Origin of the sequence: Flavobacterium procerum (assembly GCF_042431625.1) — a bacterium.
Classification (GTDB): domain Bacteria; phylum Bacteroidota; class Bacteroidia; order Flavobacteriales; family Flavobacteriaceae; genus Flavobacterium; species Flavobacterium procerum.
Genome location: NZ_JBHLYW010000029.1, coordinates 57,672 through 115,342, shown reverse-complemented (window position 1 = coordinate 115,342; position 57,671 = coordinate 57,672). Strand labels below are relative to the sequence as shown.

General features: G+C 33.2%; 57 protein-coding genes and 1 pseudogene (2 of these 58 cut by a window edge). 19 read left to right on the top strand and 39 right to left on the bottom strand.

Annotated features, from left to right (window positions below):
• Both ACFFLS_RS23215 and ACFFLS_RS23210 read right to left on the bottom strand, forming a co-directional pair.
• On the bottom strand, positions 1-170 hold the 5' portion of the coding sequence (locus tag ACFFLS_RS23215; RefSeq protein WP_135220851.1) for a DciA family protein. Its footprint begins 127 nt before the window's first position; 170 of the gene's 297 nt are visible here — the first part of the coding sequence; the start codon lies at positions 168-170; its stop codon lies beyond the left edge, outside the window.
• Positions 151-591: a lipocalin-like domain-containing protein gene (locus ACFFLS_RS23210; protein ID WP_379683029.1), complete on the bottom strand. Its 441-nt coding sequence runs from the start codon at positions 589-591 to the stop codon at positions 151-153. Before ACFFLS_RS23210 ends, ACFFLS_RS23215 begins: the two co-directional genes overlap by 20 nt.
• Before the next feature lie 228 nt (positions 592-819).
• Here ACFFLS_RS23210 and ACFFLS_RS23205 point away from each other — a divergent pair, with 228 nt between their 5' ends.
• The gene (locus ACFFLS_RS23205; protein ID WP_379683030.1) at positions 820-1,884 is read left to right on the top strand and encodes a serine hydrolase domain-containing protein; all 1,065 of its coding nucleotides are present in this window, start codon (positions 820-822) and stop codon (positions 1,882-1,884) included.
• 13 nt (positions 1,885-1,897) lie between these two features.
• Here ACFFLS_RS23205 and ACFFLS_RS23200 read toward each other — a convergent pair whose 3' ends face one another.
• From ACFFLS_RS23200 to ACFFLS_RS23135, 14 genes are all read right to left on the bottom strand, one after another.
• Positions 1,898-2,497 (bottom strand): Zn-dependent protease, encoded by a 600-nt coding sequence (locus ACFFLS_RS23200; RefSeq protein ID WP_379683031.1) that lies wholly within the window; start codon positions 2,495-2,497, stop codon positions 1,898-1,900.
• 25 nt (positions 2,498-2,522) lie between these two features.
• A complete protein-coding gene (locus ACFFLS_RS23195) occupies positions 2,523-2,705 on the bottom strand; it encodes a hypothetical protein (protein ID WP_379683032.1) in 183 nt (60 codons plus the stop codon).
• 6 nt (positions 2,706-2,711) lie between these two features.
• Positions 2,712-3,665 (bottom strand): signal recognition particle-docking protein FtsY, encoded by a 954-nt coding sequence (gene ftsY, locus ACFFLS_RS23190; protein ID WP_379683033.1) that lies wholly within the window; start codon positions 3,663-3,665, stop codon positions 2,712-2,714.
• Positions 3,666-3,939: 274 nt separating this feature from the next.
• Positions 3,940-4,092 carry a DUF4295 domain-containing protein gene (locus ACFFLS_RS23185; protein ID WP_008468081.1) on the bottom strand — a complete coding sequence of 51 codons (153 nt, stop codon included), beginning with the start codon at positions 4,090-4,092 and terminating at the stop codon, positions 3,940-3,942.
• Positions 4,093-4,165: 73 nt separating this feature from the next.
• The gene (gene rpmG, locus ACFFLS_RS23180; protein ID WP_008253902.1) at positions 4,166-4,348 is read right to left on the bottom strand and encodes a 50S ribosomal protein L33; all 183 of its coding nucleotides are present in this window, start codon (positions 4,346-4,348) and stop codon (positions 4,166-4,168) included.
• 27 nt (positions 4,349-4,375) lie between these two features.
• The gene (gene rpmB / locus ACFFLS_RS23175) at positions 4,376-4,612 is read right to left on the bottom strand and encodes a 50S ribosomal protein L28 (RefSeq protein ID WP_008468080.1); all 237 of its coding nucleotides are present in this window, start codon (positions 4,610-4,612) and stop codon (positions 4,376-4,378) included.
• Positions 4,613-4,683: 71 nt separating this feature from the next.
• The gene (locus ACFFLS_RS23170) at positions 4,684-5,937 is read right to left on the bottom strand and encodes a CinA family nicotinamide mononucleotide deamidase-related protein (RefSeq protein ID WP_379683034.1); all 1,254 of its coding nucleotides are present in this window, start codon (positions 5,935-5,937) and stop codon (positions 4,684-4,686) included.
• 194 nt (positions 5,938-6,131) lie between these two features.
• Positions 6,132-6,476, bottom strand: a complete 345-nt coding sequence (locus tag ACFFLS_RS23165; protein WP_133524699.1) for an Hpt domain-containing protein — start codon at positions 6,474-6,476, stop codon at positions 6,132-6,134.
• Positions 6,476-7,087, bottom strand: coding sequence for a fumarylacetoacetate hydrolase family protein (locus ACFFLS_RS23160; RefSeq protein WP_379683035.1), 612 nt, complete (start codon positions 7,085-7,087; stop codon positions 6,476-6,478). Before ACFFLS_RS23160 ends, ACFFLS_RS23165 begins: the two co-directional genes overlap by 1 nt.
• 88 nt (positions 7,088-7,175) lie before the next feature.
• The gene (locus ACFFLS_RS23155; RefSeq protein WP_379683036.1) at positions 7,176-7,946 is read right to left on the bottom strand and encodes an exonuclease domain-containing protein; all 771 of its coding nucleotides are present in this window, start codon (positions 7,944-7,946) and stop codon (positions 7,176-7,178) included.
• Positions 7,947-8,160: 214 nt separating this feature from the next.
• A complete protein-coding gene (locus tag ACFFLS_RS23150) occupies positions 8,161-9,543 on the bottom strand; it encodes a dihydrolipoamide acetyltransferase family protein (RefSeq protein WP_379683037.1) in 1,383 nt (460 codons plus the stop codon).
• 84 nt (positions 9,544-9,627) lie between these two features.
• The gene (locus ACFFLS_RS23145) at positions 9,628-10,791 is read right to left on the bottom strand and encodes a glycosyltransferase family 2 protein (protein ID WP_379683038.1); all 1,164 of its coding nucleotides are present in this window, start codon (positions 10,789-10,791) and stop codon (positions 9,628-9,630) included.
• A 31-nt stretch (positions 10,792-10,822) separates the two neighbouring features.
• Complete coding sequence (locus ACFFLS_RS23140) at positions 10,823-12,007, bottom strand: BamA/TamA family outer membrane protein (protein ID WP_379683039.1); 1,185 nt, start codon at positions 12,005-12,007, stop codon at positions 10,823-10,825.
• Positions 12,008-12,123: 116 nt separating this feature from the next.
• Entirely contained in the window at positions 12,124-13,314 is a 1,191-nt protein-coding gene (locus ACFFLS_RS23135) for a DUF5009 domain-containing protein (protein ID WP_379683040.1), read from the bottom strand.
• 111 nt (positions 13,315-13,425) lie between these two features.
• Here ACFFLS_RS23135 and ACFFLS_RS23130 point away from each other — a divergent pair, with 111 nt between their 5' ends.
• Positions 13,426-14,163: a tyrosine-protein phosphatase gene (locus ACFFLS_RS23130; RefSeq protein ID WP_379683041.1), complete on the top strand. Its 738-nt coding sequence runs from the start codon at positions 13,426-13,428 to the stop codon at positions 14,161-14,163.
• A 14-nt stretch (positions 14,164-14,177) separates the two neighbouring features.
• Here the strand turns inward: ACFFLS_RS23130 and ACFFLS_RS23125 are convergent, their stop codons facing one another.
• From ACFFLS_RS23125 to ACFFLS_RS23045, 17 genes and pseudogenes are all read right to left on the bottom strand, one after another.
• A complete protein-coding gene (locus tag ACFFLS_RS23125; RefSeq protein ID WP_379683042.1) occupies positions 14,178-15,593 on the bottom strand; it encodes an undecaprenyl-phosphate glucose phosphotransferase in 1,416 nt (471 codons plus the stop codon).
• A 162-nt stretch (positions 15,594-15,755) separates the two neighbouring features.
• Positions 15,756-18,131, bottom strand: coding sequence for a GumC family protein (locus ACFFLS_RS23120; protein ID WP_379683043.1), 2,376 nt, complete (start codon positions 18,129-18,131; stop codon positions 15,756-15,758).
• A 7-nt stretch (positions 18,132-18,138) separates the two neighbouring features.
• Complete coding sequence (locus ACFFLS_RS23115; RefSeq protein WP_379683044.1) at positions 18,139-18,927, bottom strand: polysaccharide biosynthesis/export family protein; 789 nt, start codon at positions 18,925-18,927, stop codon at positions 18,139-18,141.
• 95 nt (positions 18,928-19,022) lie between these two features.
• Complete coding sequence (locus ACFFLS_RS23110; RefSeq protein WP_379683045.1) at positions 19,023-20,432, bottom strand: undecaprenyl-phosphate glucose phosphotransferase; 1,410 nt, start codon at positions 20,430-20,432, stop codon at positions 19,023-19,025.
• Positions 20,429-21,214, bottom strand: a complete 786-nt coding sequence (locus ACFFLS_RS23105; RefSeq protein ID WP_379683046.1) for a glycosyltransferase family 2 protein — start codon at positions 21,212-21,214, stop codon at positions 20,429-20,431. Before ACFFLS_RS23105 ends, ACFFLS_RS23110 begins: the two co-directional genes overlap by 4 nt.
• Positions 21,215-21,239: 25 nt before the next feature.
• Positions 21,240-22,067, bottom strand: coding sequence for a glycosyltransferase family 2 protein (locus ACFFLS_RS23100; RefSeq protein ID WP_379683047.1), 828 nt, complete (start codon positions 22,065-22,067; stop codon positions 21,240-21,242).
• A 21-nt stretch (positions 22,068-22,088) separates the two neighbouring features.
• Positions 22,089-22,625: an LbetaH domain-containing protein gene (locus ACFFLS_RS23095; protein ID WP_379689674.1), complete on the bottom strand. Its 537-nt coding sequence runs from the start codon at positions 22,623-22,625 to the stop codon at positions 22,089-22,091.
• Positions 22,625-23,797, bottom strand: coding sequence for a glycosyltransferase (locus ACFFLS_RS23090; protein WP_379683049.1), 1,173 nt, complete (start codon positions 23,795-23,797; stop codon positions 22,625-22,627). Before ACFFLS_RS23090 ends, ACFFLS_RS23095 begins: the two co-directional genes overlap by 1 nt.
• A gap of 25 nt (positions 23,798-23,822) precedes the next feature.
• Complete coding sequence (locus ACFFLS_RS23085) at positions 23,823-24,662, bottom strand: glycosyltransferase family 2 protein (RefSeq protein ID WP_379683050.1); 840 nt, start codon at positions 24,660-24,662, stop codon at positions 23,823-23,825.
• Positions 24,663-25,370, bottom strand: a complete 708-nt coding sequence (locus ACFFLS_RS23080) for an LbetaH domain-containing protein (RefSeq protein ID WP_379683051.1) — start codon at positions 25,368-25,370, stop codon at positions 24,663-24,665. It abuts the gene before it with no gap.
• Between the two features lie 12 nt (positions 25,371-25,382).
• Positions 25,383-26,375 carry a hypothetical protein gene (locus tag ACFFLS_RS23075; RefSeq protein WP_379689671.1) on the bottom strand — a complete coding sequence of 331 codons (993 nt, stop codon included), beginning with the start codon at positions 26,373-26,375 and terminating at the stop codon, positions 25,383-25,385.
• A gap of 14 nt (positions 26,376-26,389) precedes the next feature.
• Positions 26,390-27,793, bottom strand: a complete 1,404-nt coding sequence (locus ACFFLS_RS23070) for a hypothetical protein (protein WP_379689668.1) — start codon at positions 27,791-27,793, stop codon at positions 26,390-26,392.
• A gap of 145 nt (positions 27,794-27,938) precedes the next feature.
• On the bottom strand, positions 27,939-29,057 hold the full coding sequence (locus ACFFLS_RS23065) for a glycosyltransferase family 4 protein (RefSeq protein ID WP_379683056.1): 1,119 nt from the start codon (positions 29,055-29,057) through the stop codon (positions 27,939-27,941).
• Positions 29,057-29,665 carry an acyltransferase gene (locus ACFFLS_RS23060; protein WP_379683057.1) on the bottom strand — a complete coding sequence of 203 codons (609 nt, stop codon included), beginning with the start codon at positions 29,663-29,665 and terminating at the stop codon, positions 29,057-29,059. Before ACFFLS_RS23060 ends, ACFFLS_RS23065 begins: the two co-directional genes overlap by 1 nt.
• Positions 29,655-30,965, bottom strand: a complete 1,311-nt coding sequence (locus tag ACFFLS_RS23055; protein WP_379683058.1) for a lipopolysaccharide biosynthesis protein — start codon at positions 30,963-30,965, stop codon at positions 29,655-29,657. Before ACFFLS_RS23055 ends, ACFFLS_RS23060 begins: the two co-directional genes overlap by 11 nt.
• A gap of 122 nt (positions 30,966-31,087) precedes the next feature.
• Positions 31,088-31,228, bottom strand: a pseudogene (locus ACFFLS_RS23050) (GDP-mannose 4,6-dehydratase); the annotation flags it as partial.
• A gap of 8 nt (positions 31,229-31,236) precedes the next feature.
• Entirely contained in the window at positions 31,237-31,677 is a 441-nt protein-coding gene (locus ACFFLS_RS23045; protein ID WP_379683059.1) for an adenylyltransferase/cytidyltransferase family protein, read from the bottom strand.
• A gap of 948 nt (positions 31,678-32,625) precedes the next feature.
• On the opposite strand from ACFFLS_RS23045, the gene ACFFLS_RS23040 reads away from it, so the two are divergent.
• From ACFFLS_RS23040 to ACFFLS_RS23025, 4 genes are all read left to right on the top strand, one after another.
• Positions 32,626-33,591, top strand: a complete 966-nt coding sequence (locus tag ACFFLS_RS23040) for a T9SS C-terminal target domain-containing protein (RefSeq protein WP_379683060.1) — start codon at positions 32,626-32,628, stop codon at positions 33,589-33,591.
• Between the two features lie 49 nt (positions 33,592-33,640).
• Positions 33,641-35,503, top strand: coding sequence for an ABC-F family ATP-binding cassette domain-containing protein (locus tag ACFFLS_RS23035; RefSeq protein WP_379683061.1), 1,863 nt, complete (start codon positions 33,641-33,643; stop codon positions 35,501-35,503).
• A 135-nt stretch (positions 35,504-35,638) separates the two neighbouring features.
• On the top strand, positions 35,639-36,124 hold the full coding sequence (locus tag ACFFLS_RS23030) for an FKBP-type peptidyl-prolyl cis-trans isomerase (RefSeq protein ID WP_379683062.1): 486 nt from the start codon (positions 35,639-35,641) through the stop codon (positions 36,122-36,124).
• A 21-nt stretch (positions 36,125-36,145) separates the two neighbouring features.
• Positions 36,146-36,931, top strand: coding sequence for an O-methyltransferase (locus tag ACFFLS_RS23025; RefSeq protein ID WP_379683063.1), 786 nt, complete (start codon positions 36,146-36,148; stop codon positions 36,929-36,931).
• Positions 36,932-36,992: 61 nt separating this feature from the next.
• On the opposite strand, the gene ACFFLS_RS23020 is transcribed toward ACFFLS_RS23025, so the two are convergent.
• Complete coding sequence (locus ACFFLS_RS23020) at positions 36,993-37,652, bottom strand: DUF6565 domain-containing protein (protein WP_379683064.1); 660 nt, start codon at positions 37,650-37,652, stop codon at positions 36,993-36,995.
• A gap of 299 nt (positions 37,653-37,951) precedes the next feature.
• Between ACFFLS_RS23020 and ACFFLS_RS23015 the strand changes: the two genes are divergently transcribed.
• The 7 genes from ACFFLS_RS23015 (at position 37,952) to ACFFLS_RS22985 (ending at position 45,450) form a co-directional block, all read left to right on the top strand.
• Positions 37,952-38,638: an ABC transporter ATP-binding protein gene (locus tag ACFFLS_RS23015; protein WP_379683065.1), complete on the top strand. Its 687-nt coding sequence runs from the start codon at positions 37,952-37,954 to the stop codon at positions 38,636-38,638.
• Positions 38,639-38,695: 57 nt separating this feature from the next.
• Positions 38,696-39,253: a hypothetical protein gene (locus tag ACFFLS_RS23010; protein ID WP_379683066.1), complete on the top strand. Its 558-nt coding sequence runs from the start codon at positions 38,696-38,698 to the stop codon at positions 39,251-39,253.
• 34 nt (positions 39,254-39,287) lie between these two features.
• A complete protein-coding gene (locus tag ACFFLS_RS23005) occupies positions 39,288-39,857 on the top strand; it encodes a cob(I)yrinic acid a,c-diamide adenosyltransferase (protein WP_379683067.1) in 570 nt (189 codons plus the stop codon).
• Between the two features lie 264 nt (positions 39,858-40,121).
• Positions 40,122-40,343 (top strand): DUF2795 domain-containing protein, encoded by a 222-nt coding sequence (locus ACFFLS_RS23000; RefSeq protein WP_007138072.1) that lies wholly within the window; start codon positions 40,122-40,124, stop codon positions 40,341-40,343.
• Positions 40,344-40,430: 87 nt separating this feature from the next.
• Positions 40,431-43,772: a preprotein translocase subunit SecA gene (secA, locus tag ACFFLS_RS22995; protein ID WP_379683068.1), complete on the top strand. Its 3,342-nt coding sequence runs from the start codon at positions 40,431-40,433 to the stop codon at positions 43,770-43,772.
• 227 nt (positions 43,773-43,999) lie between these two features.
• The gene (locus tag ACFFLS_RS22990; RefSeq protein WP_379683069.1) at positions 44,000-44,566 is read left to right on the top strand and encodes a DUF2306 domain-containing protein; all 567 of its coding nucleotides are present in this window, start codon (positions 44,000-44,002) and stop codon (positions 44,564-44,566) included.
• Positions 44,563-45,450: a YARHG domain-containing protein gene (locus ACFFLS_RS22985; RefSeq protein ID WP_379683070.1), complete on the top strand. Its 888-nt coding sequence runs from the start codon at positions 44,563-44,565 to the stop codon at positions 45,448-45,450. The genes ACFFLS_RS22990 and ACFFLS_RS22985 overlap by 4 nt, the downstream gene beginning before the upstream one ends.
• Before the next feature lie 84 nt (positions 45,451-45,534).
• Here the strand turns inward: ACFFLS_RS22985 and ACFFLS_RS22980 are convergent, their stop codons facing one another.
• The 3 genes from ACFFLS_RS22980 to cysC form a co-directional block, all read right to left on the bottom strand.
• The gene (locus tag ACFFLS_RS22980) at positions 45,535-46,197 is read right to left on the bottom strand and encodes a TrmH family RNA methyltransferase (protein ID WP_379683071.1); all 663 of its coding nucleotides are present in this window, start codon (positions 46,195-46,197) and stop codon (positions 45,535-45,537) included.
• A 66-nt stretch (positions 46,198-46,263) separates the two neighbouring features.
• The gene (locus ACFFLS_RS22975; RefSeq protein WP_379683072.1) at positions 46,264-47,229 is read right to left on the bottom strand and encodes a sulfotransferase family protein; all 966 of its coding nucleotides are present in this window, start codon (positions 47,227-47,229) and stop codon (positions 46,264-46,266) included.
• Between the two features lie 7 nt (positions 47,230-47,236).
• Complete coding sequence (gene cysC, locus ACFFLS_RS22970) at positions 47,237-48,466, bottom strand: adenylyl-sulfate kinase (protein ID WP_379683073.1); 1,230 nt, start codon at positions 48,464-48,466, stop codon at positions 47,237-47,239.
• Between the two features lie 346 nt (positions 48,467-48,812).
• Here cysC and ACFFLS_RS22965 point away from each other — a divergent pair, with 346 nt between their 5' ends.
• The 3 genes from ACFFLS_RS22965 (at position 48,813) to ACFFLS_RS22955 (ending at position 53,297) form a co-directional block, all read left to right on the top strand.
• Complete coding sequence (locus ACFFLS_RS22965; protein ID WP_379683074.1) at positions 48,813-49,502, top strand: SIR2 family NAD-dependent protein deacylase; 690 nt, start codon at positions 48,813-48,815, stop codon at positions 49,500-49,502.
• A 78-nt stretch (positions 49,503-49,580) separates the two neighbouring features.
• Positions 49,581-50,927, top strand: coding sequence for an adenylosuccinate lyase (gene purB, locus ACFFLS_RS22960; RefSeq protein WP_379683075.1), 1,347 nt, complete (start codon positions 49,581-49,583; stop codon positions 50,925-50,927).
• Between the two features lie 132 nt (positions 50,928-51,059).
• On the top strand, positions 51,060-53,297 hold the full coding sequence (locus ACFFLS_RS22955) for a cation:proton antiporter domain-containing protein (protein ID WP_379683076.1): 2,238 nt from the start codon (positions 51,060-51,062) through the stop codon (positions 53,295-53,297).
• Between the two features lie 166 nt (positions 53,298-53,463).
• Here ACFFLS_RS22955 and ACFFLS_RS22950 read toward each other — a convergent pair whose 3' ends face one another.
• The gene (locus ACFFLS_RS22950; protein ID WP_135220879.1) at positions 53,464-54,102 is read right to left on the bottom strand and encodes a peroxiredoxin; all 639 of its coding nucleotides are present in this window, start codon (positions 54,100-54,102) and stop codon (positions 53,464-53,466) included.
• 112 nt (positions 54,103-54,214) lie between these two features.
• Positions 54,215-55,126, bottom strand: a complete 912-nt coding sequence (locus ACFFLS_RS22945; protein ID WP_379683077.1) for an AEC family transporter — start codon at positions 55,124-55,126, stop codon at positions 54,215-54,217.
• A gap of 281 nt (positions 55,127-55,407) precedes the next feature.
• On the opposite strand from ACFFLS_RS22945, the gene ACFFLS_RS22940 reads away from it, so the two are divergent.
• The 3 genes from ACFFLS_RS22940 to meaB all read left to right on the top strand — a co-directional run.
• The gene (locus ACFFLS_RS22940) at positions 55,408-55,815 is read left to right on the top strand and encodes an Rrf2 family transcriptional regulator (protein ID WP_379683078.1); all 408 of its coding nucleotides are present in this window, start codon (positions 55,408-55,410) and stop codon (positions 55,813-55,815) included.
• 58 nt (positions 55,816-55,873) lie between these two features.
• Complete coding sequence (locus ACFFLS_RS22935; RefSeq protein WP_379683079.1) at positions 55,874-56,515, top strand: NAD(P)-dependent oxidoreductase; 642 nt, start codon at positions 55,874-55,876, stop codon at positions 56,513-56,515.
• Positions 56,516-56,814: 299 nt separating this feature from the next.
• Positions 56,815-57,671, top strand: partial view of a methylmalonyl Co-A mutase-associated GTPase MeaB gene (meaB, locus tag ACFFLS_RS22930; RefSeq protein WP_379683080.1) — the 5' portion only. 238 nt of this gene lie beyond the right edge of the window; 857 of the gene's 1,095 nt are visible here — the first part of the coding sequence; it begins with the start codon at positions 56,815-56,817; the stop codon falls past the right edge of the window.

The following is a 57,671-nucleotide window of genomic DNA, read 5'->3' as shown; positions in this document are numbered from 1 at the left end:
CTTCCTTTTAAGACAACATTACGGGTATAAGTGTTCACGCCACTTCCCATAAGATTTTTCCATGCATCACGTACATCAATCTGATCCATTCCGGGTTGCAATTTATTTACCTGAATAATCTGTTGCAACACAGCACTTATCGTCGATTCGTTATTTAGTCTCTTTGCCATCTTTTAGAAGATTTATTGGTCCTGCTTTCTTATAATGATATTCTATTTTTTGCGGATTCTTAACGACCATTTTATCATCCGAAAGCGAAATAATTTCTTCACTCCACTTTGCATAATCTGTTTTATAGTCTAAGAAAACCTGTTCTCCTGCAAAACGAACCGAAACATTTTCAAAAGTATCCGTTGTCAAAAACGTACCGTCGAATTGTGGCGCAACTTTCGTTCGAATTCCTTTATTATTTTTAATCTCAAAAAAGTCAAAAGTTTCGTTCATCTTATAATCCTTCTTCTCGCCCTTCTCCATTACAACTTTTTCAATTTCCCAGTAACCGTTTAATTTGGCAATATCTGCCGGCTTAATTTCCTGTTTGCAACTCAAAAACAAGAGCGACAAAACCAAAATCACAAAAGCGTTTTTCATAAAAAAATAATAACATTAAGGAGCTGATACCTGCTGTACGCTATATCTTTTGTGCCGAACCCCGCCACAAAAGGATACCGCTTCCATCAGGGCTAGGGTTCCAGTTTTCAAAAGATTTTTCTCGAACTACAAAGATAGTCTTATAATCATCAAAAGAAATAAAAATAAAGAAACACATTAAACTATTTTCTATATTTTTGGTCAAACCCCAAAACCAAAAAACAAAACATGACCAAAACTATTTTCAAAGCATTGCTAATCTTAAGTTTTATCAGCTGCAGCAACGATTCAAAAGAAGAAAGCCCAACAACAGAAGAAAGCATGTATTTTCCGCCCATAACAGGCACAACATGGGAAACCAAAACAGTAACCGATTTAGGTTGGAAACAATCTGCAGTACAGCCACTTTTAGACTACCTGGAACTCAAAAACTCCAAATCTTTCATAATTCTTATAAACGGAAGAATCGTTCTAGAGAACTACTTTAACAATCACACCGCGACTACAAACTGGTATTGGGCAAGCGCTGGCAAAACATTGACTTCTACTGTTACCGGAATTGCACAACAAGAAAATTTACTGAATATAAATAACAAAGTTTCACAATATTTGGGAACTGGATGGACAAGCGAAACACTCGCCAAAGAAAACCTGATTACCTGCAAGCACCTCTTGACCATGACTTCTGGACTTGATGACAGCACAGATGATGTTGACCCAGAAGATTTAATCTACAAAGCCGATGCAGGAAGTCGATGGGCCTATCATAATGTCTATGTAAAACTTCAGGATGTTGTGGAAAAAGCAAGCGGACAATCCTGGGAAACGTATTTTAATGCCAAATTAAGAGATAAAATAGGCATGAACGGTGCTTGGATACAGCTTGGCGTAAACAGCGTCTATGCAAGCAATACTAGAAGCATGGCACGTTTTGGTTTATTAATGCTGAACAAAGGAAAATGGGAAAACAATACAATCCTAAATGAAGCCTTTTTTAACGAAGCAACCACAACTTCTCAAAACATCAATTTAGGATACGGTTACTTATGGTGGCTAAACGGAAAAGGGAGTTATCATTTACCGCAATCTCAGTTAACATTTCAAGGAAGCGTGATTCCAACCGGACCTAGCGATATGTTTATGGCATTAGGAAAAAACGATCAGAAAATATATGTTATTCCAAGCAAAAAAATGGTTATCATCAGAATGGGAGATGCCGCTGACAATGCTAACTTGGCACTTTCTGATTTTGATAAAGTTTTATGGGAAAAGATCAATGCTTTATATCAATAAACAGGAACGCAGTTTAAATCAACTGCCATCCTTTAGCTTTTAAAAAGATTTTGCAGTTTTTGCAGAAGTCTTTCTCTTCATTCAGCGGGTTTCCGCCTTCCGCATCACGCATTAAACACGTTTTTATTTTGCAATGTGGCAAACCTGCTGTATGACCTAGTTCATGTAAAACCAATTTATAAAACTGGCTATTTCTGTATTTTTTAGACAATCTAAAATCGGAAACAACGCAGGCTTTTCCAGGCATATAACCTAAACCCATAACACCCCAGTCTTTGATATTGTTTTTTGTTGTACTTATATCAAAATGCGACAAACCCACAATAACAGAATCACTACCGATATTATTTTTAAGATTTTTAATAATACTATCAGCTCGATACCTATTACGCGGTTTGTAAAATGAATTTTCAGGAAAATCTATGTTTTGCCTTAAAACAACATTAGGGTTAATTGTTTTTATTTCGGTAAGGACTTTTTGAGATTGTTTAAGTTCAAAATCACCTAAAGGCTGTATCACCACAACCTTTTGACTTTTTACAGTATTTTCATTATCTCGCTTATTTATGCAACTGCACAAACTAAACAACAGAATGAAAATACCGTATTTCATATTTGCTAAAAACGAACTAAATCAATTATTTTTTATTCGCATTTGCTCTTTTAAGAACTCCTAAAAAGAACAAAATAATTCCGGCAACCATCAAAATATAGTAAACTGAAAGATTACTATCTTTCAACACATTTGCCAAAACAAAACATATCACACTGGCAAAATAAAAAGCCACGGCAGATATATTTTTCAAAGATTCAAGACTCATTATAATTTATTTAAAGAAACTGTCAACGAATTCATATTTATTAAAGACTTGCAAATCTTCGATTCCTTCGCCAACACCAATATATTTAACTGGAATTTGAAACTGGTCTGAAATACCAATTACTACACCGCCTTTTGCAGTTCCGTCCAATTTAGTTACCGCAAGCGAAGTCACTTCTGTCGCTGCTGTAAACTGTTTTGCTTGTTCAAAAGCATTCTGACCTGTAGAACCATCTAAAACCAAAAGCACGTCATGAGGAGCATCAGCAACAACTTTCTGCATTACACGTTTTACTTTGGTTAGCTCATTCATCAAGTTGATTTTGTTATGAAGACGCCCAGCAGTATCTATAATTACAACATCCGCATCCTGAGCAACAGCTGATTGCAATGTATCAAAAGCTACAGAAGCAGGGTCGCTTCCCATTTGTTGCCTTACGATTGGCACATTTACGCGGTCTGCCCAAACTTGCAATTGATCAATTGCAGCAGCACGGAAAGTATCTGCGGCTCCTAAAACCACTTTATGTCCTGCTTTTTTAAACTGATAAGCGAGTTTTCCGATAGTAGTTGTCTTTCCTACTCCATTTACTCCCACAACCATTAAAACATAAGGTTTTTTGTCTTTTGGAATTTCAAATTCTGTTGCTTCACCTGTATTAGTTTCAGACAATAAAGCACCAATTTCATCACGAAGAATCTGATTTAGCTCATCGGTTCCTAAATATTTGTCTTCGGCAACTCTTTTCTCAATTCGCTGAATGATTTTTAATGTTGTATTTACACCAACATCAGAAGCTACCAAAACTTCTTCAAGATCATCCAAAACATCGTCATCGACTTTAGATTTTCCTGCAACAGCTTTGCTCAGCTTAGAGAAAAAAGTAGTTTTCGTTTTTTCAAGACCTTTGTCTAATGTCTCTTTTTTATCAGTAGAGAATAATTTTTTAAAAAAACTCATTTTATATAGATTGTTAGTTTTTTCTTTGAACTCCAAGATATTTTTTTCTCTTGATAATCCGAATGCTTAAAAAAAGCGCATTGTTTGTTTTTAGCCCCGATAGGAGCGATATCCTTTTTCTGCCTCCTTTAGGCAGGAAAAGATATAGCGGATAGCGGGAAAAAATGTTCAAAAGAAGCTTTTTTGTTGTGCTTCTTTCAAAATTTAGACAAATATAGGTAATAAAAAAGCTACTTCCGCAAGAAAGTAGCTTTTCTATATACTGTGATTGTAATTATTTCTTTTTCAAGAATTCATCAACTTCTTCAGGAGCCATAATAGATTCTACGAATGTATATGCACCAGTTTTAGGAGATTTTACCATTTTGATGGCTTTTGATAATCTCTTAGAAGATGTTTGTAACGATGCTACGGTTTTCTTTGCCATGATTCAAATGTTTTGAAATTCAATAAATCTTCAAATGAAAAACCATTTGAGATTTTATCAAAATCTCTAATTATTACTTAATTTCTTTGTGAACAGTTACTCTTTTTAAGATTGGATTAAATTTTTTAATCTCTAATCTGTCTGGAGTATTTTTTTTGTTCTTAGTTGTAATATATCTAGAAGTTCCTGGAACACCAGAAGTTTTGTGCTCAGTACATTCTAAAATTACTTGGATTCTATTACCTTTCTTTGCCATCTTGCTATATATTTATTTAGGAAAAGATTATTTGATAAATCCTTCTGACTGCGCTTTTTTCAAAACAGCAGTGATTCCATTTTTATTAATTGTTTTTATCGTAGATGCTGCTACTCTAAGAGTAATCCATCTATCTTCTTCTGGAAGATAAAAACGCTTTTTAACTAAGTTTACAGAAAACTTTCTCTTAGTTTTGTTCATAGCGTGAGAAACGTTATTTCCTACCATCGCTCTTTTACCTGTAAGGTCACAAACTCTTGACATTATACTTATCTTTTATCGTTATTCAAAATCAGGGTGCAAAGAAAAGAAAAATAAACCATTGTAGCAAAAAATTATTGCACAATTTTTAAAATTTCTTTCTGCAGTATTTCCAAACTCTTAACTGTTGCCCTATCTATCACTTTCTCACGCGGTTGTCCGAAGTTAAATTCTTCTGCAAACACCCCGTTTGGTGTTGCTAAAGCGATAAAAACAGTACCTATTTCGGCATCAGAATCACCTTTTGAAGGACCTGCATTGCCCGTGGTTGCTATGGCGTAGTCTGTTTTTAGTAAGTTTTTCACATTCAAAGCCATAGACTCTGCTACTTCGGCACTTACTACAGAAAATTTGTTTACTATATCTTCCGGAACTCCGAGCACATTTATCTTGGCTTCGGTCGCATACGAAACAACACTTCCTTTAAAATAAGCCGAAGAACCCGGTACGGCAGACAGCAATGACGCCACTTTTCCGCCTGTAAAACTTTCTGCTGTCGAAATTGTCGCATTCTCTTTAGCAAGCAATTTTCCAACTACGGTTTCTAAAGTTTCGTTTTCGTCGTATCCGACAATAATATCGTGAATTATAGCATCTAACGACTGTACATTTTCTTCAATTGCTTTCTCCAGAAGTTCTCTATCTGTACCTCGCGCCGTCATTCTCAAACGCACACGCCCCGGATTTGGCAGATAAGCTAGTTTTATAAATTCTGGAAGGTTATTTTCCCAATACTCAATACGTTCTGCAACTAAACTTTCGCCTTGACCGTAAGTCAAAATGGTTTTATGAATAATATATGGACGTTTGTATTCGCGGACAATTTTCGGAATGATTTCTTCTTCTACAAGATATTTCATTTCATACGGAACTCCCGGAAGCGAGATAAAAACCGTATTTTCTTTTTTCATCCACATGCCCGGAGCTGTTCCAACCTTGTTTGGCAGAACGGTACAGGTTGACGGAACCAAAGCCTGGTCTTTGTTGAGCTGCGAAATGGGTCTTTTGTAAAAACCTTCAATCAATTCTGTTACATGAGCCAGAACTTCCTGATTCACCACCAACTCATCATCAAAATATTCGCAGAATGTTTTTTTAGTAACATCATCTTTGGTCGGACCAAGACCTCCTGTGATAATTACGACCTCTACTTTATTTTGAAAATGTGCAAATGTATCTAAAATATGTTTTTTATCATCGCTGATTGACAGCATTTCGGTTACCTCAACCCCTATTCTGTCAAGAGCTTTGGCCATAAAAGCCGAATTTGTATCGACGATTTGCCCAATCAGGATTTCGTCTCCGATTGTAACGATTGCTGCTTTCATAATTGTTGATTTTTTTTACTTACCACTCGGCAAGTTATTACTAAAAAGAAGTTTTGCCTGATTCTACATTTGAAGCATTGCGACATTAGCTTCAAAAATCTTAAACTTGTAAGATGTAGCGTAGGATAGAAACAAAAAACAAACCCAATTTACAACTTAGCATAAAGTTCTTAAATTGGGTTTGTGACTGTAATTTATAAATCAAAGTCTTTTTTTATTTCTTTGATTGCTTCTTTAACTTGTATCTTAATACTTTTAAAAGTTTCTATTATATCTTTTTTCTTTCCTTCGGCTTTTGTCCATGCCTCTACCTGAAGAATTTCCTCAAAAGCCACATTTAAACCCATCAAATCTAATGTCGGTTTTATTTTATGAGCATAAGAATAGGCGTATTTATGATCTTTTTTCTTAATCCCTTCTTTGATTTGTTTTAAATCTTCAGGAACCTCTGTAACAAACAATTTAAGAATTTCGTTTACAAACTCAGGATCATTATCTGAAAGCGCATAGACTTTCGAAAGGTTGTATTTTAAAGCCATTATTTTACTTGTATTCTAAATAATTTTTTATCTTCTAAAAAGCCTTCCAAAACATCATTTGGTTTTACGGCCGCCACTCCTTCTGGAGTTCCTGTAAAAATTATATCACCAATTTTTAAGGTAAAAAACTGCGAAACATACGAAATAAGCTCATCAATCTTCCAAAGCATCATCTCAGAATTGCCTTTCTGAACTGTTTCTCCATTATTTTTGAGTTCAAAATTAATATTTTCCATAGAAACAAAATCACTTTTTGGCAAAAAATCACCAATAACCGCCGAACCGTCAAAAGCTTTTGCTTTTTCCCACGGAAGCCCTTTTTCTTTCAGTTTACTCTGAAGATCTCTTGCTGTAAAATCAATTCCAACACTGATTTCGTCATAATATTTATGAGCAAATTTAGGCTCGATGTATTTTCCAACTTTATTGACTTTTACAATAATTTCTATTTCATGATGAACATCTTCCGAAAATTCAGGAATAACAAACGGATGCTGCTTAAGCAAAACTGCAGAATCAGGTTTCATAAAAACAACCGGTTCAGTCGGGCGTTCATTTTTTAATTCTTCAATATGATTGGCATAATTCCTGCCGACACAGATAATCTTCATTACATTAGTGTTCAGTTTTCAGTTTTTTAGTGTTCAGCAAAACTTAGCATTCAAGGACCGAACACTAAAAACCTGAACACTGAATACTTTATTTTGTGTTTAATTTTCTCAATTTTATAGCAGTCAAGACTTTCTTAGTGTACAAAGGAAAGTCTGCATTTTGAATCCAGCTGAAATAGCCTGGTTCTGTTTCTAAAACCTTTTCAACTTTTGCTCCTTTATGCTTTCCAAAAGTAAAAATCTCTTCTCCGTCTTGATCAAAAGCAATCATTCCAGCAAAATCGGCGATTTTTTTACGTGTTGTAAATTCAGACAGCGCTTTAACATCATTTTCCAATTCTGGATAACGATCTAATTGCGCTTTAAGGATTTCATAAGTTGCCATTGTATCTGCCTCTGCAGAGTGTGCGTTTTCTAGACTTTTGCCACAGTAAAATTTCAAAGCCGCACTTAGAGTACGCTCTTCCATTTTATGGAATATAGTCTGAACATCTACAGAAACCTTGTTTTTCATATCAAAATCTACTCCTGCGCGCAAAAGTTCTTCTGCCAGCAGGGGAATATCAAAACGATCAGAATTGAATCCGCCCAAATCACTGTCTTTAATCATATTGTGAATATGAGAAGCCAGTTCTGCAAAAGTGGGTTCACCAGCCACTTTTTCGTCTGTGATACCATGAACAGCAGTTGTCTGTGGTGGAATTGGAATTGTCGGGTTAACCAACCATGTTTTACTTTCTTTGTTTCCGTTAGGAAAAACTTTGAATATTGAAATTTCTACGATTCTATCTTTACCGATATCAATTCCCGTTGTTTCGAGATCAAAAAAGCAAATTGGCTTGTTTAGTTTTAATTCCATTTCTATTTTTTATAAGTCTACAAATGTAATTTTTAAAGCCGAAATTCCGCCCCTATTCTCATTTTTTTTGTCGAAAAATGCTTTCATTTCATCATTTTTAACTTTTAAAAAGCTTCATTTTGGAGTCAACCGAACTGCATTTCGCCTTTTCCTACAAAATAAAAAATCCGGAAAGTTTAAAACTAACCGGATTTGAATCTATTTTTAAGCACTCTTAAATATCCCTTTCTATATCAAAAGCCTCTAAATACTCTGCTACTCTTTTTACAAAACTTCCTCCTAAAGCTCCGTCTACAACCCTATGGTCGTAAGAGTGAGACAAGAACATTTTCTGACGGATTCCTATAAAATCACCTTCTGGAGTTTCGATAACCGCCGGCACTTTTCGAATAGCTCCTAACGCTAGGATTCCTACTTGAGGTTGGTTGATAATTGGCGTTCCGAAAACACTTCCAAAAGTCCCCACGTTAGTAACTGTATACGTTCCGCCTTGAGTATCGTCTGGTTTTAGTTTTCCAGCTTTTGCACGATTTCCTAAATCATTAACCGCTTTTGCCATTCCAACCAAATTCAGCTGATCTGCATTTTTAATTACAGGCACAATTAAATTTCCGTTTGGCAATGCTGCCGCCATTCCTAAATTAATGTTTTTCTTTTTGATGATATAATCTCCCTCAACAGAAATATTCATTCCAGGAAAATCTTTTAAAGCTTTTGCAACAGCTTCCATCATGATTGGAGTAAAAGTAAGTTTCTCGCCTTCTCTTTTTTCAAAAGCAGCTTTCACCTTATCTCTCCATTTTACGATATTCGTCACGTCTACTTCAATGAAAGACTGCACATGAGCCGAAGTCTGAACTGACGCCACCATATAACCGGAAATCAGTTTGCGCATTCTGTCCATTTCTACAATTTCATCAGCTCCGTTTACAGAAACTGGAATTGCTTGTTGACTTTTCTGAACTATCGGTTCTGGCTTTGCTTCTACCGCTTTTAGAACCACAGTTTCAGTTTTTGGAGCTTCAGCTTTAGGTGTTTCATTTACAAGAACTTCTTCAGCTTTTGGAGCCACCTCAACTTTTACGGCACCCGATTTACGGTCTTCAATATATTTTAAAATATCTTCTTTTGTAATACGTCCGTCCTTTCCAGAACCTGCAATACTATCAAGTTCCGCAACAGAAACGCCTTCTTCTTTTGCTATATTTTTCACTAAAGGAGAAAGAAATTTTTCTGAACCAGAAAAATCCTGAACTGGCGCAACAGCTTCTTTTACAGCTTCAATAGTGTGCTCAATTGCCTGAACTTCTGTTGGCACTTGAGTTTCTACAACTGCATTTAGAGCATCGTCTCCGCCTTCGGTTTCAATGATTGCTATTGTCTGCCCTACCTGCACTAAATCATCTTTTCCAAACAACTGCTCAACTAAAATTCCTGACACCTCGCTAGGCACTTCACTGTCAACCTTGTCAGTTGCAATTTCCAGCACCGCTTCGTCAGCTTCAATTTTGTCTCCAACTTCTTTCAACCAGTTTGTAATGGTTGCTTCAGCGACACTTTCTCCCATTTTAGGAAGCCTTAATTCAAATCTTGCCATATTGTTAATCTAAAAGATGTTTTTGATTTTCAGATTGCGAAATTAACGAATATTTTAAACATAAATTACACTTAATATAATTTTTTACTCAATTTTTCTAATTTGCCCTCTGTCATTTCTTGAATTACTTCCAATAATAAAACCTGCATTTTTAGGAAATATTTTAAAAGTAACATTCTTATCTTTAAGAGTTTCTATGATTTCGATACATTTTTTGAATGAAACATAGTGATTATCTAAAATGATCTCTGTCTTTTTACCCTTTAAAATCAGGCACGAATTTACCATTTTTTCCTCTTTGATATCTAAAAAACCAACTTTATTTTCCAAAATCGAAGCTAGTTTTTTAGTGAAATCCTCATTTTTGGAGCATAAAAAATAAGTTTCTGGCAATGGATTATCTTGTGGTTTTCCCTGAAACATTTTAGCAAATGAAAACAAAAAAGCACCGATTTTAATAAAAACAGAGAAGAACCAAGATTTTTTGAAATGTTTTTGATAAAAGAAATTCATCGATTCCTGAAATCGTTTCATGTATTCCTCATCTTTTATTGTGCTTTCTCCTTTATAGTGCAAAACGGTGGTTTCATGAAAATAAAAATTATCCTTTTTCATCTGCAAGGAACGGTACGACAAATCGATATCGTCAGAATACATAAAACAGTTTTCGTCGAAACCGTTTAAATCTTCGTACAGTTTTTTCTCTAAAAACATAAAAGCCCCAACTAGAATATCAACTTTTCCAGTTTCGTTTTCGTCTAAATGCTGTGCGTAATATTGATTAAAAAGTTTGGTTCGAGGAAAGATTTTATACAGACTGAAAATCTTCGTAAAAGCTACCCAAGGTGTTGGAATCCCTCTTTTACTTTCAGGAAGAAATTCTCCTCTTCCGTCAATCAATTTGCAACCAATGATTCCGAGATTGTTCTGCCTTTCGGCGAAAGCCAAAATCTTTATGAATGTATCTTCTGCTACAACCGTGTCGGGATTTAAAATACAGATGTATTTTCCTTTCGCTTGACGAAAACCAATATTATTTCCCTTCGGAAAACCAAAATTCTCCTTGTTTTCTATCAATTTTACATGAGGAAATTTTTCTTTCATCATCGAGACGCTTTCGTCTGATGAATTATTATCAACCACAATAATTTCGGCATCTATCGCAGTAATTGCTTCCTGAACGCTCAAAACACATTGTTCAAGAAAATAGCGGACATTATAATTAAGGATGACAACGGACAACTCCATGAAAACTGGTTCTGTTAATTTTGGCGGAAAGTTAGAAATTTTCGGATAAACCCAAACGCAATGACCAGTCGTTTTTACTGATTCCGTAATCGAGCGCTAAATTACTTCCGTTACGTTTATTCCATTTTATACGTATTCCGGTTCCTGCTGCTGGATTCCATTTCTTAAAATCATAAGTATCAAGTTTAGAAACCGAAGAAATATTGGTAAAAAATACCGCTCCAATAAAACCGTTTTTGGTAATGTCTGTACGATATTCGGTTTCAAAATAAATTAAAGCATTGCTTCGGTATCTATTTTTTGTAAATCCTCTACCTGTTTTACCGTCACGATCCCAACCAATACTGGGTAGATCGAGATAATGCGGCTTGCCTCCAAAAGTCGACCAATAAAAAACTCTTGATGCCCAGACTCGATGTTTGGTTGTACTAAATGAATGGTATTTTCTGGCATCAAAATATAAAGATTGCCATTTATCTCCTTCAACACCGCTTGTATTTATACGCAAATCGGCTTCTACATAAAATCCTTGCTCGGGATTTATGATGTTCTCTCTAGAATCGTATAAACCCTGAAATGCAAATCCGAAGGAACTTTCATTCGAATAATCTCCTTTCATGTATTTATGATAATCCGTTTCTTCTTCTGTATAAGATTCCTCCAAAATATTTTGATAATTATCTAAAAGAAAACCAATTCCTAAACGATAATTCCCAATTACCTTTCTAGTAACGAACTGATAAAATCGCCATTGCTGATAATCTAAAGTCGACATTTTATCTTTTAAATTATGTTCTCCCAAACCGTAAGTAAACTGCGGGTAAATCATATAACGATAATCTCCTGTAAAATTCCATTTGTTTTCATTTGTATAAATGTACGACTGAATGGGAAAAACATATTGTTTGGTAAAACTGAAATATGGAGAAAAAGTAATCTGGGACATTTTGGTTTTTTCATGGTCTCCTCCCAAATAAAAAGTTGTTAAGAATGAAACCACAAGACCTGCACTGGAATTAACATCTACGGGAACTGGAAGCAATGAAAATGCAACTCTTTTCTGTTTGTTCTTTTTAATCGAATCATTTTTATCAAAAACTTTATGAATGACATCAAGAATATCACGATTTCCCATAGAAATGCTGTCATTCTGCGCATACGAAAACGAGCTGACAAAAACTAAAAACAAAACGAAAATCACTTTCAAATAATTCATTTACAATGTTTTAAAAATAAACTATTGTAAATTTAAGAAAAACATTACAACCGTAAAATGTCTGACAAAAGGTTTCAAGTTTTAGGTTAATTGTATGAGATCTGAAGCAAAAAAAGCTACAACTGCAACTGAATCTTAAATCTGTTACAGACTTTAATCAGCAAAAGCATAAGCACAGAGAAAAGTAAAGACCATAAAATCCCTGGTAAACCTTCTTTGAAGTAATTGGGTATGATATGAAGATTAAAAACCTGATTGAAATAGTAAATTATGCCCGGAAGAATATAAATCAATAATGGATTTGCTGCAGCTGGCATAAAAAATTCCGTCCATTTAGTTTGCTTTTTTATTTCGATAAGCCAGAATAAAAAATAATAAACTGCCGTACAGATTGCTGCAGAAAACATTGTCCAAGATGGTGTTCCTTTTATTTTTGAAATTCCGAAATAAGGACGGAGCAAAACAGCCGTCAAGACAAACAAAACTATAAAACCAATAACTGGCCAATTTATCATTGGCTTGTTTTTCTTGTCAAAAAATAACAGCGATATAATCACACCCGAAGCAACCAATGAAGCATGTGTAAGGTGTCCTGCGATGAAACTAAGCCAAGAAATATTTTGAACAAAAGAACCTTCTATTAAATTAAATGAATTCAGTAGTACACAGAAAACCAAAAAACCAATTATTGCCCACAAATTGCCCGAAACCAACCAATAATAAAGTACTGTAAAAAAATAAGCCCAACCGATAAGTCCTAAAATCCCCCACCATTTTGGAGTCATTCCTCTTTCTCCGGTATCCTGAACGTATAAAAAACAGAGTACAATTAAAATTAATATTCCGCCATATTGAAGAATATTTTTTAACCAAACGGGAAAACTTTCAGAATATCTATTCCAAATCGGAATTGGCAGCGTGTAAGCCAAAAGTCCCCACAAAGCTGGAGTTATGATCATTTTTGAGGCATCGTAGCCGTATTCAGCATTTACCATAAAAACTCCAATTACAACCAAAGCCAATGCTCGTTTTAATGTATGTGCCCAAATTATTTTTGTGCTGTCTCCCTTAATCAATCTTACATTAAAGGCGAATGGTACAGACATTCCGACAATAAACAAAAAAGCTGGAAAAACTAAATCGACAAAAGTCATTGCATCTGCATCGGCCGGCATATGTTTCATCCATTGCGGAATATTACTAACGCTTGCAAGTTCATTTACAAAAATCATTACAAAAATGGTTATGCCACGAAGAGCGTCTATTGAAATGATTCTTTTGTTGAATAATCTTTCCTTTATTTTCATAAAACTTCACATTTTTCTTCCTCTCAAATATACTATAATTCTAAAATTGAGGCTCATAGGCATCTCAAAATTTAGATGTTCGGAACCAATCATTTTACCTACATTTGTCCTATGTTATCCTTCTTTAAATCAAAACCATTTTTAAAAGATCTTCTCGCTGGAGATTATATAGATATGCATTCCCATTTGCTACCGGGAATTGATGACGGTGCTAGAAATATGGACAAATCGATACAGCTTGCCAAGTCGTTTCAGGATTTGGGAATCTCGCAAATCATTACCACACCACACATCAGCCATTATATTTGGAATAATTCTTCTGCAGATATTACTTCAAAACTTAAGGAAACACAGCTTGTGCTAGAGGAAAACAAAATAAAAATCCCCATGAGAGCTGCAGCAGAATATTTTATGGATGACTGGTTTGAAAATCATTTTAAAGAAGAAAAACTGCTTACTCTGAAAGATAATTATGTTTTGGTCGAGATGTCTTATATCAATGCTCCGGTGCAACTCTATAAGATTTTATTCGAAATTCAGGTTGCCGGTTATATTCCTGTTCTTGCACATCCAGAAAGGTATATTTTCTACCACAAAAATTTTGATGAATATGAGAAACTAAAAAAATCGGGCTGTCTTTTTCAATTAAATCTATTATCAACCGTAGGTTATTATGGTGGTCAAGTGACAAAAACTGCCGAACAGCTTTTAAAGAAAGGAATGTACAATTTTGTAGGAACCGATATTCATCATCAAAATCACATTAACTCGTTTAATCAGAAAATTAAAATAGAGAGTTTGGCATCTTTAAAAGAAATTATAGCCAATAATCAGTTTTTTAGATTTTAAGCAGAGAAGTTGGTTTAATAAGCATTATCGTCTCCTCGCACAATATTGATTAGCGTACGAACTATGATCTTGATATCTAGAAGCAAGCTCCAGTTTTCGATATACCAGATATCACATTCGACTCTATTTTCCATATCAATGAGTTTTTTCGTTTCTCCACGATAACCATTTACCTGAGCCCAACCGGTAATTCCAGGTTTTGCATAGTGTCTTACCGAATAATTATCAATCAATTCGCCATATTCTTTAGCTAAATTGATCATATGTGGTCGCGGGCCAACAACCGACATGCTGCCAAAAAACACATTAAAAAACTGTGGCAATTCATCGATGCTGGTTTTTCGCATAAATGAGCCGAATTTCGTTACACGAAGATCTCCCTTTCCCGCCTGTTTATTGTGCGCCTGATCGTTAACATACATACTTCTAAATTTTAGGCAGATAAAAGATTCGTTGTCACGGCCCGAACGGATTTGCTTAAAAAAAATAGGACCTGGAGATTCTAACTTTATAAAAATCATCACTATTGGAAGAAGCCAAGGAAAAATCAGAAGAATAACCAATAGCGAGAAACAAACATCAAAAATTTTTTTTATGATTCTATTCACTGCTATTTCAAGAGGTTCGGCACGAAGCATTAAAACTGGAGTGTTTTCGTAAAAAGCAACCTCCACTTTGTTCGATTTTGTGTACAATTGAAAATCTGGAATAAACTTAATCCTGACCATATTCTGCTCACATACTTTGATAAGGTTATTAATAATTTCAACCTTATCAATATGTAATGCAACATATAACTCGTCTACTTTTTCTTTGACTATAAATTCCTGCACATCATCAAATCCACCTCTAATAGAAATCTTTGTATCATGCTCAGCAATAATCTCATCAAAAAAACCTAAAAATTTATAACCATAAGTTAAATCCTTATCTAATATTTTGCGCATTTTTTCTCCTGTCTCATTAGCGCCTACAATGATAATTTTCTTGAAATTATATCCTTTAGCTCTAATAATTTTCAGAACCTTCATAAAGGCATATCTGGAAATCACTAAAAAAAACAAGAAAAAGACATAGAAATACAATAGTGCCAACCTAGATATATCCTCATATTTTAAAAAAGCCACAAATAGAATTACAAGTGCAAGATGTATAAATATTTTCTTTATTGTTCTTTGCAGAATAGTCTCAATATATTCAATCCTGATAATACGATGTGCATCTTTTTGCAATAATAATCCAATCCAGAATATATTAGCTAACAGCAAAACAGTTCTTTCATCTTTCGATAAAAGTTCGTCAATGCCACCAAATCGAATTAAAACCGACAAATAAATAGCCAGATTCAGAATAAGTAAATCCCAACAAACAAAAAGTAATTTGGAGTATCTGGAAAATCGATAACTTGATAGTTCTTGTAAAAATGTCATCTTTAATTTCTTTACACGAAGAAAATTTAATGTTTTTTATTTCTGACGAAAATAATATATTAATTATTCTTACACCATCTTTATGTCAATTATTAAAAGGTTAAATTAAAAAAGGCGATTCAATAATTTTTTGAACCGCCTTCTTAATTTTGATTTTAGATTTTATTTAAAGATTTTTTCAAACCACTTTTTTTCCTCCATGCCATATCCATATCCGTAACCATAACCTTTAGTAGAATCCGTATCGTTTAATATAATACACATATTAGGCAGTTTCTTTTCTTTGTGTAATGAATTTGCAATTGCGAGCATTCGCTTTTCCAAAACATTTGCACGCATTACGTACGCAAAAACATCTGCATTTTTTGCTATTAGCAATGTATCTGTTACCAAATATGCTGGTGCTGTGTCTACAATAATATAGTCGTATTCTTTTTTAAGTTGCTTAAAAAGTTCTTCTATTTTTACACTCATCAATAATTCTGCAGGATTTGGCGGAATTACTCCAGAAGGAAAAATGTAAAGATTTTTATAGTCATTATGTTTTACAATATAATCGTTAGCATTTTTCTCATTCGAAGCCAGATAGTTTGTAAGTCCAATATTAGGCAGGTTCATATATTCCTCAAGTTTTGGATTTCTGATATCCATGCCAATTAATAAAACTCTCTTTTCTGACAAAGCAAATGTAGCAGCTAGATTTGCCGCAACAAATGTCTTACCTTCAGAAGCAAAAGTCGATGTGACAAATATTGTTTTGGCGATATTTTGCTCAACATTATTCAGCATAAACTCCAGATTTGTTCTTACAATCCTAAAAGCTTCTGCACTACTGCTTCTATTTTGCGATTTAATCAACTCATTCGCCTCATCCGAAGAAGGAATATCTCCAATATAAGGAATTTGCGTTTTGCCATCAAGATCCAATTTACTCTTAATTTTTGTATCTAATAAATCGGCTGTATAGATAAAACCGTATGGAAGTAAAATTCCAAGCAGTATTCCTGCAAGGTAAATCACTTTTTTCTTAGGGCTTACGGGGGCCTTTGTCTCTTCCGCAAAATCGATTACACGAGCATTGGGTTCAGTCGCAGCCAAAGAAATTGCTGTTTCTTCTCTCTTCTGCAGTAAGTACAGATACAACTCTTCTTTTACTTTCTGTTGTCTTGCAATTACCCTAAACTTGCGTTCCTGCAATGGAATCTTACCAACTTTATCATTTAAAATTCCTTCCTGACTTTTTAAATCACGAAGCTGAATTTGAAGATTAGACTGAAGTCGTTTTAAACTTTCTGATACATTATATTTTAAAGATGATATTTGCTCGTCTAATTTTAGTACAGAAGGATTTTCTGCCGTAGCCGATTTCAGAATTCGGTTTCGATCTAAAATCAATTGATTGTAAGAGATTATCATAGCGCTAGCTTCTCCTTTCTCTGAAATTATATTAGAAGGTAATAAATCTGAATTACCGCTTTTTTTTATGAATCCTAATAATGAAGAAACTACATTTAACTGAATTTCAGCCTCTACTGCTTTCTGGTTGTATTCATTGCTACCGTTAATAAACAGCTTAGCTTCAGATTCAATATCTGTGAGCTGATTTGTCTTTTTGAAACTTTCTACGTTTTGTTCTACACCGTCTAATTCTTCTGAAATCAGTGTTAATCGATTTGCTATAAAATTCGAAGTGTTTTCAGATATGATATTTCTGTCTTCTGCCGCAGCCTTGTTGTAAATCTGAATCATGTTATTCAAGAAATCTTTTGCTTTTTCAGAAACTGGATCAGAAATTGAAATACTTACAACACTGCTAGTTTTGCTTACAGGTTCGACTTTTAATCTGTTTTTAAATCCTTCTGCAACCTCTTTTGAGGGTCTGATAACAATATGGATTGTTTTGAATTTACCTTCATGTTTTTCTTTAAATAAATTCGTTCTTTCTATAACGAGATTTCCTATTGAAGTAGAAATTTTTTCGCCAAAATTAAATTGTTTTTTGTTTGAAAACACGAAATTTCCCATATCGTCTGTAGCTTTTTCTAGTGAAAATGAATTTTTACTTAAAATATTACATTTCAGAATTACATGCTCTTCATCAAATGTATTCGATTTGTTCACGAAAAACACTTTTATAGGTGCCGCACCATAAACATCTTGGTCTCTAATTCGTCCTTCGGCAAATAAAAATATATTAAGATTAAGCTTTTGGATTGTGCTTTCAACAAGTGATTTTGACTTTAATATTTCAATTTCGTTGTCAACATTACTTTTCATATTTGCTCCAAAACCTAAATCTGAAAAAGCCGATAATTCAGAAAGCATACCTCCTTTTTTTTCATCCTTAACCAATATTGTTGTTGATGACTGGTATTGGGGCGTTGTGTAACGCAAGTATAAAAAAGCGCCTAACAATCCTAACATAGTGGTAAATAAGAACCATTTCCAATGTATTAAATATTTATCTAATTGTTGTCGAAGATCTACACTTGTATTTTCTTCATGTATAAAATCTTCGTAAAAATCCTGCTGCTGCATTTTTGTTTTATTTAAAAATTAAGACTGAAAGTGAAACTAAAATAGAAATCGCAGATATAATTACAGATGTATTTGGACCTACAGCAGATCCATTTACTCTTGTTTTATTCGGCTCAACATAAACTACATCATTTTGCGCTAAATAATAGAAAGGCGAATTAATAAAATCTGATTTGGTAATATCAACTCGATTATAAGATTTTAGCCCATTGTTTTCCCTAATAATCAATATATTATTACGTTTTCCATAAATGGTCAAATCTTTTGCCATACTTAAAGCTTCTATTAAAGTGATTCTTTCTGAATTAATTGAATAAGTTCCCGGCAAATTAACTTCGCCTTGCAATGAGATTTTGAAATTGGTGATACGAATATTAATAATAGGATTTTTAATGTAGCTTTCAATTTTAGTATGCAACAACTGAAGCACTTCTGTACGGCTTAACCCACCGACATGTAATCTGCCTAAAACTGGAAATTCAATATTTCCTTCATGATCTACCAAATACTGCTGAAAAGTTTCCTGACTGTTGGCAACATCTAAACGGTTATTACTAGCAACACTGATTGTCTTAAGATTAAATGGAAATGAAGCTTCAACATCATCTGCTGAAACAATAATCATCAACAAATCGTCGGGTTGAATTTTAACTTCATAAGAATCGCTTTTTTGTTGCAAAGCGATTTTATCAATATCTTGATAATACACGATATTCTTCTTAGAAGCACAAGAAGAAATAATTAAAATGAAAGATAAAAAAACAATGCTTTTTATCTGAAAAAAAGTAAATTTCATTAAGAATTAATTTAAAAATCGCTTTGTCTATTAGTACAGAGTTAATGTAAAAGCGACTACGATTGAGGTTATTTTATAAATTATTAAAAACGTAATTAATAAGCATTCTTTTCGCCTTTGAAAATATTTAGAATAGTTTTTACGATAATTTTGATATCTAGAAGCATGCTCCAGTTTTCGATATACCAAATATCAAATTCTACTCGATTTTCCATATCGATAAGTTCTTTCGTTTCTCCACGATAACCGTTTGCTTGTGCCCAACCTGTAATTCCGGGCTTTGCATAATGTCTAACCAGATAATTGTTGATTAGTTCCCGGTATTGTCTGGTATGGTTAATCATATGTGGCCTGGGACCAACAACTGACATATCTCCTATTAACACATTAAAAAACTGGGGAAGTTCGTCTATACTGGTTTTTCGCATAAAAGCGCCAAATTTTGTTGTTCTGCAGTCTGTCTTTTGAGCCTGTATAATATCAGAGGTTTGATTTACGTACATACTCCTGAATTTTAAACATTTAAAAGAAGTATTATCACGTCCAGAACGCTGTTGTGTAAAAAATACTGGTCCGCGTGATTCGATTTTGATTAAAATTATCACAATTGGAAAAAGCCATGGAAATATCAGCAGGATTACACTTATAGAAAAACACAAATCGAAAATCTTCTTTAAAAATATATTAATCCCATTTTCTAATGGTTCTGGATGCAGCATCAAAATGGGAGTATTCTGATAATAGGTCACCTTAACTTTGTTCGACTTTGTGTATTGCTGAAAATCAGGTACAAATTTTATCCTTATCATATTTTGATCACAGATTTGTATAATTTTGTTAATTATATTGACTTTATCAATATGCAGTGCTACGTACACTTCATCAACATTTTCTTTGAGCACAAAATCTTCAATAGCATCAAATCCACCGATCACTCTGTCAGAATCTAAAACAGGATTTTCATCAAAAAAACCTAAAAAACGATAACCATACGTGAGATCTTCGGCCAAAACTTTACAGACTCTTTCCCCCACGTCATTTGCTCCTACAATAACGAAATTTCTAAAGTTATATCCCTTTGCCCTAACAAATCCTAAAATCTTCATTGATAGGTATCTGGATAGCATTAAGAACAAAAAGAAACAAGCATAAAATAAAGCAAGCCTCAATCGAGATATTTCGGAATATTTTAAAGAAACTACAAAAATTGCAATGATTGCGGCATGAACTAAAATCTTTTGAGAAGTTCTTCTTAAGATGGATTCTATTGGTTCAATCCTAATAATCTTGAAAGCGTCTCGATAAAGAAGCAGTCCGATCCATACAATATTCGCAAACAAAGAAATCGTTTCAACATCTTTTATTGAAAGATTTTCTATATGCTCAAATCGTGGTAAGGAAGATAAAAGTATTGATCCATTTAATAGAATAACATCCCAAAGTACAAATATGAGTTTGAAATATCGTGAAAAACGATAATGAGCTAATTTTTCCAGAATTTTCATCGATTCAATAAAATCAGTATAAAAAAGAACATATCTCTAGTATGAAGATATTGGGTTAACGCAAGAAACTTCTTTTGAAAAACAGCTTTAACAGCTGATAAATGGTGGAATTTATAAATTTTATAATCCTCTATTAAAACTTCAAACGCTCTTTGATAACTAGTACTCAACCCGCCCATTCTCATTTTCACGATATAAAGATTAAGGTAATGTATGTTTATTTTATATTTATATAAATACCTTAAGAGGAATTCTGTATCCGATCCTATTTTAAATTTCAAATTATAATTTCCATATCTTTCAATGATTGCTTTTTTTATATAAACAGTTGGATGCAATGGTAACCAGCCTCGATTTAATTTTTTATAATCGTATTTCCCTCCTATTCTTGTTCTAACTATTTTTTGCTTAGTATTATTTGTTATATAAATACCATTTCCATAAATCGCATCAATAGTATTGTTTTTCTTAAAAGCGTCAACAATTTTAGAAACAACGTTTTCATCATAAAATACATCGTCAGAATGCATTAAACCAATAACGTTTCCAGTGGCCAATTTTAAACCTTTGTTAATTGCATCGTACATTCCTTTATCTGGCTCTGAAATATAATGAGTGATTTTATCAGAATACGATTTGATAATTTCTTGGGTTCCATCTTTGGAGTTACCATCTATAACTATATATTCGATATTAGCGTAATCTTGATTTAATACGCTCTTTATCGACTGTTCAATCGTTTTTTTTCGATTGTAACAAACGGTAATTAATGATATTTTCATAATATAAAAAGAAAAATCTGAAGTTTTATTGCTTTCTAACTTTTAGGAGTTCTCTGGTTTTTAGAACTATAAAGTATTCATAGATAGATTGGAGAGTAGCGTAAGTAATTCCAGCTTTACCATCTAGAAAAGCTCTTCTAAAAATTACCATATAACACCATTTTATTAAAGGACGTCCTGGGAGTTTGTAAAAAATCCCTTTTTGATGGTATCTTTTTTCTGTAAAATCTTTACTAAATAACGCTTTTCGAAAAGAAAAAGAAATAGCATTATTGATATCTTTTACACGTGTTAATGCCTCCATATCAGCATAGTTCAAATGCCGTTGAAACCAAAATCTAAATCCTTTGCTAAATGGATAATGATCTAAAAAACCTGATATTTTTTCTGTAGGACCATTAGGTATAGATACCGGATTTACCAATCGTTCATAACGCATTTTCTCAGGACGAAAAAGCCTTAAATAAAATGGTGAAATCTGAGAATATTTTAACCACTTTCCATTCCACGCAAAATCTCTTCTTCTCACTTCATAGGCAACAATCTTCGACTCTGAATTTAATTCCAGATCTTTTATGGCATTAAGCAAAGAATCAGAAACTCTTTCATCAGCATCAATATAAAGCACCCATGGATATTTAAACTTAATATTTGCCAAGCCCCAATTTTGATGTGAAGACCAATTGTCAAAATTTCGCTGCGTTATTAATGCTCCCGCACGTAATGCAATATCCAAAGTATTATCTTCGCTGAAAGAGTCAAAAACATGAATATCATCACTCCACGAAACAGACTCAAGACAGCCGGGCAGGTCCTGTTCTTCGTTTTTAGTAAGTATTAATATCGAAACCATATATTAGTTCTTTCAGAAATGTTAGTTTATAACTCTTTTCTTGATTACTGTAGCTGGATTACCAGCCATAACAGTCCATGGTTCAACATCATTTACAATAACAGCACGCGCCCCAATAATGGCGCCTTCACCTATGGTGGAATTTGTCATAATGAAAGCTTCAGCAGCAATCCATACAAAATCTTTCACAACAATTTTCCCAGGCAGAAATGGAAGGTTTATTGAATCAATTTTATGCGTTGCACTACATAAATAGGTTCTTTGCGAAACAGTGACTTTATTTCCTATAATAGTTTCCCCAAAATGCAATTGCACGTGAGGGCCCAACGTAGAATGAATTCCCATCACCAAATTTCGTGGAGATGGAATGTAAGCAGAGGCATAAATATTACAATTGTTCCCAATTTTTGCTCCAAACATTTTTAATAAAAAAATACGCCAACCATTAAAAAAGGGAAGTGAAAACGGCCTAAAGAAAAACATTGATATAATCCTCCAGCCTAATCTATATATTTTATCTGATTTGGGTATCGTGTCTATATACCGAGGGATTTCCATTAAATATTCTCTAAAGTTTGAATAAATTTATTCGCACAAGTATCAATATCAAATTTATTCTGATAAGTTTCAAAAGCTTTTAAACCTTTTTTCATTATGTCTTTGTCAGATTGTTCTAAAATTTCTAAAAGAGCATTTCTAAATCCATCTTTCCTATGCAAATCAACAACCCATCCGCCGCCTCCCTGATGAATCTCCCTCCAAATATTTACATTTATCGTTACCAAAACTGGCTTTTTGCATGCCATAGCTTCAACAATTGCAATACCAAAATTCTCTTGATGACTTGGTAAAAAATAAGCTTGACAATTATAAAAAGCGCCCCATTTACTTTTACCAGATAACATACCTGAAAAGTGTATTTTTGGGTTTTTTGAAGCCAGTATTACCATCTCACTCGCATAATTAGATTCAAGCGGTCCAGCAACAACCAAATCTGGAAAGTCTAAACTTTTTTGTGATAATTCATTATATGAGTTTATCAATAAGTCAACTCCCTTTTTTTCATGTATACGACTCAAAAAAAGAAAATATTTTTTCCCCTTAACAGTTGGGCAACTTTTATGAAATTCTTCCTCAAATAAAACATTGTTTTCTGGAGGCATTTGAATACCGTATCCTACATTAAATACTTTTTTAGGATTGTAGTTTTTAAATGTCGTAGTGGCTAATTTCATTTCTTCCTCACAAGTGTAAAAAATAGCATCAGCATGACTAATACATTTTTTTTCTATCAATGACCAAACTAATTTATTTCGTAGAGCCTTCCATTTTCTCTCTGATGCTTTTTGAAAATAAGGATCCAGCATTCCGTGAGGCATAATTACAATCTTCGGAACGTATTGTTTTTTCTTTTTTGCCGATTTTATTGCTTTGTAAACTGCTAAATTATGATACTGCCAAAGTCCGTGAACAATTACGAAATCATATTTTTGGATATGCTCTTCTAGCCATTTCAATAATTTCGGCTGATATTGGTAAGAAGTTTTACCATTTCCTACTTTATAAATAGTAAAGTCATCCGTTAGAGGATAACTAGTGGCCTCATCATCCATACAAACTACTTCTGTGGTTATTCCAGCTTTATCAAAATAAGGTGTAGCATTACGAATACCTTGACATGGTCCACCATTACGAGGATGCATTGATGAAATGACGCGAAGAATTTTCATTTTGCTTATTTACTATTTTAACAAACTAAATATAACGATTGCCAAAAATTAGTTTATTTAATTTATCTGGAATAATATTTATAAAATGTAAAAAAACGAAGTATAATAAAGCATTTACAAAACCATAATATTTGTTCCTAAAATAAAATATAATCTTAGGATTTGCTCCCAAAGGTGAATATAGTTTTTTTAATCTTTGAGAAATCGTAGTCTTATTTTGCCTTATCCTGCAAATGTCATTTTTTTCACCACTCGCAATAGCAACTCTTGTAGTAAAAACACTAATACCCTTATTTTGTGCACGCAATCCATAATCGACATCCCCTAAATCATGATGATAATAGGAATCTAAATTGCCTAAAGTCTTGTAAACTCCCTTAGGAATAATTACTACGTTCCCATTCATGTTTCTAATTTGATTTAACTCTCCATTGGGTTTAATCAGTTTCTTATTAGAATCATATCCGCCATAAAGAATGTCTTTTTTATCTGAAGTTTCAACTATTCCTGATATAATAGCCTTACTTTGTGTCAGTTGGGCACAGGAAAAAAGTTCATCAAAACAATTTTCGTAAATAATTACGTCATCATTAAGCCATAAATAATAATCGTAATCTTTTTTAGCTGCGTGTTCCCAAGCCAGATACATTCCTCTATTCCAAAATAAATTCCCAGATCCTGTAATCAAATTTACTTTTGGAAATTCTTTTACTATCGATTCGCTAGTTCCATCTGTTGAACCATCATCAACTAAATATACATCTAAATCAATTTTTAATTTATAGAGATGATTTAAACAATCTATTGTTTTTTGTTTTCTATTGAAACAGGTTAACAGAACTGCTATACCTTGTATTAAAACCATTTATTCAATATCAAATTTTGAGGTGTCTTCTAAATTTTCAAATACTCTTTTTTTATTCTCTCCTATCAATTTTACAGGAAAACCACCAACTAATGAGTTTTGAGGAAAATCAAAATAATTCTTATTACATAAACTATTCGAGGCTACTATAAAAAAATCAGGTGTTTTTGTTCCTTTCATGACCGTTACTCTATTACCAAACCAATTACAAGAGCCTATTTCGACAAAACCAACCTTGTCATCTATTGAATTATCTATAACATTTTTAATATAGTGAAAATTCGTATCAAAGATTTGACATTCCCAGCTAAAATCTATTTCATTCTTAAACAGAATATTATTTTCACAAAAAACTTTACTTAAAGCTCCAATACGCACATTATTGCCTGTAGATAAAATCCCTTTTTTTTCAACTCGTATCAAGCAGCCATGACCAATTTCCAGAGCACCATTTATTTCAAAGGTTCCTTTTAAATCTATAATAGTAGTGTTACGCGAAAACATTTCTGAGCCTCTACCTCCAATTTTAATCATTCCTCTCGTTATTTTTTCACTATTTAAAAAAATTCTGCCTGATAAATGTTCAAATCTTACTTTATAGTAAAAATCAAAAGGAAACTTAACAGCCTGTGAAAAAGGCAACATTTTAAAATTAAAATAAAGTATAGCTAAAAAGTTATGAGCGAAAATCTTACGTATACTATTCATATTATAATTTAACTACCAATAAGTTGCTCCATCAATCGCTGACGCTTTATCTGGTGTGTTAATTTTTAATGGTTTCGTCCAATATTGATTATACAAATTACAGTAAGGTTCTAAAAACAATTGTGGTATTCCATATTCATGTCCATATCTAGGAGTATCCCAACGTTTGCCTTTTATACCAAATAGCAACTGGACACCTCCTCCCATATGAAACGCTTTTTTACCCATTCTTTTTACATGAGCTGCCAATGGCAAACCATAAGCTCCACAACCTAGAATACAAATATCAAAATCAATTTCTGAAATTTGGTCTTGCATCAATTTTAATGCTTCAAACCAATCTTTATAAGGTACTTCAATACCGGCAGCAGACTGTATCGTTTTGTAGGTTATTAAGTCAAATTCAGGAAGAACATCTGGATTTTCAAAAAGTTTGTTTCTTAACTTATATTGTTCTTGTATCGTTTCTTCGAAAGGATGGACAATCAATACTTTTTTTCCTTTTAAGGCTTTTGTCCAAGGTTTTTCTACAAAAAAAGGGTATAGACATTCCAAATGAACATATTGTACGTCAGAGCGCAATGGCATGAATTTTTCATAATATTGAAATGACCCTAATAAGTCTATTTGAGGTGTATCAGAAAGATAAAGCTTAGAAAACTCTTCTGCAGTTTCTCTTGTTGGAGGAAAAATACCTGAAAACACATCCATAAACTTAAAATGTCTTTCATCCCACCATGGCAAATGTGTTTTATCTGAAATGTAATTCCAAATCTTTTTGTAATGGCTCTCGTTACTTGTAATACATAAGTAATTATTTATTGCAATTAATTCAGTCGTTCCAAATCTCGCAATCATACAGGGTTTTTTGTCATTTAATAGACTATAAATTTTTTCATTTGCAGACTGTCTATTTATATCACATTCTGGATTGATAAATTTTTTATTGAAAATAACTCTGTAGCTTTTTTTAAGAACCCTAACAATTATGTCTTTAACTTTCATACGGAGCCATAAAATTATCGTTTCAAAAAATATTTCTCTATATTTTTTGTGAAATTAAAAACTATCAAAAATAAAATAATTGACTCGAAGTAATTCCTTAAAATCCATTTCAACTCAAAATTGTAAACATGTCGATCGTTAAAAAAATTAAAGACAATGAAAACAACTGTAAAAAAATAATAAGAAAAATATACTTTGTTTTTAAAGACGTAAGCAAATGAATCGAACATGGTGAAGATTATCAAGAAAATTGGTATTATGGCTATTAAATACCAATATCCAAAAATAGACAGCCCTACTCCTGGCATACTTCCAATAATCGCACTCCCTTTTACTGTTGTATCATTGATTGCGAGACTGTATAAATTATCAGTTATTGATGATTGATATATTTCTCCTCTAGTCTCCGTTTTAAAATCAATTGAATTTGAAATGAAGCCCGGAATAATACTTAACACTTGATCTAGTAACACATTTTGCATCCTTTCGTTCGCAAAACCAATTTTTTCTGCATAATAAATACAGTTATCTGAAATTTTTAAATTACAAAATCTATTTAATGCGTAATTACTCAAATATTCCTCGTCCCATTTTTTAATAGAGTAGTCAATTTTTCCATTATCAGCAATAACAGCGTTAAACTTTCTTAGTAGCTCTTTATCCTGATAGGTTTCAAAAGTGTTTTTAAAAAAATCATACGATGATGTTGTGTATCTTGTTTGTCTTGTAATGACCATTGCTGTTCCTAAATCCATTATCGGACCTGTTATGACATAAAACCCAATAAACATCATTACAATTTTATTTGTTGAAAAATTATGCTTTAATTCATAATAGCCATATAATAAGCCTATTAAATACAACAAAAGAAATATAACAAATCCAGAATATAAGATTGTTCTCCAATTACTTACTACAGCAATTACCCCTACTAATAGCGAATAAATTATTATAAAACTCTTAGCTTTATTTGTCAATCTACCCTCCACCTGCCTTACTTTGAAAAAAGGAATAATAATAGGCATCCACAAATAAACTCCCAATGACTTACCTATGGTAACAAAAATATTTTTTGCTTCATAATTTTCCCAAGACCCATATACAAAATAAAAATAAGCACTAGATAATAAGGCTACTAATGAAGTTGACCAAATTTGAAAATCGGTAGGTCTTTTATAAAAATTTGTTTTTTTCAATATGGACCTTAGTGGGTTTCTTCTCAGTGTTATTTTTCTGTAAAAGAAATGAGTAATAATTATAACTAACAAAAACAGACCATGATGAAGGAATGTTTCAAAAGGCATTAACAAATTATATGTGACAGGTTTTAATTCTAATAAAGTTAATGGAATAGGTAACACGTAATGAAATAAAGTCAGCCCAAAAATCATAAAAAAAGATACTGGATACTTTATCATGTTCTCTTTAGTGAGTATAAAACTTTTAGAAATATGCCACCCAAGCATCAATATCAATGTTGCCCATATGTTTATTATATTAAAGAAAAACACTATCTCTATAATAGAAAATATGATTAAGAAATAAGAAGTCTTTTGTTTAAACTTATTTAACATTAATACAAATATTTTCTAAATTTTCATTGTATCTAAGCCCGTAAGCTTTCCAATCTAAAGAATTCATTATGTTTGTGGTATATGACCTAATGCTTGTCTGTGTTGCTGCTAATATTAATGCCTCTTTTATTGCTTTATCTAAGGCTTCAATATTAAAATCCTCCAATTCTATAATCCACTTTTTATCTTTTAACATATTTCTTAAATCTCTACCTCCCGTATCTTTTGTGCATACAATTGGTAATCCACATGCTAATGCTTGTGCTTGTACCATTGCTAAGCCTTCTGCTCTAGAAGGCAAGACAAATACTTTTGCTTTCTTATAATAATTGATTAGTTTAGTCTGATCTACAGAATCAATATGAGTCATATTACTAAATTTAGGAAAATCCAAATTTATTATTGTACCTACATGCAGAAATGTCAAACTTGATTTTTCAAAATAATCAACTAATAAATCACATCCTTTTTCATATCTCCAGCCACCAACCATAATCACATCATAAATCTCATCAGAAGACAATTCAGTAGGCGAAAACATAGATAAATCTACTCCATACGGATTTTGAATTAGCTTATGTTCAGAAACACCTCGTTCAATAAAACTTTGTTTGACATGATCAGAAGCTATAGCTATATAGTCAGCAAGTTTATAACCTGTCAAAGAACGATTTAAAGAATACCTATCCTGTTGCACTGCTTTGGGAATTTGAGATAAAATTCTTTGTTGTTCTTCAATATGTTTACTTCCCCATTCTAATATAGTAACTGCATTAAATCTTTTTTTTGCAGTTACAAACGATTTTTTATAAACAGTCCCTAAGGCAATATAAACATCACATGGCTTCATAAAAAAGGACAAATAAGTATCTAATGCCCAATTAACTAATTTCAGTGAAAACGAAGGTTTTTTTGATAATTTTACTAATATTAAAAAAGGCAACATTATAACAAACAATGAAAAACTTGACTCTTTTTTTAAACCATATTTAATAGCTCTCCTTGTTGGCACATATGAATAAAAGCGAACCTCATGTCCTAATATTTCTAATTCTCTTGCTAAATCTAATAAATGAAAACGATGGGATGCCGCTATATTTATTCTCATCAAATTTTTATTTTTCTTTTATTCCAAGTTTGAATATAAATCGTCAAATCACCTCCTAAAAGAGATGGCACAACCAAATTGGAATGAACTTGACTTCTTGTTTTTAAATGTAATGCTGGATTACCGCTAATAACGCTCATTGTTTCTACATCATTAGCGACTAAAGATCCTGCTGCACAAACTGCTCCATAGCCAATTTTTCTACAGCTTGGCAAAATAAATGCTCGCGTTGCTATCCAAACATAGTCTTCAATCAATATTCCATGCGCCTTAAATTCCCAGTCAGGGGAGTCAATCAGATGACTGCAGGTTAAAATTTCAACTCCTGAACCTATTATTACGTTACTACCAATAGTAACATTTGTTCTTAAATCTATTAAATCTGTTTGTATTGAACTATTATTACCAATAATCAGATTATTGTTTGCTCTTCTCGCCAATGAAAAAGGCATAACAACATTATCACCTATTGTTGCACCATTTTTTCTGGCAATGAAACGAGCATAAGAATAATACAAGTGTTTTTTTAATCTTGCTCCTAAACCTAAATAATAACGAAACAGGGATCTATTTTGAATATCTAATTCATATTTTTTCCTATGATCCATAAATGTTTTTCATATCTTTTAGCTGGTACAATCTAAAATAAGAATACCCAACATGCATTACTACCAGAACTGCTGATATAGTAATATTAAAAATTAAAATCCCTTTTAAGCTTGTAATGTCAAAAATTAAAGCGCACAATACTATGGATAGTAGATTAATACCTATGTTGAAAATTGGATTTATAACCCAACCTCTTCCTCTACAAAGTGTATAGATTACAGTATATATTATGTTAAGGCAAAAAATAGTTACTGTCAAAACTAGTTCAAAATCTAAATTTTTATAGTTACTTCCTAAAAGCCAAATTATTTTAAATGAAAAAAGCCATGTAAAAAAAATAATGATAACACTAATGCCAAATAAAAGTAATTGAATTTTTATCATTTTATCAAACAGCTCTTTTTTTATATTTTGCAATCTTGAATAACGAGGTACTATGATAGTGTTAAACAGAATATTAAATAATGATAAAACCGCTCCTATTCTAAATAATGCTCCTACTTGTGCAATAGAAGCAGTTGCCCCAATAATTGACAAAATCCAAACGCTTATGTTAGTTGAAAAAATATTGTACACCTCAACAGGCAAAATACGGCTGACCATATGCAAAATATTCTTCTTGATTTGAACATCTTCTTTTTGATTAGAAGTAAACTTATTGGATATTTTTTTTAGCTTAAAATTTGCTATTATTCTTGGTATGCCAGTAGCAATTATTGCAATTGGTGTAAAAGGAATAAAAAAAACAGAGGGAATTGTCAATAATAATCTTCCCATGTTTGCCATTACTGCGTTTTTTTGTAAAGGTTTTATATCCTGATGTAGTTTAGGCGCAACCTCTAGCAAAGAATCAGAAAGATTCGCGTAGAAAACAGGAATTAACGACAGTAATATCAAAAGGGAATAATACCAACTGGCATTATTATGCATCAATAAATAAATCAACACTGAGCCAGCAATTAAAACACTTCCAAGAGCAAATCTTTTTCTTAAATTCATTCCGGTAGAAATAACCGCTCCTAATTTATTCTTATCCTGCCAAACTTTTCCTCCTTCTGCAATTACTCCCGAAACAATGCCTCCATCTGCTAATATATTCATAGCACCCAACATCGTATTAGCAAGTGTATAAATAGCATATTCAGCAATTGAAAAACTTCTAATGATAAAAAGACCACACCCAAAACTAATAATCTGAATTAAAACCTGAGCTCCTCCTGTAATACTTATTAACTTCCCCCAGTGTATCCAATCACTATATTTAGGATACGCTTTAAATTTGGAAATCTTTTCTTTCATTAATTTTGATACTTTTCAACTTTTCTCCAACAATTACACTTTTTTTTAACCAACCACAAATCGCCAGCGCCCATCTCTTTAACCAATGCTACCAAATCATATTTAGGTTTCCAAGACAAAGAACACTCTTGCTTACCTTTTGCAATAGCTGCGGTTGCCATTTTGATTTTACGGGTTACAAAAGTTTCGCCACGTCTTGAAGATTCATCATTGAACAAAATAGCATTACAAGCAAACACGTTATAAGCTTGGGTATATTTTTTTTCTGGTTTTAATTTTTTGAATTTAATTTCTCCCTAGCCAATTCCCTACCTGCAACTTCTTTCCTTAAACCGCTACTTGAAAACCGATGATCTCGAACATTAAAATGAAGTACAATTCCTTTTTGCTCGCAATAATCTCTTCCTGTAAATTTTTTGTCTTTATATTCTTCACCAAGAATTCTGACGTCAATTTTAAACGATCTCAAAATATCTTCCAAGTCTTGCTCGGTAGAATAAGGAATAATTTCGTCTACAAACTTGCATCCTTTAAGCTGAATATATCTTTCAACAACAGTTTGTGTAGGTTTATTTTTTTCAGGTCTGTCCACTGTCGGGTCGGTTTGTAACCCCACAATTAGATAATCACATTGTTCTTTTGCTTCTTCCAACATTTTAATATGACCAGCATGAAGGAGATCAAAAGCACTAAACGTTATTCCTATTTTCATGTTTTTCAAATTTTAAATTGCTCATATCATGGTACGGCTTCGCATCTCCAAGTCACATAATATTGGAAATTAATTACTTTATAATTCATAAAAATTGAACTAATGACAAAGACTGTTTTTCAATTTTTTGCAAAAGTATTCAACAGAGAAGCTTGAAAAAAGCCTAAAAATAAGAATTGCCTTATATTATTATAAATTTGACGTTTAGGTCAATCAGTAGGCACGTTGTTTAAAAGGCGTATAAGTGAAGAATTTAATGAAGAGTTATTGCCTATAAAAGCTTATTTCTTTACAGTCATTTACTCTAATAAATGAAAAAAAACAACATTACCATTTTCTTAATATTTGATCAATATGGTACAGTTTTCTACCTGTACAGATGCTCTTTTCAAAGATTACAGTTCAATACTATTTCAAATGACAGAAGCTGTCATTTATGAAAATCTTAAATAAATCGCAACATTTGACTCAAATCAATTAAACTTAAGATTTACTCTATATCTTATTGGTTTATTGATTATTACAAGTAAAAATATGAAAAATAATAATAAAAAATCAATTAATTTATTCGTAACTATCATAATTATCAAATAACCAGTAATTAGTTTGTAAAACATGTTTTAATATATTCTAATAGAAATATCTTACATCAATATTAATCTATTCCTATATATTTCAATTCTTAATATTTAAACTCTTTTGAGTATCACCAAAATGAAGAATAAAAGCCAAACTAAATCTTGTAATTAGCAAATTGCTTTAAATGTTTCACTAGTTTTATATTTCATAATAAATTGTATTCCTTCCTATTTTTAAATTACAATGCTATTTTAAAATTAAAACAGGTATTTTACACTATTACTATAATCTTCGAAAAATCGAGATTTGATTTCAATCAATTTTAATAGAAATTTACCCGAAGAATACGTTATCAAACATTATGTTTAAATGAAAAACATCACGATACTCTTTTACTTGTTTGGAATTTCAGTTTATGGCCAAATTTCAGGTTGTACAGATCCTCTTTCCAAAGACTACAATCCTGATGCTACTTTAAATGACGGGAGCTGTCACTATGAAAATCTTAAAGTAAAACCTCAATATTCATACAGAATAAACGATTCAATCAAAGAAACCTCGGGCTTGATTGCTTTTAACAAACTGCTTTGGACACATAACGACGATCACGACAAAACGATTTACGGAATTGATTCACTAGGAAAAATCAAAAAGAAAATAATTCTGAATCAAGTTACTAACCATGATTGGGAAGAAATATCGCAAGACAGTTTATACATTTACATGGGTGATTTCGGAAACAATTATTCAGGCAACAGAAAAAACCTTCAGATATTGAAAATTGAAAAGAACTCTTTTTTAGAAGAAAATCCAATAGTCGAAAAAATCGCTTTCAATTATTCAGATCAAACCGATTTTTCTGCTTCAAAACCTAATAAAACTAACTTTGACTGCGAGGCATTTATAATCTCAAAAGACAGTATTTATTTGTTTACAAAACAGTGGAATTCCTCAAAAACGAGCATTTACAGCCTGTCAAAACAAGAAGGAAATCAGACTGCCCAGTTAAAATCTACATTAGACACAGAAGGACTTGTTACCGGAGCTGTTTATTTTGAAGACAAAAAAATAGTCGTCTTGTGCGGGTACTCCAAAACCGGAAAATCATTTTTGTATATTTTGTATGATTTTAAAAACTTCGATTTCACTTCAGGCAACAAGCGAAAAATTAATTTAAAACTTCCTTTTCATCAAATAGAAGGAATTGCATCCAAAGACGGCCTTCATTATTTTATTACAAACGAATCCCTTATTCGCAAACCTATCATAAATACACCTCAGCAAATTCATTATTTAGATTTGAGCCCTGTTCTCGGTTTGTATCTCCATAAATAATTCGTAAATCGCGATATAATACCTTACTTTTGCAAAAAATTTTATTCTTGTGAATTACTTATCTGTAGAAAATATATCAAAGTCATTTGGCGAAAGAGTCCTTTTTGACAATATTTCATTTGGAATCAACAAAGACCAGAAAATCGCTTTTATTGCTAAAAACGGTTCGGGCAAAACCACGCTGATGAGCATTATCAATGGCATTGAAGAGCCAGATACTGGTCAAGTTGTATTGAGAAAAGGAATCAGAATGGCGTTTCTTTCTCAGGACAATAACCTGCAGGATGAGCTTACCATTGAAGAAAGTATTTTTGCTTCTGACAATGAAGCTTTGAAAGTAATTGAAGCTTACGAAAAGGCTTTGGAAAATCCAGATGACACAGAAGCCTATCAAAAAGCTTTTGATGCCATGGACCAGCATAATGCTTGGGATTTTGAAACACAGTACAAACAGATTTTATTCAAACTAAAACTGGAAGATTTTAAACTTAAAGTAAAGAATCTTTCGGGAGGCCAAAAAAAACGTCTTTCGCTGGCTATCATTCTAATCAATCGTCCGGATTTATTGATTTTGGATGAGCCGACAAACCATTTAGATCTTGAAATGATTGAATGGCTTGAAAGTTATTTTGCTAAAGAAAACATTACGCTGTTTATGGTAACGCACGACCGTTTCTTTTTAGAACGTGTCTGCAATGAAATCATCGAATTAGACAACGGAAAACTATATCAGTACAAAGGAAATTATTCTTATTACTTGCAAAAAAAAGAAGAAAGGATCTCTTCTGAAAATGCCAGCATTGATAAAGCTAAAAACTTATTTGTAAAAGAGTTAGAATGGATGCGTCGCCAGCCAAAAGCGAGAACGACCAAATCTAAATCACGTCAGGACGATTTTTACGTTATTAAGGAAAAAGCTCAGAGCCGAAGAAAAGAAAATAAAGTCGAGCTTGAAATTAATATGGAAAGAATGGGAAGCAAGATTATTGAGATCCATAAACTTTCTAAAAAATTCAAAGACCGTATCATTCTGGATGATTTCAGTTTCGATTTCCAACGTGGTGAAAGAATCGGAATTATTGGTAAAAACGGAACTGGAAAATCGACTTTCTTAAATCTTCTTACAGGTACAATTCCGCCAGACAGCGGACGAGTGGTAAAAGGCGATACTATAAAAGTTGGCTACTATACGCAATCTGGAATAAATCCGAAACCAGGACAGCGTGTTATCGATATCATAAAAGAATACGGAGAATATATTCCGCTCACAAAAGGAAAAATCATTTCGGCTTCGCAATTATTGGAACGTTTTCTTTTTGATGCGAAAAAACAGTACGATTATGTCGAAAAATTAAGCGGAGGAGAATTAAAACGTTTATACTTATGTACCGTTTTGATTCAGAATCCGAATTTTTTAATTCTAGATGAGCCAACAAACGATTTGGATATTGTGACTCTAAACGTTCTGGAAAGTTTTCTTCTCGATTATCCAGGATGCTTATTGGTAGTTTCTCATGATCGTTATTTTATGGATAAAATTGTAGATTATTTATTTGTTTTTAGAGGACAGGGCGAAATCGAAAATTTTCCAGGAAATTATTCCGACTTTAGAGCTTATGAAGATAGCGCCGATGTCGCCCAAAAAGAGGAGAACAAAGCTGAAAAGAAAGACTGGAAACAAAATAACCCAACAGGAAATCTTAGTTTCAACGAACAAAAAGAATATCAAAAAATCGAAAGAGAAATTAAAGATTTAGAAATTGAAAAGACTAAAATCGAACAATTATTTTCTGACGGAAAAGTAGCGGATAATGATATAGAGAAAAAAGCAAACGAACTGCAGCATATCATAAGCAAAATAGACGCAAAAGAAGAGCGTTGGTTTGAACTTTCGGCAAAACTTGAAGGATAGAACTAACTTCAGAAATTTGCAAAAAACAAAATTGCACTAAATCTGTAAATCTTGCGTTTTTATTGTCAAAATCTGTAAAAAAACAAACAAACTAATTTTTATTATATTAGCAATCTCAAAAAAAACACTATTATCATGAAAAAACTATTAGCATTATTATTTACTGTAACATTGCTTTCATCTTGTTCTATAGATGGCGGAAAAAATCCTGCTGATATTACGCCTAAAGATTATTCTACTGAAAATGAAGCACAAATTACAGATTACTTAGCCAAAAATAATCTTACTGCTAAAGCAATGGCCACAGGAACTGGTTTGTATGTTATTGTTAACGAACAAGGAACTGGCAAACGAGCTTCTAGTACGAGTAGCGTAACAGTCGCTTACAAAGGACATCTTATAAACGGTTCTGTTTTTGATCAAAGTAATACTGATGGAGCAACTTTTCAGTTAGATAGATTAATTCAAGGATGGATAGAAGGCATTCCTTATTTTCAAGAAGGCGGTAGCGGAGTTCTTTTGATTCCAGCACATTTAGGTTACGGAAGTTATGCAAAAAACGGGATTCCGGCAGGTTCTGTTTTAATTTTTGATATTAAACTAATTTCGGTAAACGATTAAATTTGAACTGAAAACTAATAAATGTTTTTTCAATTAAAAGCTTACCTAAAATTTCTCTGGGAATCTAAAAACGAGCACGGCGTTCATTCGCCGTTTGTTTTTTATTTGCTGACGAAATGTTTTTACGATAAAAAGACCAAACCTGAATATTCGATTTTAAACAATTATCGCAAATCTCTTTTAGAAAATCACAACTTTATAGAAGTTACCGATTTTGGAGCTGGCTCTAAAGTATTCAAATCAAACAGGAGGCAGATTTCTAAAATTGCAAAAACAGCCGGAATCACTTCAAAAAGAGCAAAATTACTTTTTCGTGTTACGAGTTATTTGCAGCCCAAAAACATTCTAGAAATCGGAACTTCTTTGGGGTTAGCCACTGCAGCTCTTTCTCTTGGAAATCCCAAAGCAAAAGTAATCACTCTTGAAGGATGTCCTGAGACTGGAGGAACGGCAAAAAATCAATTAGACCAGTTTGATTGTTCGAATGTAAATCCGATTATAACAGAATTTGGGAATTATCTTCAAAAAATCAGCACAAAACCAGAGACTGAACATTTTGACTTAATATACTTCGACGGCAATCATTCAAAACAAGCAACTTTAGATTATTTTGAATTATTGCTGCATACAGTTCACAACGATTCAGTTTGGATTTTTGATGACATACACTGGTCAAAAGATATGGAAGAAGCTTGGAAAATCATTAAAAATCACCCAAAAGTAAAAGTTACCATTGATACCTTTCAATGGGGATTTGTATTTTTTAGGTATGAACAAGAAAAAGAACATTTTATAATTCGAGCATAAAAAAAAGACAATCAGTATCGATTGTCTTTTTCGTTTCTATCTAATTCAAAATTATAATAAATTATTTTTTTGCTTCTTTGTTCTCTTCAGATTTAGCACCCATTCTGTTTACTGTGTACATTGGTGCGAATTTAACTTTCAAACCAGCAATTTTTCTGTTATCTTCTGATGTTAAGCCTTCTTTTTCAACTGTATTTTTACGACTGTCTAGCGCTTCGTACATCAACTTGATTTCATCCCAGTCTTCACGCGAATATTTATCTTTATTATCTTCTACAGTATGAACAAACTGCTGATAAACGCTGTGAATATTTTGTGCATTCACCCAGCTGAAATTCATATCGTCACCAATTTTTCCTGCACCAAAAAGCGCATCTCTTAATTGCTGTTTTGGACTAGCGGCCGGAGGGGCAAAAACGGTGGTCATTTCATTTTTAAATTCTTCGAATTTTGTTTTACTAGAACTGATTTTTTCGGTCGCTGCCGTGTTGTCTTTCAAATCTGCCAAAGCTGCATCAGCTTCTGCTGCTCTTCTATCATATTCTGATTCTACTGATGTCCAGTTTTCTTTTAAATTTTCTGCTGAAACATTTTTTACAGAATCAACATAAGCTACATAAGAATCAATCGTCTTTTGTGCTTTTTCTTGTTTTTCATCTTTACATGAAGTAAATCCTAAACCTAATAATGCAATTACTGCTGCTATTTTTATATTTTTCATAATTTTGATTGTTTAATTAATACATGTCAAATCTACTCAAACATTAACGGTTTAAATTACATCATTACCACGTTTTAAAGATTAAAAACATATAAAAACTATAAAAAACAAAAAATAGTAAGAATTATGCAAAATAAGACCAAAATAATATAATTGTTTTTTCTTTAGAAAAACATATTAATAGAAGAATCTCAAGACATAAAAAAGGAAACTGATTTCTGTAACAAAAAGCTATTTGGCACTACTTATAAAATATTGAAAAGTGTTTTGTACTTTTAAATCCAAAAATTGTAAGACAAATGGCAGAACCATTAATTAAAATAACCGACATAAGACGAAATTTTGTTCTAGGAAATGAAATCGTTTATGTTTTAAAAGGTGTTAATTTAGAAATAAAAAAAGGTGAATACGTGGCTTTAATGGGGCCATCTGGATCTGGAAAATCAACTTTAATGAATTTATTGGGCTGTCTAGACACTCCAACTTCCGGAAATTATATCTTGAATGGGAAAGATGTCAGCAAGATGCGCGATGATGAATTGGCAGAAATCCGAAACAAAGAGATTGGATTTGTTTTTCAAACCTTTAACCTTTTGCCAAGAACAACCGCTCTCGACAATGTTGCCTTACCAATGATTTATGCTGGCTACGGAAAATCGGAAAGAGTTGCCCGTGCTACCGAAGTTTTAAAACAAGTAAATCTTGCCGATAGAATGGATCACCAACCCAACCAGCTTTCTGGAGGACAGCGTCAGCGTGTTGCTGTAGCCAGAGCTTTGGTTAACAAACCTTCGATTATTTTGGCCGATGAGCCAACAGGAAATTTAGATAGTAAAACTTCTGTAGAAATCATGAAACTTTTTGGTGATATTCACTCTCAAGGAAATACTGTGATTCTTGTAACACACGAAGAAGATATCGCTGCCTATGCGCACCGTATAATTCGTTTAAGAGACGGATTAATTGAAAGCGATACAACTAAGTAATTTTAGCTTTAAACCAATCTTAAGCTAAAAACTGAACTCTAAACCTAAAATGAGAATATGCGTTTATTTTACTTTTTATTTATTCTTCTAACTTTTGCTTGCTGCAAAAAGGAAATAGAGAACAAAAACACTCATATTTCTCTGCCGCCCAAAGCGCCGAAAACCGAAATAAAATGGCTGACTGAAAATCCAGTTAAAATAAAAATCAAAAGTAATTTATCGTATCTGAAAGGTTTTGAATGTGATTCGGTTATTGGAATTGATTATATCGGATTTTCTGGCGAAGATTATTATCCTCCAATTAACGAAAAAGGACAATATATAAGCACCATTCGTAAAAAACAAAAACTTAATCAGCAGCAAATTTCAAAATTAAATACAATTCTCAGCGATAAAAAAATGTTCGAAAATCCGAACATTGCTGGTTGTTACGAACCAAGACTGGGATTTGTTTATTTTAGAAACAACGAAGTGATTTGCCAGACCATGGTTTGCATAGCCTGCTCACAGCTTGAATCATCTGCAGAAACTGCCGATTTGAATGGAAGTTTTAACCAAAAAGCAGAATTAGAATTCAAAAAACTAACCAGTGAACTCGGTTTTTCTAAAGACTAATCTAAAGAACTTAGCATCTCAGCATCTTAAAAAAATGAAAGTATATACCAAAACAGGCGATAAAGGAACAACGGCTCTATTCGGAGGAACACGAGTGCCTAAAGACCATATCCGTATTGACAGCTATGGAACTGTTGACGAACTGAACTCTTATATTGGTTTAATACGTGATCAGGAAATCGACACACATTACAAAACCATTTTAATTGAAATCCAAGATCGTCTTTTTACCGTTGGTGCCATTTTGGCAACTCCTCAAGAAAAAGAAGTTTTAAAAAATGGGAAACTTCGTTTAGAAAATCTTGGAATAATTGATTCAGATATCGAATTACTCGAAAACGAAATAGACAAAATGGATGAAAGCCTTCCACCAATGACTCATTTTGTTTTACCAGGCGGTCATCCGACTGTGTCACATTGTCATATTGCACGTTGTATATGCCGTCGCGCAGAACGTTTAGCAGTACATTTAAGCCATAATGAACACGTTCCAGAAATCGCAATTATGTACTTAAACCGACTTTCTGACTACCTTTTTGTCTTGGCACGGAAGTTGTCGTTTGACTTAAAAGCGGAGGAAGTGAAATGGATTCCGAGAAAGTAAATTTTCTTAAAATTCCAATTTTTTCAAATCCCAAATTCCAAAGAAAAAAAACAAATTCTTTCGAATTTTAAATTATAGAAATAAGGTTCTAAAAAAAAGAGATTCCACTACTATTTATTGGGGATTTGGAGTTTAAAAATTAGGATTTTATATCAATTATTGGAATTTAACAAGAGACGTTCTTAAATTTTATTAAAATAAATCAAAATTTACTTGTCTTTTTCAGTAAAAAAATTATTTTTGCACAAACTAAATAGATAACAGATGTATTGGACATTAGAATTAGCATCTTATTTAAGTGATGCGCCATGGCCTGCTAACAAAGACGAACTTATAGACTACGCTATTAGAGCAGGTGCTCCATTAGAAGTAGTAGAAAACCTTCAGTCTATCGAAGATGAAGGCGAGATATATGAATCTATGGAAGAAATTTGGCCTGATTATCCAACAGACGAAGATTATCTTTGGAATGAGGATGAATATTAGAAAATAAACCAAATGAAAAAGTCTCTCATCATAGAGACTTTTTTTTTGGCTCAAATATATATACATAAAATAGAAATACAATAAATCATGAGTTTCATAAACAGTATCATTAAAGTCTTTGTAGGCGATAAATCGCAAAAAGATGTCAAAGCTTTACAACCTTATTTAAACAAAATTAAAACATTCGAATCTACATTAATCAATTTGTCTAATGACGAATTGAGAGCTAGAACCGTTTATTTTAAACAAAAAATTAAAGATGCAAGAGCTGATAAAGATGCCAAAATTGCTTCTCTTAAAGCTGAAGTAGAAAACATCGAAGACATCGATAAAAGAGAAGATCTTTATGATGCTATAGACGCTCTTGAAAAAGAAGCTTATGAAAGCTCTGAAAAAACTTTATTAGAAATTCTTCCAGAAGCATTTTCTGTAGTAAAAGAAACGGCTCGTCGTTTTAAAGAGAATTCATATGTTGAAGTTACAGCAACTCCAAAAGACCGCGAGTTTTCTGCAACAAAACCATATATTACAATTGAGGGTGAAAAATCTATCTGGGCAAACAAATGGAATGCGGCCGGAAAAGATATTACTTGGGATATGATTCACTACGATGTTCAGTTGATTGGTGGTATGGTTTTGCACGAAGGTAAAGTTGCCGAAATGCAAACGGGAGAAGGTAAAACTTTGGTTGCTACTCTTCCGCTTTACTTAAATGCTTTAACAGGAAATGGAGTTCACTTAGTAACGGTGAACGACTACTTAGCAAAACGTGACAGCACATGGAAAGCTCCTTTATTTGAGTTCCACGGTTTATCTGTAGATTGTATAGATAATCACCAGCCAAGTACTGAAGCTAGAAAAAAAGCTTACGATGCTGATATCACTTACGGAACCAATAACGAATTTGGTTTTGACTACTTAAGAGATAATATGGCGCACTCGCCAAGCGATTTAGTACAGAGAAAACACAATTTCGCAATCGTCGACGAGGTCGATTCTGTATTAATTGATGATGCTAGAACACCTCTTATCATTTCAGGACCAGTTCCGCAAGGAGATCGTCATGAATTTAACGAATTGAAACCAAAAATTGAAAACTTAGTTGCACAACAACGTCAGTTAGCAAACGGTTTCTTAGCTGAAGCTAAAAAATTAATCAAAGAAGGAAATACTAAAGATGGAGGCTTCTTATTGTTAAGAGCTTACAGATCTTTACCTAAAAATAAAGCATTAATTAAATTTTTGAGTGAAGAAGGAATCAAACAATTGCTTCAAAAAACCGAAAATCAATATATGCAGGACAACAATCGCGAAATGCATAAAGTTGACGAAGCTTTGTACTTTGTGATTGAAGAAAAAAATAATCAAGTAGAATTAACAGATAATGGTATCAAATACCTTTCTGGAGATACAGATGCCGATTTCTTCGTTTTACCAGATATCGGAACTGAAATCGCTGCAATCGAAAAACAAAAACTAGACAAAGATGCTGAAGCAGAAGCAAGAGAAAGATTGTTTCAAGATTTTGGTGTAAAAAGCGAGCGTATTCATACACTAACGCAACTTTTAAAGGCATATGCTCTTTTTGAAAAAGATGTAGAATACGTGATTATGGACAACAAAATTATGATTGTCGATGAGCAAACTGGTCGTATCATGGATGGTCGTCGTTACTCAGACGGACTACACCAAGCGATTGAAGCAAAAGAAAATGTAAAAATCGAAGCGGCAACGCAGACTTTTGCTACTGTAACATTACAGAACTATTTCAGAATGTACAGCAAATTAGCTGGTATGACAGGTACTGCTGTTACTGAAGCTGGCGAGTTATGGCAAATTTACAAACTGGATGTTGTTGAAATTCCAACAAACCGCGGAATTGCTAGAATTGACAAAGAAGATTATATCTATAAAACAACACGTGAAAAATTCAATGCTGTTATTGAAGATGTTACTGAATTATCAAATGCTGGAAGACCAGTACTGATCGGAACAACTTCTGTAGAGATTTCAGAATTATTAAGCCGTATGCTAAAAATGAGAGGAATCACACACAACGTATTGAATGCGAAAATGCACAAGCAAGAAGCACAAATCGTTGAAGAAGCTGGTAAAGCCGGAGTTGTAACTATCGCAACAAATATGGCTGGTCGTGGTACCGATATCAAATTATCTCCAGAAGTAAAAGCTGCAGGAGGTTTGGCAATCGTTGGTACAGAACGTCATGATTCTCGTCGTGTAGACAGACAGTTGCGTGGTCGTTCTGGTCGTCAGGGAGACCCAGGAAGTTCTCAATTCTACGTTTCGCTTGAAGATAACTTAATGCGTTTATTTGGTTCTGAAAGAGTTGCTAAAGTAATGGACAGAATGGGACTTAAAGAAGGTGAAGTCATCCAGCATTCTATGATGACTAAATCTATCGAACGTGCACAGAAAAAAGTAGAAGAAAATAACTTTGGTGTTCGTAAACGTTTATTAGAATATGATGACGTAATGAACTCACAACGTGAAGTAGTTTACAAACGTCGTCGTCACGCTTTGTTTGGCGAACGTTTGAAATTGGATATCGCAAACATGCTTTATGATACTTGCGAATTAATTGTGAGTCAAAATAAAGTCGCAAACGATTATAAAGGATATGAATTTGATTTAATTCGTTATTTCGGAATTACTTCTCCAATCTCTGAAGCAGATTTCGTAAAATTATCTGATATCGAAGTTACTGGAAAAGTGTACAAAGAAGCTTTAGCATTCTATACAGAAAAAACAGAAAGAAGTGCAAGAGAAGCTTTCCCAATCATAAAAGGAGTTTTTGAAGAACCAAACAATCATTTCGAAAGAATTGTTGTTCCGTTTACAGACGGAATCAAAACTTTGAATGTTGTAACAGATTTGAAGAAAGCTTATGATAGCGAAGGAGCTCAGTTAATTGCTGATTTCGAGAAAAACATCACGCTTTCTATCGTTGACGAAGCTTGGAAAAAACACTTACGCAAAATGGACGAATTGAAACAATCTGTTCAATTGGCTGTTCACGAACAAAAAGATCCGTTGCTTATCTACAAATTAGAAGCTTTCAACTTGTTTAGAGGAATGTTAGACAACGTTAACAAAGAAGTTATTTCGTTCTTATTCAAAGGTGATTTGCCAGCTCAAAACACTCCTGAAATTCATGAAGCACGAGAAGTTCGTCAAAAAGAAAACTTTAAATTAAGTAAAGACGAAATTCCGAACAGCGAAGATATCAACCGTGAAGCGGGCGAAACACAACAGCGTCAAGTTACAGAAACTATCGTAAGAGATATGCCGAAGATCAACAGAAACGACAATGTTATCGTTCAGGAAGTTTCAACTGGAAAAACAGAAACTATGAAGTTCAAAAAAGCAGAAAGTTTAATTGCTGCAGGAACTTGGGTTTTGGTTAAATAATTCTATAAGAACCACATCTAGAGGTCAAAACATAAAATCTCCGATTATTTAATAGTCGGAGATTTTTTTATTTTTCACCATAACAGTATTGAGTTTCACAACACCTCATAGGAATCTTTTTCCTACATTTGCTCGTCAAAAAAACCTTAAAGCCGAAATTGAAAAATTATATTAAATCTTATTTTCCATTATTACTGACAATATTTTTTAGTTACTTTTTCATATTAATGATTAAGATTACACTGCAGTATTTTCCATTTAAAACTGACGCTGCTTTTCTTCAAATTAAACAAACAGAAGTCGCAGAGATTCCTTTGTATCTTGTGTTTTTCTATATTCATGTCTGCTCTTCTATTTTTGTGTTGTTAGCTGGCTTTTCACAATTTAATGATGTCCTATTAAAAACATATCCAAAGATTCACCAAATGATTGGGAAAATATATGTTTTTATGGTTCTTTTTCTAAGCGCACCTTCAGGTTTATTTATTGGACTTTTTGCTAATGGTGGATTTTACTCAAAAATATCCTTCTGCATCCTTTCTGTTTTGTGGTTTTATTTTACGCTCAAAGGTTTTACCACCATAAAAAATAAAAAAATCTCGTTACATAAAGCTTTTATGTTACGCAGTTTTGCCCTTACTTTTTCGGCCATAACATTGCGTCTATGGAAAGTCATTCTTGTAAACCTATTTCACCCCGCTCCAATGGATGTTTATCAAATTATCGCATGGCTTGGCTGGATTCCCAATTTATTAATTATCGAATATTATCTTTATAACCAATCAAAAAAATGAAAAAACTAGTTTATTTATTAGCTGCAGCTTTATTGTTTTCTTGTAACTCGAAAGAAAAAAACACAGCCGAGGACAAAAAAGAAACAGCACAACCAGAAGAGTTGCGAACTGATTTATACGGGTCTTGGGTTGGTGATTTTATTATTGCAGAACGCGATGCTACTAAATCCGAAAAAGAAAGGTATCGTAACACAATTAATATTATCATCAAAAAGATTACCTCGAAAGAAGTTATCGGACAAAGTATAGTCGCCGGAAACAACAGGCCTCTTACTGGAGTTATGACAAAAAGAGGAAACACGTATCATTTTACCCTCAAAGAGCCTGGAGATGATAAAAATGATGGAGTTTTTAATTTTGACGTAGTAAACGACACCATAATTTCTGGAATGTGGAAAGCTTACAATACCAAGAAAGAAGTTACTAAAAGAAAATTCGAACTGGTTAAAAAAGAATTTAAATACGATCCAAATGTAATGCTTCCTAACGAAGATTTATATGTTGATTATGAAAATCCAAAAGAGGAAGAAATAAGTCATGTAGAAGGTGAAGAAAATGAAGAAGAAAACTATGGCTCTACTCTTTACAGAATGGCTTCTCAAGACATTTTCAAAATCAATTCCTCAACACAAAAGCTAGAAGAGTCTGACATTAAAAACCTTAAAAAACTTGATTTAGAAATCCTTAGAAACACAATTTATGCGAGACATGGGCTTTCATTTAAAACCAGGACAGTCCGTCAGTTTTTTGATGGTGTCGAATGGTACATTCCAATCTCAACAAACGTTGAAGACAAATTGACAAAAATCGAACAACAAAATATTGTCCTATTGAAACGTTTCGAAAAATATGCCGAAGACAATTACGATACTTTTGGCAGATAATTTTCTCTAAGATTCTAAGTTTCTGAGACGATAAGGCTTTAAGTTTTTTTTTTAGCTTAGCATCTCAGAAACTTAGAAACTAATTTATCTTGGATTATCTTGATAATAACGCTCTTCTATTCTCTTAATATCTTTAATAGAATTCTTCGCCCAAAGCAAACGTTTTACCAAAATTTCTTCATCAGTCAGTTTCCAGTTAATATCGGATCTTCTTAATCTGTTTGTTAGATCTTGAATTATAATTGCTGCTGAAACCGAGATGTTCAGGCTTTCGGTAAAACCAACCATTGGTATTTTCAAGAAACCATCGGCATTGTCCATGATTTCTTTTGATAAACCTTCTTTTTCTGTTCCGAAAAACAAAGCGCTTGGTTTTGATATATCAAAATCTTCCAACATACAGTCTTTTTCGTGCGGTGTTGTTGCAATAATCTGATAACCTTTATTTTTCAAATCAGATAAACATCCCGAAACCGAATCAAAACGATTGATGTCTACCCATTTCTGCGCACCCAAAGCAATCTCTTTATCTATTCTTTTACCGAAACGCTGTTCGATTACATTCAATTCTTGAATCCCAAATACTTCGCAGCTGCGCATTACCGCGCTGGTGTTGTGCATTTGGTAAACATCTTCTACAGCAACTGTAAAATGTTTAGTCCTATTTTCTAACACTTTTAAAAAATTGGCTTTTCTATTTTCTGTTAAAATATTTTCTAAGAATTCGAGGTAATCTAAATCAATCATTTTATTTATGTTTGGCGCAAAAATACACATAAATACAAGAGCAAAAAGTATCTTTTACTATTTTAGTCAAACTACATCTCCTACAAAAACGGCATTCAATTTTTCATGCAATGCATTAACATTCATCAAATTTGCCAACACAGCATCGCCTTCATAAGAATCACCGCAAAAAACCTCATTTCTATTTTTGGAATGACTGTTTAGCCGCTCAAGCATTATCTCGATTTCTTCATCAGAATATTGGAGTTTTGCAAAGGATATAAATTTTTCTACCACATTTTTCATTCCTTCATTGTAATTCAGTAAAGTCACATTATTGTCTTTTCCATAAAAATATAGAAAAGCTTTAAAATATTTCTCCAATACTAATGCTCGGTATTGTGGTAAAGACAATTCGTGTAATTCGCTTTGTGTAATATCAAAAACACTCGCCGGAATTATATTCGGCACCATATGCATACCGGAATTTTTTTGATGAGATCGCAAAACTTCTGCGGGATTTCTATACAACAAAGCAAATGGTATTTTCGGAAAAAGTTTTCTCAAATAAGAAGCGACAAAAACACTCCAAGCATCAAGCTTTAAGATTATATTTTTTTGTTCTGAAAAGCGTTTTTGACCTAAGAGACTAATAACAGCTTTCAGCAATACGCTTTTGGACTGTAAATCAAAAGCCTCGCTTCTTAAAATCTGATCAATAATTCCTGCCTCAGAAATCATGACATTTTCATCAGAAGACGCCAAAGACTGGCTGAGCATGGTAGAACCACATCTTGAAACATGAAAAATCAAGGCTTTCAATTCTACAGATTCTATTTCGTTAGACCATTCAATCAGATTTTCTACTGTACTAACAAGTTTAAATCGTTTCGAATTGTAAGAATGAGCTCTGCATTTTGCAATAGTATCATCAAAAAATGGATCTGTCAATGTTAAGTCAGATAAGTAAATCCATTCAAAATAAATTTCATTTTCGTTTTCAACCAATTTAATCGGAATCCAATTGAATAAAGGATGTTTCATTTTTTCCATTGCGAAGTTATTTTGACTGAATTTCGGCTATAATTTGAGCCGTAACTTCAGATGGATTTCTTAAAAGTTCTGCAATAATCTGCTGTTTCACCTCATCAGAATATTGATTTTTATTCGTCGTTTCATTGATATCAAAACCCATTTTGGCAAACAGTTCATCAGACCATTCGTTTCTTATACAATCGAGCGTAAGATGAATCCTTGGTTCTGTACTATTGTTTTCTACACTATGCGTCAGCTGGAAATTACCGTACCAGCACTCGCCCATCTGCATCTGCACACGTTTATGATCGATATAAAAAAACACTTCATCATTTGTTAGAATGGGAATATGAATTCTAAAAAAACCGTCTTCATACGAAGTATCGTTATCAACATGTTCTTTTATTTCGCTTCCAGGTCCAAGCCTTAGTAAACGCACAGCTTCTTTTTCGCATTTAAACCAATCCATGATTTCCTTAAAACAAGAACAATTTTCAAGCAAAGGCGTGTTTTTATATTCTTTATCTGGAAACGAAAGAATATCGGTTTCTAATCCTGACTGAGAACGCAGCGAGACACTTGTCCAATTGCCTTCATAGCGATTGGTGTTAAAATGAGGTGTCCATAAACTGGTTTCGCAGACTGCAAGATCCTTTTGCAGTTTTTCGATAGAAAAAAAAACGGGAAGCTGAGAAGAAGAGGGATTCATAAAAGTAAGATTTGATTGGTTTGTAGGTAGATTATCGATAATAAATCTGTATAATTTTTGAACCGAAAGAGACAAGGGTTCTAAATCGGTTTTAAGAACTAAATCGGCATTTAACGGTCTTTCGTAAACATCGTCAATACCTGTGAAATTTTTTATTTTTTCAGCATTATTCTCCGGAAGCAAAGCTTTTTTATACAATCCTTTTGGATCTCTTTCGATTAGATTTCCTATTGAACAATCTAAAAATACTGTCCTTACAAAATTATTTCTTCGAATTTCGTTCCTAACAGCTTCATAGGGATTAATGACAGACATTAAAACAATCTTATTCTCTTTTACAATATCCCGCCCCACTTTAAAAAGTCTTCTGACATTTTCACAACGATCTTCTTTAGAAAAACCTAAATCCCGGCATAATGTTTTTCGGTAAACATCGCCATCAACAATTTCGGCCTCGTAGCCGTTTTGTTGCAGTAAATCACATACATTTTCTGCCAAGGTAGTTTTTCCCGCCCCCGACAATCCTGTAAACTGTATTAGAATCATTTAGCTTTCGGATTTTTTAATTCAAGATTAAAACTAAAAAAATTCTGACATTAAAACAATAGGTATAAACACTCGATGTTTCTGTCCAAAAAAAGACTCTAATCAAATTTTTCAGCTAAATAAATTATAGAATTAACTCGTTGGGTGGAATCGAATAAAACAACTTCATTCAAGAATTAAAAATCCAATTTGATCTGCAGAAATCTGCGTGAAATACTTTTCATATTGATTTTTCACACATATTTAGACAGATTTTTATCTAAGCTGATGTGATAGAATTGAAAAAAAATAATTTCAGCCAACGGGTTAGAATTATTATTTTTATCTTTTAATATACTTAAAAGCAATGAAAAAGAAACTTGTAGTTTTAACTGGTGCCGGAATTAGTGCCGAAAGTGGTATAAAAACATTCCGTGACAGTGGCGGTTTATGGGAAGGTCATGATGTTATGGAAGTAGCAACTCCCGAAGGATGGCAAAAAAATCAGGACTTGGTTTTAGACTTTTACAATAAAAGACGCCAGCAGTTAAAAGAAGTACAGCCGAATTTCGGACATCTAATTTTAGCCGAATTAGAAAAAGATTTTGATGTTTATATCATCACACAAAACGTAGATGATTTACACGAACGTGCAGGCAGTACAAAAGTCTTGCATCTGCATGGTGAATTACTAAAAGCAAGAAGCACAAGAAACAAAAACCATATTATAGACTGGACAGATGATTTGGTAACCGGCGATTTGGACGCCAACGGACATCAGTTAAGACCTCATATTGTTTGGTTTGGAGAAGAAGTTCCTGCTCTAGAAGAAGCGATTGATATTACCGAAACAGCAGATTATTTTGCCGTTATCGGAACCTCGTTGCAGGTTTATCCTGCCGCGGGATTAATTTCTTACACTCCTGGTTCGACTCCTGTTTTTTATATTGACCCAAATCCGATTTCGATTCCTAATATTCGAAACAAAGTAGAAACAATTGCAAAATTTGCATCGGAAGGAGTTGCCGATTTACGAAACCGATTAAATTCACTTTAAACACATAAATGCGTCTTTTGGTTACTTCTAATCGCTAAATTCTCTTTATATTTGCACCTTTCGAAAAACAACATAACAATGACTACTCTAAACGAATTGAATGCTATATCGCCTATTGACGGAAGATATAGAAGTAAAACCAAAAATTTGGCACCTTTCTTCTCCGAAGAAGCTTTAATAAAATATCGTGTTTTAGTTGAAGTTGAATACTTTATTGCTTTATGCGAAATTCCGTTACCTCAATTAAAAGGCATTGATTCTAATTTATTTGAAAGTTTAAGAAATATCTATAAAAATTTCTCTACTGAAGATGCCCTTTGGATCAAAGAAACAGAAAAGGTAACCAATCACGATGTTAAAGCGGTTGAATACTTTATTAAAGATGCTTTTGAAAAATTAGGTTTATCTCAACACAAAGAGTTCATTCACTTCGGATTAACGTCTCAGGATATCAACAACACTGCTATTCCTCTTTCTACAAAAGAAGCTTTTGAGCAGGTTTACATGCCAACTTTAGTCTCTTTAATTGCGAAATTGAAAGAATTAAGCGTTGAATGGAAGGATATTCCGATGCTGGCTCGTACACACGGACAGCCGGCTTCTCCTACACGTTTAGGAAAAGAAATTTTGGTTTTCGTAGAGCGTTTAGAAGAGCAGATGCGTTTGTTGTTCAACATTCCGTTTGCGGCTAAATTTGGCGGTGCAACAGGAAACTTCAATGCGCATCATGTAGCTTATCCACAAATTGACTGGAAACAGTTTGGAAATAAATTTGTTGAAACTGATTTAGGTTTACACCACTCTTTTCCGACAACTCAAATAGAACATTACGATCATTTTGCGGCATTTTTTGATGGTTTAAAAAGAATCAACAATATCATTATCGATTTAGATCGTGATATTTGGACTTACGTTTCAATGGATTACTTTAAACAGAAAATTAAAGCTGGTGAAATTGGTTCGTCTGCAATGCCTCATAAAGTAAACCCAATTGACTTTGAAAATTCTGAAGGAAACTTAGGAATCGCAAATGCTATTTTTGAACATTTGGCAGCAAAACTTCCAATCTCAAGATTACAGCGCGACTTAACAGACAGTACGGTTTTAAGAAATGTTGGTGTACCGATGGGACATACGATTATTGCTTTTGAAGCTACTTTGAAAGGTTTGAATAAATTACTTTTAAACGAAAGTAAATTTGCTGAAGATTTAGAGAAAAACTGGGCTGTGGTCGCAGAAGCTATTCAAACAATTTTGCGTCGCGAAGCCTATCCAAACCCATATGAGGCCTTAAAAGGTCTGACAAGAACAAATGAAGCGATTGATAAAAATGCAATTCATAATTTTATTGCAACTTTAGAAGTTTCAGATGCAGTTAGAGCTGAATTATTACAAATAACACCTAGTAATTACACAGGAATTTAAATAAAATCTAAAATATTTTGCCAAAAAAAGCTATCTTTATCGAGATAGCTTTTTTTATTAATTATTTCGAGCAGCCAGCCCAAAACAAAAATAAAAAGCTGGATCAGCTCTTAAAGAAAAAAATACCACTTTATGATTGCCTTAAGCGCCGCTGCTGAAACTACACACCATTTGAAACCGCTGATTAGTGATTTGGGATTGATCCTGATGACTGCCGGAATCGCCGTTTTAATCTTTAAAAAGATGAAACAGCCATTGGTTCTGGGTTACCTAATCGCAGGATTTCTTGCAGGAAACCATTTTGATTTTTTCCCTTCAATTACAGATATGCACAGTGTTGAAGTATGGGCAGAAATCGGAGTGATTTTTTTGCTGTTTAGTCTTGGACTCGAATTTAGTTTTAAAAAATTAATGAAAGTCGGCGGAACATCATCGGTTACGGCCATTACCCAAATTATCTTTATGGTTCTCATAGGCTATTGTGTCGGACAATGGATGGGCTGGGGAAAAATGGACAGTATTTTTCTTGGCGCCACACTTTCTATTTCATCAACAACAATTATTATTCGTGCCTTTGATGAACTTGGCGTAAAAGGGAAAAAATTCGTAGGTATAGTATTTGGCGCTTTGATTGTTGAAGATATTGTAGCCATTTTGATGCTGGTTTTACTTTCTACTATTGCGGTAAGCGATCAGGTTTCGGGAAGTGAATTGCTGCAGTCAGTTTTAAAACTGGTCTTTTTCTTAATTATTTGGTTTTTAGGCGGAATATTTATCATTCCAACCATCTTAAAAAAAGCGAAACATCTTTTAACAGACGAAATGTTATTAATTATTTCTCTGGCACTTTGTTTAATGATGGTAATTTTCGCAGCCAATGTTGGCTTCTCGCCTGCCCTTGGTGCCTTTATTATGGGTTCTATCATTGCAGAAACTACTATGGCAGAAAAAATTGAGCATCTTATTCAGCCCGTAAAAGATTTATTTGGCGCTGTCTTTTTTGTATCTGTCGGAATGTTAATCAATCCTGACACATTGCTAACCTATGCTTTGCCAGTCGCAATTATCACACTTTTAACCATTTTCGGAAAAGCATTCAGTTCGTCATTAGGTGCTCTTATTTCTGGACAACCTCTGAAACAATCCGTACAAACCGGAATGAGTTTGGCGCAAATTGGAGAGTTCTCTTTTATTATTGCAACTCTCGGAATGACGCTTAAAGTTACCAGCGACTTTTTGTATCCAATAATTGTTGCCGTTTCTGCCATTACCACTTTTACAACTCCGTTTTTAATCAAATATTCTGAGCCTTTTGCTTTGGCATTAGAACAAAAATTACCTAAAAAATGGGTCAAAAACATCAACCGTTATAGCGTAAATGCACAGGCAATTAGGTCTGTCAGTACTTGGCAGATTGTACTTCGTGCCTCAATTACGCAAATCATTCTTCATACCATAATCATTACAGCAATTATTTTGTTGTCGTCTAAATTTGTAGCGCCACTTGTAGCTGATACAAGATTCGGAAACACTTTGGCCGCTCTGATTACACTTGGTATAATTGCGCCATTCTTATGGGCACTTTCACTGCGCCGTGTTAAAGTTGAAGAAGTAGAAACATTATGGGAAGAACGCAAATACCGAGGCGCGCTTTTAATGTTGATTTTAATCAGAATGAGTCTTGGTTTGTTTTTCGTCGGTTTTTTATTGAATATTTTCTTCTCTCCATTGGTCGCTTTTGTTGCCTTGATCATTGCAATTGGAGGTTATCAGATTTTCCCGAAAAAATTAAACGAACAATATCATAAAATTGAAAGCCATTTCCTGAAAAACCTAAACGACCGAGAAAACAAAAAAATAGACCGCCGTTATGCCAATTTAATGCCGTGGGATGGTCACATGTCTTTTTTTGATATCGGAAAAGAATCAAATCTAGCAGGAAAAACATTAGAAGAACTCCGTATTCGTGAGCAGATGGGAATAAACATAGCTTACATCAAACGAGGCGATGTTACGATTTCCATTCCGATGAAGACTGAACGTCTTTTTCCTGGTGATGAAATATGCGTTATTGGCACCGATGCCCAAATTACTGAATTTACAAAATATTTAAATCAAAACGAAACAGAAGCAGCGAAAGAAGTCGAAGAATCTGAAATTGTGCTGCGTCAGCTCGAAATCGCAGATGAAGATTTTATCGAGAAAAGCGTAGGACAATTTAGAGGAAAAACCGGTGGTCTGGTTGTCGGAATTGAAAGAAACGGAAATCGTAATCTTAATCCCGAATCCAATATCGTTCTGCAAAAAAATGATATTATCTGGGTAGTCGGCGATAAAAAGAAAATGAATGCCTTGTTTAAAAAAGTATAGTTTTTTTTGAGTTGCTAAGATGCTGAGCTTCTAAGTTTTTTTTTCGGCTATCATAACTCAGATTAAAAGAAAAGCTTCTGAAGTTCTAAATTAGAATTTCAGAAGCTTTTTTCTTAGCAGTTTAAAATCTCAGAAACTTAGAAGCTCAGCATCTTAGCAACTCAGTCTATTTATTTGGCTGTGGTGTCAGACGTAAATAAGGTTTAATCGGTGTATGTCCTTTTGGAAATTTAGCTGGAATATCGCTGTCTGGAATTGCAGGTGCAATAACCACATCTTGACCGTCTTTCCAATTTGCAGGAGTTGCAACGCTGTAATTTGCTGTTAGCTGAAGACTGTCGATAACACGAAGCAATTCGTCAAAATTTCTTCCCGTTGAAGCTGGATAAGTCAAAGTCAGTTTGATTTTTTTATCTGGCCCGATTACAAAAACAGAACGAACTGTAAATTTGTCGCTAGCATTTGGATGAAGCATATCGTATAAATTAGCTACTTTCTTATCCTCGTCTGCAATAATCGGAAAATTTACTTCCGTATTTTGAGTTTCATTGATGTCTTTAATCCACTCTTTGTGCGACTCTAATCCATCAACACTTAAAGCAATAACTTTTGTATTTCTTTTTGAAAATTCAGGAACATAATTCGCTACTGTTCCCAATTCGGTTGTACAAACCGGAGTAAAATCGGCTGGATGCGAAAATAAAACGCCCCATGAATCTCCTAGCCATTCGTGAAAATTAATTGGTCCTTGAGTGGTTTCTGCATGAAAATCTGGAGCTATATCACCTAATCTTAATGTTGACATAATTTTTAATTTTTTAGTTCATCTAAAATTAACTAAAAAATGCATTTAGAAAACATTCAAAAGGTAAAAAAAAGTTAAAATTCTACTTTATCGATATAATTACTATTTTAACCTAAATAAACTGTAAGACAAAGTACCAAATAGCAAGTGTTACAAAGGAAATCGGAATTCCGAAACCAATCATCATACTACTTAATTTAGGTTTCAAACCATATGTTGATGCCAGAATTGCACCGGTAATCATTGGTGCCATTGCAGTTTCCATTAAAGTAATTTTTATTGCCTCAGAACGCTGATTGAAAATAAAAACATACAATACTAATAATACCAATGGAACCAAAATTAGTTTGAAAAATAATCCTAGTCGTAAAAACTTCCAGTGTTTGCTTTTTTTGTCAAAAGTGAGCTGAAGCCCTACCGAAAGCAATGCTAAAGGTGTTACCAAACTTCCGATTTTTAATAGTGATGATTGAAGATTTTCGTGCAAATCATAATCAAAAATATTTAAAAGGCAGGCCAAAACAAACATGATAAAAGGCGGAAACAAAATAATCTTCTTTAAAATATCAAAAGCATTAGGACTTCCTTTTGAATAAAAAGCGGCTGTAAAAACACCAAGCGTCGAAACAACAACAAAAGTTCCCGGTTGGTCAACCAAAACTGCGGTTTCGAGACCTTTTTTCCCAAACAAAGCTTCAATAATCGGATAACCCAAAAAGGAACTGTTGCTTAAACCTGCAGTAAGAATAAGACATCCGATGAGTTTATTAGACCAACCATTTCTTCTTCCTAAAAAATGAAAAAATATAAAAGCCAAAATATAAGTAATCCAGCCTGCTCCTATTGGAAAAAGCAATTCATTGCTCCATCTGATTTTTGGAATGTGGTATAAAGTAATTGCCGGAAGACAAAAATAGATGACAATTTTATTAAGCTTTTTATAAATATGAGTCGGAAATTGCCTGATACGCTGTAAAACTAAGCCCAGTGCAAGAAAGAAAAATATTAGTATAAAATTGGTCATTAATTAGTCCTTGGTAATTAGTCCTTAGCAAATAGTTTTTTTTAGTGATGAAATTTCAGGATATAAGACTAACACCTACCAATCCTTTTTCTAAAATTTTCAATTACAACTAATATTTTTTACTAACTACATGCAAAAGTAATAATTACTAATCATTAAAAGCTAAATGAATAATCACTAAGAACTAACTACTAAGGACTATTCACTAATCACTAAAAAAAAGTTAAATTAGTATTTCGTGTTACAAAACTCATTATATTTGTAATAAATTTTATTACAGTATGATTTCTGGTAAATTTGCCATAACGATTCACATTCTGACTTTGCTCACTAAATTTCCGAACGATTTTTTATCATCGGAATTTATTGCAGGGAGCATCAATCTGAATCCGGTTCTGGTTCGAAAAGAAATCGCAAATTTAAAAGCACATCATATTGTAGAAAGTAAAGAAGGAAAAAATGGAGGAACAAAACTAGCTGTTAATGCTTCGAATCTAACATTAAAAGAAATTTTTGAGATGACTTTTGAAACAATCGGTCTTGGTTATGCAAAAAATCAGCCTAATCCAGAGTGTCCTGTCGGAAAAAAAATCAATCAGAATCTCGAAGCTTTATATGATGAAATGAATAAAAAAGTAAGCGCACAGCTTGAAAACATTTCACTAGAAGATTTTTCTAACCAATTTTAAAAACCTTTTTTTTACCTAAAACTGTAACATTTTTTATTACTAAATAAATTTATATATTATGAAAATCGCACTTATTGGAGCTACAGGATTTGTTGGCTCAGCAATTTTAAACGAATTAGCAGACAGAAAACACGAAATTACGGCTATTGCCAGAACTCCAAAAGACACCACAAATGCTACTTGGGTTGCTGCAGATATTTTTAATGTTGAAGCACTTGCTGAAATTTTAAAAGGGCACGATACAATTATCAATGCTTACAATCCGGGATGGACAAACCCAAATATCTACGATGATTTTTTAGCAGGTTCTAAAGCAATTCAGGAAGCGGCTAAGAAATCGGGCGTAAAACGTTTTATTACTATTGGTGGTGCCGGAAGTTTATACGTTGCTCCAGATTTACAGGCTGTCGATACTCCTGATTTTCCAAAAGAAATTTTTCCTGGTGCAAACGCAGCAAGACATTATTTGAATATCATTAAAGAAGAAAAAGATTTAGACTGGGCATTTTTTAGTCCTGCTTTTGAAATGCATGCAGGAACAAAAACAGGAAGAACCGGAAAATATCGTTTAGGTTTAGAAAATCCTGTTTTTAATGATGAACAAAGAAGTATTCTTTCTGTAGAAGACTTAGCAGTTGTAATTGCTGACGAAACAGAAAATCCAAAACACCACCAAGTTAGATTTACTGCTGGATATTAATTTTTAAAGATTCTAAGGTACTAAGGTTCTGAGATTCTAAGTTTTTTTGCCACAAATTATACAAATTCACAAAAATTATTTTTGTTTTACTTTATGCTTCTTCAGTATGACAACTTTAATAGTTACTTTTTTAGCTTCTCTTGAAAATAAAAAATTCGTGAAAATTCGTGTAATTTGTGGCAACCTTTTTTCTCAATTTTTAGAATAACAAATTAGCGGAAATTCGTGTAATTAGTGGCTAACTAACTTTTTGAAACTGTTTATGTTTTCAGTACTTTTACAATTCTAAAAAATGTGTTTTGTCTGATTTTAATAAACAAGCCGGCAGTTTATCTGAAAAAGCTGGAATTTCATCTCCCGAAATCACCAACGTTTCGGCTATCAATCAAATTAAAATAAAACGCAGACATCAACCAACCGCTCAAGAACTAATTTCTGGAATTCTAGAGGGCAACCGAACAGCTTTAAGTCGTGCAATTACGTTAATCGAAAGCACGAATCCTGAACATGCAGAAAAAGCAAACGAAATCATCAAAGGCTGTCTTCTTCATGCCAATAAATCGTTGCGTATTGGAATTACAGGGGTTCCGGGTGTCGGAAAAAGTACTTTTATAGAAGCTTTCGGAACACATTTAACGCAATTAGGGAAAAAAGTGGCTGTTCTGGCGGTGGATCCCAGCAGTTCTATTTCACATGGCAGTATTTTGGGCGACAAAACCCGCATGGAAGAATTGGTTAAAAATGAAAACGCTTTTATCAGACCAAGCGCTTCGGGAGAAACTCTAGGAGGCGTGGCTCGCAAAACCCGCGAATCGATTATTTTATGTGAAGCGGCCGGTTTTGATACTATTATCATAGAAACCGTTGGTGTTGGGCAAAGCGAAACTGCGGTTCACAGCATGGTAGATTTCTTTTTACTTTTGAAGATTTCTGGTGCCGGTGATGAACTCCAGGGCATTAAACGCGGTATCATGGAAATGGCTGATGCAATCGTAATCAACAAAGCGGATGGAGATAATATCAAAAAAGCCAATCAGGCAAAAATTGAATTTAATCGAGCGCTGCATTTATTTCCACCAAAAAAATCGAACTGGCAACCAAAAGTGACGACTTGTAGTTCAATTACAAAAGAGGGCATTATGGATGTTTGGAACAG

What these genes read in the sequence shown, in the direction of transcription:
- ACFFLS_RS23210 (WP_379683029.1), bottom strand. Translation starts at nt 591, where the DNA reads ATGAAAAACGCTTTTGTGATTTTGGTTTTGTCGCTCTTGTTTTTGAGT.
- ACFFLS_RS23205 (WP_379683030.1), top strand. Translation starts at nt 820, where the DNA reads ATGACCAAAACTATTTTCAAAGCATTGCTAATCTTAAGTTTTATCAGC.
- ACFFLS_RS23200 (WP_379683031.1), bottom strand. Translation starts at nt 2,497, where the DNA reads ATGAAATACGGTATTTTCATTCTGTTGTTTAGTTTGTGCAGTTGCATA.
- ACFFLS_RS23195 (WP_379683032.1), bottom strand. Translation starts at nt 2,705, where the DNA reads ATGAGTCTTGAATCTTTGAAAAATATATCTGCCGTGGCTTTTTATTTT.
- ftsY (WP_379683033.1), bottom strand. Translation starts at nt 3,665, where the DNA reads ATGAGTTTTTTTAAAAAATTATTCTCTACTGATAAAAAAGAGACATTA.
- ACFFLS_RS23185 (WP_008468081.1), bottom strand. Translation starts at nt 4,092, where the DNA reads ATGGCAAAGAAAACCGTAGCATCGTTACAAACATCTTCTAAGAGATTA.
- rpmG (WP_008253902.1), bottom strand. Translation starts at nt 4,348, where the DNA reads ATGGCAAAGAAAGGTAATAGAATCCAAGTAATTTTAGAATGTACTGAG.
- rpmB (WP_008468080.1), bottom strand. Translation starts at nt 4,612, where the DNA reads ATGTCAAGAGTTTGTGACCTTACAGGTAAAAGAGCGATGGTAGGAAAT.
- ACFFLS_RS23170 (WP_379683034.1), bottom strand. Translation starts at nt 5,937, where the DNA reads ATGAAAGCAGCAATCGTTACAATCGGAGACGAAATCCTGATTGGGCAA.
- ACFFLS_RS23165 (WP_133524699.1), bottom strand. Translation starts at nt 6,476, where the DNA reads ATGGCTTTAAAATACAACCTTTCGAAAGTCTATGCGCTTTCAGATAAT.
- ACFFLS_RS23160 (WP_379683035.1), bottom strand. Translation starts at nt 7,087, where the DNA reads ATGAAGATTATCTGTGTCGGCAGGAATTATGCCAATCATATTGAAGAA.
- ACFFLS_RS23155 (WP_379683036.1), bottom strand. Translation starts at nt 7,946, where the DNA reads ATGGAATTAAAACTAAACAAGCCAATTTGCTTTTTTGATCTCGAAACA.
- ACFFLS_RS23150 (WP_379683037.1), bottom strand. Translation starts at nt 9,543, where the DNA reads ATGGCAAGATTTGAATTAAGGCTTCCTAAAATGGGAGAAAGTGTCGCT.
- ACFFLS_RS23145 (WP_379683038.1), bottom strand. Translation starts at nt 10,791, where the DNA reads ATGGAGTTGTCCGTTGTCATCCTTAATTATAATGTCCGCTATTTTCTT.
- ACFFLS_RS23140 (WP_379683039.1), bottom strand. Translation starts at nt 12,007, where the DNA reads ATGAATTATTTGAAAGTGATTTTCGTTTTGTTTTTAGTTTTTGTCAGC.
- ACFFLS_RS23135 (WP_379683040.1), bottom strand. Translation starts at nt 13,314, where the DNA reads ATGAAAATAAAGGAAAGATTATTCAACAAAAGAATCATTTCAATAGAC.
- ACFFLS_RS23130 (WP_379683041.1), top strand. Translation starts at nt 13,426, where the DNA reads ATGTTATCCTTCTTTAAATCAAAACCATTTTTAAAAGATCTTCTCGCT.
- ACFFLS_RS23125 (WP_379683042.1), bottom strand. Translation starts at nt 15,593, where the DNA reads ATGACATTTTTACAAGAACTATCAAGTTATCGATTTTCCAGATACTCC.
- ACFFLS_RS23120 (WP_379683043.1), bottom strand. Translation starts at nt 18,131, where the DNA reads ATGCAGCAGCAGGATTTTTACGAAGATTTTATACATGAAGAAAATACA.
- ACFFLS_RS23115 (WP_379683044.1), bottom strand. Translation starts at nt 18,927, where the DNA reads ATGAAATTTACTTTTTTTCAGATAAAAAGCATTGTTTTTTTATCTTTC.
- ACFFLS_RS23110 (WP_379683045.1), bottom strand. Translation starts at nt 20,432, where the DNA reads ATGAAAATTCTGGAAAAATTAGCTCATTATCGTTTTTCACGATATTTC.
- ACFFLS_RS23105 (WP_379683046.1), bottom strand. Translation starts at nt 21,214, where the DNA reads ATGAAAATATCATTAATTACCGTTTGTTACAATCGAAAAAAAACGATT.
- ACFFLS_RS23100 (WP_379683047.1), bottom strand. Translation starts at nt 22,067, where the DNA reads ATGGTTTCGATATTAATACTTACTAAAAACGAAGAACAGGACCTGCCC.
- ACFFLS_RS23095 (WP_379689674.1), bottom strand. Translation starts at nt 22,625, where the DNA reads ATGGAAATCCCTCGGTATATAGACACGATACCCAAATCAGATAAAATA.
- ACFFLS_RS23090 (WP_379683049.1), bottom strand. Translation starts at nt 23,797, where the DNA reads ATGAAAATTCTTCGCGTCATTTCATCAATGCATCCTCGTAATGGTGGA.
- ACFFLS_RS23085 (WP_379683050.1), bottom strand. Translation starts at nt 24,662, where the DNA reads ATGGTTTTAATACAAGGTATAGCAGTTCTGTTAACCTGTTTCAATAGA.
- ACFFLS_RS23080 (WP_379683051.1), bottom strand. Translation starts at nt 25,370, where the DNA reads ATGAATAGTATACGTAAGATTTTCGCTCATAACTTTTTAGCTATACTT.
- ACFFLS_RS23075 (WP_379689671.1), bottom strand. Translation starts at nt 26,375, where the DNA reads ATGAAAGTTAAAGACATAATTGTTAGGGTTCTTAAAAAAAGCTACAGA.
- ACFFLS_RS23070 (WP_379689668.1), bottom strand. Translation starts at nt 27,793, where the DNA reads ATGATAAAGTATCCAGTATCTTTTTTTATGATTTTTGGGCTGACTTTA.
- ACFFLS_RS23065 (WP_379683056.1), bottom strand. Translation starts at nt 29,057, where the DNA reads ATGAGAATAAATATAGCGGCATCCCATCGTTTTCATTTATTAGATTTA.
- ACFFLS_RS23060 (WP_379683057.1), bottom strand. Translation starts at nt 29,665, where the DNA reads ATGGATCATAGGAAAAAATATGAATTAGATATTCAAAATAGATCCCTG.
- ACFFLS_RS23055 (WP_379683058.1), bottom strand. Translation starts at nt 30,965, where the DNA reads ATGAAAGAAAAGATTTCCAAATTTAAAGCGTATCCTAAATATAGTGAT.
- ACFFLS_RS23045 (WP_379683059.1), bottom strand. Translation starts at nt 31,677, where the DNA reads ATGAAAATAGGAATAACGTTTAGTGCTTTTGATCTCCTTCATGCTGGT.
- ACFFLS_RS23040 (WP_379683060.1), top strand. Translation starts at nt 32,626, where the DNA reads ATGAAAAACATCACGATACTCTTTTACTTGTTTGGAATTTCAGTTTAT.
- ACFFLS_RS23030 (WP_379683062.1), top strand. Translation starts at nt 35,639, where the DNA reads ATGAAAAAACTATTAGCATTATTATTTACTGTAACATTGCTTTCATCT.
- ACFFLS_RS23025 (WP_379683063.1), top strand. Translation starts at nt 36,146, where the DNA reads ATGTTTTTTCAATTAAAAGCTTACCTAAAATTTCTCTGGGAATCTAAA.
- ACFFLS_RS23020 (WP_379683064.1), bottom strand. Translation starts at nt 37,652, where the DNA reads ATGAAAAATATAAAAATAGCAGCAGTAATTGCATTATTAGGTTTAGGA.
- ACFFLS_RS23015 (WP_379683065.1), top strand. Translation starts at nt 37,952, where the DNA reads ATGGCAGAACCATTAATTAAAATAACCGACATAAGACGAAATTTTGTT.
- ACFFLS_RS23010 (WP_379683066.1), top strand. Translation starts at nt 38,696, where the DNA reads ATGCGTTTATTTTACTTTTTATTTATTCTTCTAACTTTTGCTTGCTGC.
- ACFFLS_RS23005 (WP_379683067.1), top strand. Translation starts at nt 39,288, where the DNA reads ATGAAAGTATATACCAAAACAGGCGATAAAGGAACAACGGCTCTATTC.
- ACFFLS_RS23000 (WP_007138072.1), top strand. Translation starts at nt 40,122, where the DNA reads ATGTATTGGACATTAGAATTAGCATCTTATTTAAGTGATGCGCCATGG.
- secA (WP_379683068.1), top strand. Translation starts at nt 40,431, where the DNA reads ATGAGTTTCATAAACAGTATCATTAAAGTCTTTGTAGGCGATAAATCG.
- ACFFLS_RS22990 (WP_379683069.1), top strand. Translation starts at nt 44,000, where the DNA reads ATGATTAAGATTACACTGCAGTATTTTCCATTTAAAACTGACGCTGCT.
- ACFFLS_RS22985 (WP_379683070.1), top strand. Translation starts at nt 44,563, where the DNA reads ATGAAAAAACTAGTTTATTTATTAGCTGCAGCTTTATTGTTTTCTTGT.
- ACFFLS_RS22980 (WP_379683071.1), bottom strand. Translation starts at nt 46,197, where the DNA reads ATGATTGATTTAGATTACCTCGAATTCTTAGAAAATATTTTAACAGAA.
- ACFFLS_RS22975 (WP_379683072.1), bottom strand. Translation starts at nt 47,229, where the DNA reads ATGGAAAAAATGAAACATCCTTTATTCAATTGGATTCCGATTAAATTG.
- cysC (WP_379683073.1), bottom strand. Translation starts at nt 48,466, where the DNA reads ATGATTCTAATACAGTTTACAGGATTGTCGGGGGCGGGAAAAACTACC.
- ACFFLS_RS22965 (WP_379683074.1), top strand. Translation starts at nt 48,813, where the DNA reads ATGAAAAAGAAACTTGTAGTTTTAACTGGTGCCGGAATTAGTGCCGAA.
- purB (WP_379683075.1), top strand. Translation starts at nt 49,581, where the DNA reads ATGACTACTCTAAACGAATTGAATGCTATATCGCCTATTGACGGAAGA.
- ACFFLS_RS22955 (WP_379683076.1), top strand. Translation starts at nt 51,060, where the DNA reads ATGATTGCCTTAAGCGCCGCTGCTGAAACTACACACCATTTGAAACCG.
- ACFFLS_RS22950 (WP_135220879.1), bottom strand. Translation starts at nt 54,102, where the DNA reads ATGTCAACATTAAGATTAGGTGATATAGCTCCAGATTTTCATGCAGAA.
- ACFFLS_RS22945 (WP_379683077.1), bottom strand. Translation starts at nt 55,126, where the DNA reads ATGACCAATTTTATACTAATATTTTTCTTTCTTGCACTGGGCTTAGTT.
- ACFFLS_RS22940 (WP_379683078.1), top strand. Translation starts at nt 55,408, where the DNA reads ATGATTTCTGGTAAATTTGCCATAACGATTCACATTCTGACTTTGCTC.
- ACFFLS_RS22935 (WP_379683079.1), top strand. Translation starts at nt 55,874, where the DNA reads ATGAAAATCGCACTTATTGGAGCTACAGGATTTGTTGGCTCAGCAATT.